52 protein-coding genes and 1 tRNA gene (1 of these 53 cut by a window edge) are annotated in these 56,779 nt (G+C 67.9%); 27 read left to right on the top strand and 26 right to left on the bottom strand.

The window, feature by feature from the left end; genetic code table 11:
* The 3 genes from bioH to bioB form a co-directional block, all read right to left on the bottom strand.
* On the bottom strand, positions 1–452 hold the 5' portion of the coding sequence (gene bioH, locus N792_RS00260; RefSeq protein WP_036191356.1) for a pimeloyl-ACP methyl ester esterase BioH. 328 nt of this gene lie to the left of the window's left edge; only the first 452 of its 780 coding nucleotides appear in the window; it begins with the start codon at positions 450–452; its stop codon lies off the left edge, out of view.
* 69 nt (positions 453–521) lie between these two features.
* A complete protein-coding gene (gene bioF / locus N792_RS00255) occupies positions 522–1,742 on the bottom strand; it encodes an 8-amino-7-oxononanoate synthase (protein ID WP_036191353.1) in 1,221 nt (406 codons plus the stop codon).
* 3 nt (positions 1,743–1,745) lie between these two features.
* Positions 1,746–2,918, bottom strand: coding sequence for a biotin synthase BioB (bioB, locus tag N792_RS00250; RefSeq protein WP_084105215.1), 1,173 nt, complete (start codon positions 2,916–2,918; stop codon positions 1,746–1,748).
* Between the two features lie 49 nt (positions 2,919–2,967).
* Between bioB and N792_RS00245 the strand changes: the two genes are divergently transcribed.
* A complete protein-coding gene (locus N792_RS00245; protein WP_156969241.1) occupies positions 2,968–3,732 on the top strand; it encodes a ComF family protein in 765 nt (254 codons plus the stop codon).
* 33 nt (positions 3,733–3,765) lie between these two features.
* On the opposite strand, the gene ubiA is transcribed toward N792_RS00245, so the two are convergent.
* On the bottom strand, positions 3,766–4,665 hold the full coding sequence (gene ubiA / locus N792_RS00240; RefSeq protein ID WP_036191350.1) for a 4-hydroxybenzoate octaprenyltransferase: 900 nt from the start codon (positions 4,663–4,665) through the stop codon (positions 3,766–3,768).
* 231 nt (positions 4,666–4,896) lie between these two features.
* Between ubiA and N792_RS00235 the strand changes: the two genes are divergently transcribed.
* From N792_RS00235 to N792_RS00205, 7 genes are all read left to right on the top strand, one after another.
* Positions 4,897–4,973 (top strand) — tRNA-Arg (locus tag N792_RS00235).
* A 323-nt stretch (positions 4,974–5,296) separates the two neighbouring features.
* Positions 5,297–6,103, top strand: a complete 807-nt coding sequence (locus N792_RS00230; RefSeq protein WP_036191348.1) for an ABC transporter ATP-binding protein — start codon at positions 5,297–5,299, stop codon at positions 6,101–6,103.
* Positions 6,103–6,852, top strand: coding sequence for an MlaE family lipid ABC transporter permease subunit (locus N792_RS00225; RefSeq protein WP_036191345.1), 750 nt, complete (start codon positions 6,103–6,105; stop codon positions 6,850–6,852). Before N792_RS00230 ends, N792_RS00225 begins: the two co-directional genes overlap by 1 nt.
* A gap of 84 nt (positions 6,853–6,936) precedes the next feature.
* A complete protein-coding gene (gene mlaD, locus N792_RS00220) occupies positions 6,937–7,500 on the top strand; it encodes an outer membrane lipid asymmetry maintenance protein MlaD (protein WP_036191342.1) in 564 nt (187 codons plus the stop codon).
* A 5-nt stretch (positions 7,501–7,505) separates the two neighbouring features.
* Positions 7,506–8,165 carry an MlaC/ttg2D family ABC transporter substrate-binding protein gene (locus N792_RS00215; RefSeq protein ID WP_036191340.1) on the top strand — a complete coding sequence of 220 codons (660 nt, stop codon included), beginning with the start codon at positions 7,506–7,508 and terminating at the stop codon, positions 8,163–8,165.
* A gap of 2 nt (positions 8,166–8,167) precedes the next feature.
* Positions 8,168–8,473 (top strand): STAS domain-containing protein, encoded by a 306-nt coding sequence (locus N792_RS00210; RefSeq protein WP_052103204.1) that lies wholly within the window; start codon positions 8,168–8,170, stop codon positions 8,471–8,473.
* Positions 8,474–8,554: 81 nt separating this feature from the next.
* A complete protein-coding gene (locus N792_RS00205; RefSeq protein WP_052103203.1) occupies positions 8,555–9,730 on the top strand; it encodes an MlaA family lipoprotein in 1,176 nt (391 codons plus the stop codon).
* On the opposite strand, the gene N792_RS00200 is transcribed toward N792_RS00205, so the two are convergent.
* Both N792_RS00200 and N792_RS00195 read right to left on the bottom strand, forming a co-directional pair.
* Complete coding sequence (locus N792_RS00200) at positions 9,731–11,344, bottom strand: DNA recombination protein RmuC (RefSeq protein ID WP_052103202.1); 1,614 nt, start codon at positions 11,342–11,344, stop codon at positions 9,731–9,733.
* A gap of 273 nt (positions 11,345–11,617) precedes the next feature.
* The gene (locus tag N792_RS00195; RefSeq protein WP_036191337.1) at positions 11,618–12,787 is read right to left on the bottom strand and encodes a class I SAM-dependent rRNA methyltransferase; all 1,170 of its coding nucleotides are present in this window, start codon (positions 12,785–12,787) and stop codon (positions 11,618–11,620) included.
* A 156-nt stretch (positions 12,788–12,943) separates the two neighbouring features.
* On the opposite strand from N792_RS00195, the gene N792_RS00190 reads away from it, so the two are divergent.
* Entirely contained in the window at positions 12,944–13,732 is a 789-nt protein-coding gene (locus tag N792_RS00190) for a rhomboid family intramembrane serine protease (protein ID WP_036191334.1), read from the top strand.
* Between the two features lie 30 nt (positions 13,733–13,762).
* On the opposite strand, the gene N792_RS00185 is transcribed toward N792_RS00190, so the two are convergent.
* On the bottom strand, positions 13,763–15,013 hold the full coding sequence (locus tag N792_RS00185) for a carboxylate--amine ligase (RefSeq protein ID WP_191150485.1): 1,251 nt from the start codon (positions 15,011–15,013) through the stop codon (positions 13,763–13,765).
* 231 nt (positions 15,014–15,244) lie between these two features.
* On the opposite strand from N792_RS00185, the gene N792_RS00180 reads away from it, so the two are divergent.
* Entirely contained in the window at positions 15,245–16,309 is a 1,065-nt protein-coding gene (locus N792_RS00180) for a patatin-like phospholipase family protein (protein WP_036191332.1), read from the top strand.
* A gap of 221 nt (positions 16,310–16,530) precedes the next feature.
* Here N792_RS00180 and N792_RS00175 read toward each other — a convergent pair whose 3' ends face one another.
* Positions 16,531–17,007 carry an Lrp/AsnC family transcriptional regulator gene (locus tag N792_RS00175; protein WP_036191331.1) on the bottom strand — a complete coding sequence of 159 codons (477 nt, stop codon included), beginning with the start codon at positions 17,005–17,007 and terminating at the stop codon, positions 16,531–16,533.
* Between the two features lie 180 nt (positions 17,008–17,187).
* Between N792_RS00175 and phhA the strand changes: the two genes are divergently transcribed.
* The 6 genes from phhA (at position 17,188) to N792_RS00150 (ending at position 23,685) form a co-directional block, all read left to right on the top strand.
* Positions 17,188–18,090, top strand: coding sequence for a phenylalanine 4-monooxygenase (phhA, locus tag N792_RS00170; RefSeq protein WP_036191329.1), 903 nt, complete (start codon positions 17,188–17,190; stop codon positions 18,088–18,090).
* Positions 18,091–18,202: 112 nt separating this feature from the next.
* A complete protein-coding gene (locus N792_RS14070; protein WP_191150484.1) occupies positions 18,203–18,442 on the top strand; it encodes a hypothetical protein in 240 nt (79 codons plus the stop codon).
* Complete coding sequence (locus N792_RS00165; protein WP_224743891.1) at positions 18,378–19,706, top strand: tetratricopeptide repeat-containing sulfotransferase family protein; 1,329 nt, start codon at positions 18,378–18,380, stop codon at positions 19,704–19,706. Before N792_RS14070 ends, N792_RS00165 begins: the two co-directional genes overlap by 65 nt.
* A 70-nt stretch (positions 19,707–19,776) precedes the next feature.
* Positions 19,777–20,826 (top strand): class 1 fructose-bisphosphatase, encoded by a 1,050-nt coding sequence (locus N792_RS00160; protein ID WP_036191327.1) that lies wholly within the window; start codon positions 19,777–19,779, stop codon positions 20,824–20,826.
* Positions 20,827–21,268: 442 nt separating this feature from the next.
* Positions 21,269–22,603: a sigma-54 dependent transcriptional regulator gene (locus tag N792_RS00155; RefSeq protein WP_036191324.1), complete on the top strand. Its 1,335-nt coding sequence runs from the start codon at positions 21,269–21,271 to the stop codon at positions 22,601–22,603.
* 368 nt (positions 22,604–22,971) lie between these two features.
* On the top strand, positions 22,972–23,685 hold the full coding sequence (locus N792_RS00150; protein ID WP_036191322.1) for a 2OG-Fe(II) oxygenase: 714 nt from the start codon (positions 22,972–22,974) through the stop codon (positions 23,683–23,685).
* Between the two features lie 26 nt (positions 23,686–23,711).
* Here N792_RS00150 and N792_RS00145 read toward each other — a convergent pair whose 3' ends face one another.
* Both N792_RS00145 and N792_RS13300 read right to left on the bottom strand, forming a co-directional pair.
* Positions 23,712–24,146 (bottom strand): response regulator, encoded by a 435-nt coding sequence (locus N792_RS00145; protein WP_036191320.1) that lies wholly within the window; start codon positions 24,144–24,146, stop codon positions 23,712–23,714.
* Between the two features lie 9 nt (positions 24,147–24,155).
* Complete coding sequence (locus tag N792_RS13300; protein ID WP_156969239.1) at positions 24,156–25,283, bottom strand: ATP-binding protein; 1,128 nt, start codon at positions 25,281–25,283, stop codon at positions 24,156–24,158.
* A 131-nt stretch (positions 25,284–25,414) separates the two neighbouring features.
* On the opposite strand from N792_RS13300, the gene N792_RS00135 reads away from it, so the two are divergent.
* Complete coding sequence (locus tag N792_RS00135; protein WP_224743890.1) at positions 25,415–27,238, top strand: SLC13 family permease; 1,824 nt, start codon at positions 25,415–25,417, stop codon at positions 27,236–27,238.
* A 25-nt stretch (positions 27,239–27,263) separates the two neighbouring features.
* Here the strand turns inward: N792_RS00135 and N792_RS00130 are convergent, their stop codons facing one another.
* On the bottom strand, positions 27,264–28,352 hold the full coding sequence (locus N792_RS00130) for a PA0069 family radical SAM protein (RefSeq protein WP_036191314.1): 1,089 nt from the start codon (positions 28,350–28,352) through the stop codon (positions 27,264–27,266).
* A 69-nt stretch (positions 28,353–28,421) separates the two neighbouring features.
* Here N792_RS00130 and cls point away from each other — a divergent pair, with 69 nt between their 5' ends.
* From cls to N792_RS00115, 3 genes are all read left to right on the top strand, one after another.
* Positions 28,422–29,858, top strand: a complete 1,437-nt coding sequence (gene cls / locus N792_RS00125) for a cardiolipin synthase (RefSeq protein WP_036191312.1) — start codon at positions 28,422–28,424, stop codon at positions 29,856–29,858.
* A 147-nt stretch (positions 29,859–30,005) separates the two neighbouring features.
* Complete coding sequence (locus N792_RS00120; protein WP_036191309.1) at positions 30,006–30,263, top strand: hypothetical protein; 258 nt, start codon at positions 30,006–30,008, stop codon at positions 30,261–30,263.
* 40 nt (positions 30,264–30,303) lie between these two features.
* Positions 30,304–31,083, top strand: coding sequence for a pyridoxine 5'-phosphate synthase (locus tag N792_RS00115; protein WP_036191307.1), 780 nt, complete (start codon positions 30,304–30,306; stop codon positions 31,081–31,083).
* A 277-nt stretch (positions 31,084–31,360) separates the two neighbouring features.
* Here the strand turns inward: N792_RS00115 and N792_RS00110 are convergent, their stop codons facing one another.
* From N792_RS00110 to dnaA, 10 genes are all read right to left on the bottom strand, one after another.
* Positions 31,361–31,771, bottom strand: coding sequence for an ExbD/TolR family protein (locus N792_RS00110; RefSeq protein ID WP_036191305.1), 411 nt, complete (start codon positions 31,769–31,771; stop codon positions 31,361–31,363).
* 17 nt (positions 31,772–31,788) lie between these two features.
* A complete protein-coding gene (locus N792_RS00105) occupies positions 31,789–32,211 on the bottom strand; it encodes an ExbD/TolR family protein (RefSeq protein ID WP_036191303.1) in 423 nt (140 codons plus the stop codon).
* Between the two features lie 33 nt (positions 32,212–32,244).
* Entirely contained in the window at positions 32,245–32,994 is a 750-nt protein-coding gene (locus N792_RS00100) for a MotA/TolQ/ExbB proton channel family protein (RefSeq protein WP_036191301.1), read from the bottom strand.
* A gap of 120 nt (positions 32,995–33,114) precedes the next feature.
* Positions 33,115–33,786 carry an energy transducer TonB gene (locus N792_RS00095; RefSeq protein ID WP_036191300.1) on the bottom strand — a complete coding sequence of 224 codons (672 nt, stop codon included), beginning with the start codon at positions 33,784–33,786 and terminating at the stop codon, positions 33,115–33,117.
* Positions 33,787–33,934: 148 nt separating this feature from the next.
* The gene (locus N792_RS00090; RefSeq protein ID WP_036192149.1) at positions 33,935–35,134 is read right to left on the bottom strand and encodes a tetratricopeptide repeat protein; all 1,200 of its coding nucleotides are present in this window, start codon (positions 35,132–35,134) and stop codon (positions 33,935–33,937) included.
* Between the two features lie 162 nt (positions 35,135–35,296).
* The gene (locus N792_RS00085; protein ID WP_036191298.1) at positions 35,297–36,100 is read right to left on the bottom strand and encodes a M48 family metallopeptidase; all 804 of its coding nucleotides are present in this window, start codon (positions 36,098–36,100) and stop codon (positions 35,297–35,299) included.
* A gap of 292 nt (positions 36,101–36,392) precedes the next feature.
* Positions 36,393–38,873 (bottom strand): DNA topoisomerase (ATP-hydrolyzing) subunit B, encoded by a 2,481-nt coding sequence (gene gyrB / locus N792_RS00080; protein WP_084105209.1) that lies wholly within the window; start codon positions 38,871–38,873, stop codon positions 36,393–36,395.
* A 183-nt stretch (positions 38,874–39,056) separates the two neighbouring features.
* The gene (gene recF / locus N792_RS00075) at positions 39,057–40,190 is read right to left on the bottom strand and encodes a DNA replication/repair protein RecF (RefSeq protein ID WP_036191296.1); all 1,134 of its coding nucleotides are present in this window, start codon (positions 40,188–40,190) and stop codon (positions 39,057–39,059) included.
* A 113-nt stretch (positions 40,191–40,303) separates the two neighbouring features.
* Positions 40,304–41,404, bottom strand: a complete 1,101-nt coding sequence (gene dnaN, locus N792_RS00070) for a DNA polymerase III subunit beta (RefSeq protein WP_036191294.1) — start codon at positions 41,402–41,404, stop codon at positions 40,304–40,306.
* 674 nt (positions 41,405–42,078) lie between these two features.
* Positions 42,079–43,416: a chromosomal replication initiator protein DnaA gene (dnaA, locus tag N792_RS00065; protein ID WP_036191292.1), complete on the bottom strand. Its 1,338-nt coding sequence runs from the start codon at positions 43,414–43,416 to the stop codon at positions 42,079–42,081.
* Positions 43,417–43,677: 261 nt separating this feature from the next.
* On the opposite strand from dnaA, the gene rpmH reads away from it, so the two are divergent.
* The 5 genes from rpmH to N792_RS00040 all read left to right on the top strand — a co-directional run bounded on the left by rpmH (position 43,678) and on the right by N792_RS00040 (position 48,929).
* A complete protein-coding gene (gene rpmH, locus N792_RS00060; RefSeq protein WP_036191289.1) occupies positions 43,678–43,818 on the top strand; it encodes a 50S ribosomal protein L34 in 141 nt (46 codons plus the stop codon).
* A gap of 49 nt (positions 43,819–43,867) precedes the next feature.
* Positions 43,868–44,473, top strand: coding sequence for a ribonuclease P protein component (gene rnpA, locus N792_RS00055; protein WP_036191286.1), 606 nt, complete (start codon positions 43,868–43,870; stop codon positions 44,471–44,473).
* A 15-nt stretch (positions 44,474–44,488) separates the two neighbouring features.
* Positions 44,489–46,228, top strand: a complete 1,740-nt coding sequence (gene yidC / locus N792_RS00050) for a membrane protein insertase YidC (protein ID WP_036191284.1) — start codon at positions 44,489–44,491, stop codon at positions 46,226–46,228.
* A 144-nt stretch (positions 46,229–46,372) separates the two neighbouring features.
* Positions 46,373–47,737: a tRNA uridine-5-carboxymethylaminomethyl(34) synthesis GTPase MnmE gene (gene mnmE, locus N792_RS00045; protein WP_036191282.1), complete on the top strand. Its 1,365-nt coding sequence runs from the start codon at positions 46,373–46,375 to the stop codon at positions 47,735–47,737.
* A gap of 163 nt (positions 47,738–47,900) precedes the next feature.
* Positions 47,901–48,929 (top strand): energy transducer TonB, encoded by a 1,029-nt coding sequence (locus tag N792_RS00040; protein WP_084105207.1) that lies wholly within the window; start codon positions 47,901–47,903, stop codon positions 48,927–48,929.
* Positions 48,930–49,089: 160 nt separating this feature from the next.
* Here the strand turns inward: N792_RS00040 and N792_RS00035 are convergent, their stop codons facing one another.
* From N792_RS00035 to N792_RS00020, 4 genes are all read right to left on the bottom strand, one after another.
* Positions 49,090–50,322, bottom strand: coding sequence for an ABC transporter permease (locus N792_RS00035; protein ID WP_052103200.1), 1,233 nt, complete (start codon positions 50,320–50,322; stop codon positions 49,090–49,092).
* Positions 50,319–51,065 (bottom strand): ABC transporter ATP-binding protein, encoded by a 747-nt coding sequence (locus N792_RS00030; protein WP_036191276.1) that lies wholly within the window; start codon positions 51,063–51,065, stop codon positions 50,319–50,321. Before N792_RS00030 ends, N792_RS00035 begins: the two co-directional genes overlap by 4 nt.
* 67 nt (positions 51,066–51,132) lie before the next feature.
* Entirely contained in the window at positions 51,133–52,677 is a 1,545-nt protein-coding gene (locus N792_RS00025; protein WP_036191274.1) for an alpha/beta hydrolase, read from the bottom strand.
* 291 nt (positions 52,678–52,968) lie between these two features.
* Complete coding sequence (locus tag N792_RS00020; protein WP_224743888.1) at positions 52,969–53,736, bottom strand: ferredoxin--NADP reductase; 768 nt, start codon at positions 53,734–53,736, stop codon at positions 52,969–52,971.
* A 165-nt stretch (positions 53,737–53,901) separates the two neighbouring features.
* Here N792_RS00020 and N792_RS00015 point away from each other — a divergent pair, with 165 nt between their 5' ends.
* Both N792_RS00015 and N792_RS00010 read left to right on the top strand, forming a co-directional pair.
* Positions 53,902–54,870, top strand: a complete 969-nt coding sequence (locus tag N792_RS00015) for an ABC transporter ATP-binding protein (RefSeq protein WP_052103278.1) — start codon at positions 53,902–53,904, stop codon at positions 54,868–54,870.
* Positions 54,867–55,637, top strand: coding sequence for an ABC transporter permease (locus N792_RS00010; RefSeq protein WP_036191269.1), 771 nt, complete (start codon positions 54,867–54,869; stop codon positions 55,635–55,637). Before N792_RS00015 ends, N792_RS00010 begins: the two co-directional genes overlap by 4 nt.
* 215 nt (positions 55,638–55,852) lie before the next feature.
* Here the strand turns inward: N792_RS00010 and N792_RS00005 are convergent, their stop codons facing one another.
* Positions 55,853–56,698, bottom strand: a complete 846-nt coding sequence (locus tag N792_RS00005) for a TatD family hydrolase (protein ID WP_036191267.1) — start codon at positions 56,696–56,698, stop codon at positions 55,853–55,855.
* Positions 56,699–56,779 lie beyond the last annotated feature (81 nt).

Genomic DNA, 56,779 nt, shown 5'->3' with positions numbered 1-56,779 from the left:
GCACTGCTCGAACCCAGCGCCTCCAGCGCGAGGAAGCCGTCGAGGGTGCCGCGGAAATCGCGTTGCAGGGCGTCGCCGAAATCGCTGAACAGCGCGCTGCCGACGCCGTGCGGCCAGTCGTCGCTGCGCACGAAACGCGGCGAGGCGGCGAGCATCACCAGTCCACGTACCCGGTCCGGGTGATCCAGTGCGGCGCGCAGCGCGACCTGCCCGCCCAGCGACCAGCCCAGCCAGACCGCATCGGGCACCCGCGCGACCAGTGCGCGGGCCAGCGCCACCGGCTCCAGGGCGCGGTCGTCGTCACGGGCGTGGCCGTGGCCGGGCAGGTCGACCAGGTGCAGCGTGTAGTGCTCGGCGAGGCGGTCGACCAGTGGCGTGAACAGGCCACCGTGCATCGCCCAGCCGTGGATCAGGCCGAGCGCCGGGCCGTGCCCGCGGGTTTCGATATGCATGGACGTTCTATGTGGGGGTGTGTGCGGGAAATGGGGAAAGCGAAGTATCGCCGCCCGCTGGCGCTTGGGTCACACCGGCGAGTCGGCGTGGATCGCGGCGATCCGTGCCTCCGCCTCGGCACGGTCGCGCGCACGCAGCAGGGCCTCGACCAGACCGTCGACATCGGCGGTGGCGTGCAGGGCGGACAGGGTCACCCGCAGGCGCGCGCGTCCTTCGGGCACGGTCGGCGGCCGGATCGCGGCGACCCAGTAGCCGAAGCGTTCCAGTGCGGCGGCCATCGACAGCGCGCGCGCATCGTCGCCGACCATCACCGGCTGGATCGGTGTGTCCGACGGCAGCAGGGCCAGTCCGGCGCTGCGGGCCCGCTCGCGGAACCGCGCGGCCAGTTCGACCAGCTTCTCGCGCCGCCAGTGCTCGCTGCGCGCGAGCTTGACCGCGGCCAGACTCGCCGCGGCCTGGGCCGGCGGCAATGCGGTGGTGTAGAGGTACGGCCGCGCGGTCTCGGCCAGGTGCTCGATCAGCGCGTGGTCGCCCAGCACCGCCGCGCCGTAGCCGCCGAGCGCCTTGCCGAGCGTCGCCAGTTGCAGCGGCACCTGCTCCACCGACAGCCGCGCCTCGGCCACGCTGCCCTGACCGTCCGGGCCGACCACGCCGACACCGTGGGCATCGTCGACATACAGCAGCGCGTTCTGGACGCGGGCGACGAGGGCCAGTTCGCGCAGCGGTGCAATGTCGCCATCCATGCTGAACACGCCGTCGGTGGCCAGCATCGCGACCCCGTCGGGCATGCCGCGCAGCTGGCGGATCGCGCCTTCCGGGTCGTTGTGCGGATAGCGGCGCAGGCGGCACCCGGCCAGCCGCGCGGCGTCGATCAGGCTGGCGTGGTTGAGCCGGTCCTGCACGCAGACGTCCTCGTCGCCGAGCACCGCCTGCACCACCGCCAGGTTGGCCAGATAGCCGCTGCCAAACAGCAGCGCGCGCGGCGTGCCGAGCCAGTCGGCCAGTTCCTTCTCCAGCTGGTCGTGCAGGGTGTGGTGGCCACAGACCAGATGCGAACCCAGCCCGCCGGCGCCCTCCCGTGATGCCGCGTCCTGCAGCGCGCCAACCACCGCGTAGTGCTGGGACAGGCCGAGGTAATCGTTGCTGCAGAAGTTCAGCAGCTCGCGGCCATCGACGACGCAGCGCGCGCCGTCACGGTGGGTCACCGTGCGCCGGATCCGGCTGCGCGCAGTGGCGACCCGCGCCAGGCGCGCGGTCTCGATGCGTTCACGCCATGACGCGCGGGCCATGGCTCATACCACGCTGGCGGTGCGGTCGGCATCCGTGCCGGTGGCGTGGTCCAGCGTTTCAGGTTCGATGATGTCGGCGTGCACGGTTCCCCCCGGTTTTACCAAGTGCTCGACAGTATGGTGCCCGACTGCGTGTCCGGCGGCCTGTTCGTCGGCTTGCCCGACGATCGGCATCGGACGCAGGCCCAGCCGCTGGAACAATGCCAGATCGCGGTCGGTTTCGGGGTTGTCGGTGGTCAGCAGCTTCTCGCCGTGGAAGATCGAGTTGGCGCCGGCCAGGAAACACAGCGCCTGCAGCTCGTCGGACATCTGCTGGCGGCCGGCCGACAGCCGCACCATCGAGCGCGGCATCAGCAGGCGGGCAACGGCGATCGTGCGGGCGAACTCGAATGGATCCAGCTCGGCCAGCTCCTCGTCGTCGGCCAGCGGCGTGCCCTCGACCTTCACCAGCCGGTTGATCGGCACCGAGTCCGGATGTGCCGGCAGGTTCGCCAGCGTCTGCAGCAGGCCCGCGCGCTGGTCGCGCGACTCGCCCATGCCGACGATGCCGCCGCAGCAGGTCTTCAGGCCGACGTCGCGCACATGGCCGAGGGTGTCCAGCCGGTCCTGGTATTCGCGGGTGTGGATGATCCGGTTGTAGAACTCCGGCGCGGTGTCCAGGTTGTGGTTGTAGTAGTCCAGCCCGGCGTCCTTCAGCGACTGCGCCTGGCCACCGCTGAGCATGCCCAGCGTCGCGCAGGTCTCCAGCCCGAGCGCCTTCACTTCGCGGATCATCGCGGCGACCTTCGGGATGTCGCGGTCGGCCGGCGAGCGCCACGCCGCGCCCATGCAGAACCGCGAGGCACCGGCCGCCTTCGCCGCGCGCGCCTTCTCCAGCACGGCGTCGGTCGACATCAGCTTCTGCGCCTCCACGCCGGTGTGGTAACGCTGCGCCTGCGGGCAGTAGGAGCAATCCTCCGGGCAGCCACCGGTCTTCACCGACAGCAACGTGCTGACCTGGACCTCGGCGGGGTCGAAGTTCTCCCGGTGCACGCTCGCCGCGCGGAACAGCAGCTCCGGGAACGGCAGGTCGAACAGCGCGCGGACCTCGCTGCGCGACCAGTCGTGGCGGGTCGCGGCGCCGACTTCGGCGGGATGGCTGGCGGGCCGGACGGTGGTTCCACTGACAGCAGGCATGGCGGCTTTCCGACAGATACGAGAAGACAAGCCCGGCAGTCTGGAAAGCATGACTGCCCCTGTCAACCAAACCACGCCCCAGAAAGTTGACAGCCGCTGCGGCCGGTTCGTCACCTGGCTGCGCCATGACGCGATCCGGCTGCTGTGGCCGGGCCGTTGCCTGGCCTGCGCCGCGCCGGGCGAGAACGGGCGCGACCTGTGCGCCGCCTGCCGCGCCGCACTGCCCTGGCACGGCCCCGCTTGCGAACGCTGCGCCCTGCCGCTGCCGGCACCGAATCCGGCGGAAACCGCTCTCTGCGGCACCTGCCTGCAACGGCCACCGCCACTGGCGCAGACCCACGCCGCCTGCACCTACCGCGCGCCGCTGGACCGGCTGCTGCCGCGGTTCAAGTTCCATCACGACCTCGCCGCCGGCCGCCTGCTGAGCCAGATGATGGTCGAGGCGTTCTCACCCCTGTCACGGCCGGACGCGCTGATCCCGATCCCGCTGCACCGGGCCCGCCTGCGCCGACGCGGCTACGACCAGGCGCTGGAGCTGGCCCGGCCGCTGGCCGACGCGCTCGCCATCCCGTTGCTCGATGACGCCCTGCTGCGGCCGCGCGCCACCGCACCGCAATCCCGGCTGGATGCGGCGGGTCGCCAGCGCAATCTGCGCGGCGCGTTCACCGTGCGCCCCGGCGCGGACCTGCCGGCGCACGTGGTGCTGGTCGACGACGTGATGACCACCGGCGCCACCTTGCACGCCGCCGCGATCGTCCTGCGCCGGGCCGGCGCGGCACGGGTCGATGCCTGGGTGGCGGCACGGGTGCCGTAGGCCCTCCAGCTGCATCGCCCCGCGGGCGTGCGCTCAACCCCGCAGGGCGAAGTCCAGCGCGATGCCGGCGAACACCGCCAGTCCCACCCAGTGGTTGTGCAGGAACGCGCGGAACAGCGGGCCGCGCTCGCGCTTGCGGCTGATCCGGAACTGCCACGCCACCAGCACCGCGGCGACCGCCAGCCCGGCCCAGTACCAGTTGCCCATCGCGGCGCGCTGGCCCACCAGCATCAGGGCGATGAAGAACAGCGCGTACAGGATTCCCTGGATCACCAGATCGAGATCGCCGAACAGCACCGCGGTCGATTTCGCCCCCACCTTGATGTCGTCGTCCCGGTCGACCATCGCGTACCAGGTGTCGTAGGCGGTCGACCACAGGATGTTGGCGACATACAGCAGCCACGCCAGCGCCGGCACCTCGCCGGTCACCGCGGCAAAGCCCATCGGGATGCCCCAGCCGAACGCCATGCCCAGATAGACCTGCGGCAGGTAGGTGTAGCGCTTCAGGTAGGGATAGGTCGCCGCCAGCAGCAGGCCGATCAGGCTCATCCAGACCGTGAGCCGGTTCATCGTCAGCACCAGCGCGAACGCGGCCAGCATCAGCACCGCGAACAGTACCAGCGCCTCGCGACCGCGCACCGCACCGGTCGCGAGCGGCCGATCGCGGGTGCGCTCCACGTGCGGATCGAGCCAGCGGTCGGCGTAGTCGTTGACCACGCAGCCGGCCGAGCGGGTCAGCCAGACACCGGCGGTGAACACGAACAGCGTCCATACCGGCGGCATGCCCTCGGCGGCCAGCCACAGCCCCCACCAGGTCGGCCACAACAGCAGCAGCCAACCGATCGGGCGGTCGTTGCGGGTCAGCTGCCAGTACAGCCGCAGGCGGGTCTTCCAGACCGGCACGGGAACGGGTTCGAAACGCTCGTAGCTCATCGGCCGATTATGGCGGATGCCACCATGCGTCCGGCACGCCGACGCCGTGGCGCCGGCCGGCCCCAGTGGGTGGCCCATGCCATCACCCTGCTCGACCTGATTGATTTGCTGCGCCCGATTGCTCAACCGGGCGCACGGCGCGATTTGCCGCTAGAATGCCTTCCCCGCACGACCGGGACCGAGCGAGCCGAACCGGCTCCCTGCACCCCGGCCGATCCTGCGGCCTGTCATGCGCCTGTAGCTCAGCCGGATAGAGTAGTGGCTTCCGAAGCCATTGGTCGGGGGTTCGAATCCCTCCAGGCGCGCCATTTCCCCCTTCAAGTTCAATGACTTGCGCTCGACCAGCAGTGCAGGGCGCGGCATGCGCGTGTTGCCGCGGCCCAACCGGTCGCGGCGGGTAGCGGGGGTGCACCAGAATCCTGCCCGCCGCGGGTTTGGGCGGGCCAGCACGTCCCAACACGTCGGAGCAGTCTCAACCGGCGGGCGCCGGGAGCGCAGCGGTCACACCGGCGAGACCCGGCCAACCGCTGCAGCGCCGACGCCGGCCTGCGACAATGTGACACCCCTTGTTCAGGTGCTGCCCACCAAGCTGCGCGATGTTTGCGTCCGCGTGGCGTGCCACTTCTTTCCGATGACCGATTCCAGTCCCATCGTCCACCTGACCAATCTGCGCCTCGACCGCGGCGGACGCACGGTGCTGCGCGACATCAACCTGAGCGTGCCGCGCGGGCAGGTGGTCGCGGTGCTCGGCCCCTCGGGCAGCGGCAAGTCGACCCTGCTGGCGGCGCTGACCGGCGAGCTGGAACCGGCCGCCGGCACGGTGGAGATCTTCGGCCAGCCGATGCCGCAGTCCTCGCGCGCGCTGCTGGAACTGCGCAAGAAAATCGGCGTGATGCTGCAGGGCAACGGCCTGTTGACCGACCTGACCGCGGCCGAGAACGTCGCCCTGCCGCTGCGCACGCACACCCGGCTGCCGAAGCCGGTAATCGAGCGGCTGGTGCGGATGAAGCTGCACGCGGTCGGCCTGCGCGCGGCGGCCGACGCGTTCCCGCGCGAGCTGTCCGGCGGCATGGCGCGCCGGGTCGCACTGGCGCGGGCGCTGGCGATGGATCCGCCGCTGATGATCTACGACGAGCCGCTGACCGGGCTGGACCCGATCGCCAGCGGCGTGGTGATGGAACTGGTGCGCCGGCTCAACGACAGCCTCGGCCTGACCAGCATCGTGGTCACCCACCACGTCCACGAAACGCTGCCGGTGGCCGACCACGCGATCGTGATCGCCAACGGTTCGATCGTGTTTTCCGGCACGCCGGCCCAGTTGCAGGCCAGCACCGACCCGCTGGTGCGGCAGTTCCTGGACGGCAACCCGGACGGGCCGATCCCGTTCGATGCGATGCCGCGCGATACCGACACCCGACCCTCCAAGGAAGCCGCCTGATGGCGCTGGTTGCCGCTACCCGTTCCGTCGGCCGCGCCGGCCTGTTCACCCTGTCGGTGCTGCGGGCGTCGGTGCCGAGCACCGACCTGTTCCGAGAATTTGTGCGCGAGATCTACAAGATCGGCGCACGTTCGCTTCCGATCATCGCCGTTGGCGGCGCGTTCGTCGGTCTTTCGCTGACATTGCTGGCCTACCGCGCGCTCGACACCTACGGCGCCAGCAACCAGGTCAGCATGATCCTGGGGCTGGGCATCTACCGCGAACTCGGCCCGGTGCTGACCGCGCTGCTGTTCATCGGCCGCGCCGGCTCGTCGATCGCCGCCGAACTGGGCCTGATGCGCGCCACCGACCAGATCACCGCGCTCGGCCTGATGGGCATCGACCCGGTCGGCAAGGCGGTCGCGCCGCGCTTCTGGGCGGCGGTGCTGTGCGTGCCACTGCTGACCGGGTTCTTCTGCAGCCTCGCCATCAGCGCCAGCTATCTGGAAGCCGTTCACGTCATCGGCATCGACGCCGGCATTTTCTGGCAGGTGCTGCGTGACAGCGTCGACCTGGTCGACGACTTCGGCATGGCGATGGTCAAGTCGGCGGTGTTCGGCGCGGTCGCCGCGCTGGTCGCCGCGTACGTCGGCTTCCACGCCGAACCGACCATCGAAGGCACCTCGGTGGCGACCACCAAGGCGGTGGTCAACGCCTCGCTGCTGGTGCTGATGCTGAACTTCGTGATGTCAGCGCTGCTGTTCCAATAGCGCGACCGCCCATGCCTGCTGTACCGACTCCGACTCCAAATCTCCTGCATCCGCCGATGCATCGAAACACCAAGGTAGACATCCATGAGCAACCGTAGCCCCCGTATCGAATTCGCCGTCGGCGCGTTCCTGCTGCTCGCGCTGGCCTCGTTGCTGGTGCTGGCGATCAGCTCCACCAACGGCAAGCTGGGCTGGTTCGGCGGCAACGATTACGAGATCACCGCGCGCTTCAGCAACCTCGGTCCGCTGCGTGCGAACGCCCCGGTCAAGATCGGCGGCGTGGCGATCGGCCGCGTCTCCCACATCACCCTGGACCCGGTGAAGCTGGACTCGGTGGTCACCCTGGCCATCGATGCGCGCTATGACGACCTGCCAGCCGACACCAGCGCCGCGATCCTGACCTCCGGCCTGCTCGGCGAAAGCTACGTCGGCCTGCAGCCCGGTGGCGATCCGGAGCCGCTCAAGGCCGGCGACCAGATCTTCCTCACCCAGTCCTCGGTCGACCTGATCCAGATGGTCGGCAAGTACATGTTCAGCGGCGGTGCGGACAATGGCGGCGCATCCGCCGAGGATGCCGACCCGGCCGGGCAGGCCGACGACGTGCCGGCCTATCTGCAGGAAAGCGGCACCACGCCCCCCAAGGAATGAATCCGATGAAAACCTCTGCCTCGTCCATCCTCCTCTCCGCCGCGCTGCTTGCCGGCATGCCGACGCTGGCGCTCGCCGCCGGTGCGCCCGCGCCGGCCGCCGCGACCACCACTGCGCCGAGCAAGCTGGTGCTCGACAACGCGACCCGCATCCTGACCACGCTGGAAGCGCGCCGCGCCGAGTTCACCGGCGACCGCGCCGCGCTGCGCACCTACATCGCCGGCGAGTTCGACCAGATGTTCGACAGCCAGTACGCCGCGCGACTGGTGCTGGGTCGCCACGGCCGCGGCGCATCGGACGCCGACATCACACGGTTTTCCAAGGCCCTGACCAACAACCTGATGCAGCGTTACGGCTCCTCGCTGCTGGACTTCAACACCCGGTTGAAGGTGCGGGTGAAATCGGAAACCCCGCTGCGCGGCGGCGCGATGGTCAAGGTCTCCAGCGAGTTCCTGCGCCAGGGCGGCGACCCGATCCCGGTCGATTACCTGATGCACAAGGTCGGCAACGACTGGAAGGTGTTCGACGTGATGGTCGAGGGCGTCAGCTTCGTGCAGACCTTCCGCAACCAGTTCGACGAGCCGCTGTCGCGCAAGTCGATCAACGCGGTCGCCGCCGACCTGGAAGCCGGCAAGCTGCAAGCCACCACCACCACTGCCAACTGAGCATGGCGAGGCCGACCGCTGCCGCAGCCGTGCCCGCCACCGTGATCCGCGATGGCGATGCGCTGGTGTTCACCGGCACCCTCGACCGTGCCGCGGTGCCCGGGCTGTGGAAAGCGGCGCTGCCGCTGCTGGCCGGCATCGCGCGTCTCGAGCTGGGCAAGGTGGAGGCCGTCGACAGCGCCGGCGTGGCGCTGCTGGCCGAGTTGGCCGATCGCGCGGAAGGCGCCGTCCTGAATGGCAACCCGACCGGCCTGGCGGAGCTGCGCAGCGCGTACCGGCTCGGTTCGGCGCTGGACTTCGCCTCCTAGGGCGTTCCGGGGTTTTCCCGGGATTCACCGTCCCGCCCGTGCGTGATCGCACCTTAACGACTGCGCCCTAGACTGCCACCCATGCCTCCAGCCCCCTTTCGCACCGCACGCGTCCCCGTCCGTGCCACCCTGTGCATCCTGCCGCTTGCGTTGGCGATCAGCGCGGCAGGATGCGCCACGACGCCCGTGAGCGCCAAATCCAGCGGCGCGACAACCGGCACGACGACCAGCGCGGCGGACGCGATGACGCCAGCGCCCGACGGGAGCTCGCAGGGCGGGGCAGCGGCCGACAGCGAGCCCGCCGGGACGGCCGACGACACGTCTGTCGACTCCACCGCGGCGGACCAGCTCGCCGCGGACACGACACCCGCCGCCGGCGACGGCGATCCTGCACAAGCCGGACCTGCACCGGACGGACCAGCGCCGACCGAGTTGGAGCGCACCGGATCGCCGGCCGAGCCCACCCAGGCGGAAGCCGATTTCAACGCGCTCTACGGCGGCCAGACCTACAACCCGGTCGCGGACCCGACCCTGCCGGCACCGGCGCAGGTGCCCGGGGCCTACGACCCGTGGGAGCGCTACAACCGCAAGATGCACACCTTCAACAACGCCGTCGACCGCAGCATCGCGCGGCCGCTGGCGCGGTTCTACGTGGCCGTAACGCCGCGCCCGGTCCGGCTGGGCGTCAGCAACTTCTTCAACAACCTCGGCCAGCCGGTGTCGGCGGTCAACGCGCTGCTGCAGGGCAAACCCGCCCAGGCCGGCCACTCGCTGGGACGCTTCCTGCTCAACAGCACGCTCGGGATCGGCGGCATCTTCGACCCCGCCAGCGATGCCAAACTGGATCGGCGCAGCGAGGACTTCGGCCAGACCCTGGGCACCTGGGGCTGGGCGCGCTCGCGCTACGTCGAGTTGCCGCTGTTCGGTCCGCGCACCGTGCGCGACGTGTTCGGCATGATCGGCGACGCACCGCTGAGCCCGTTGCGGCAGGTCGACGAGGACGCCACCCGGATCCCGCTGCAGGGCCTGCAGCTGGTCGATGTACGCACCCAGCTGCTGGCCACCGACAGCCTGCGCGAGGGTGCCGCCGACGACTACGCGCTGGTGCGCGACGCGTGGACCCAGCGCCGCGATTACCAGATCTTCGGCGACCGCATGCGTGACGACGGCGACCAGTCGCTGCCCGACTACCTGCGCGACGACAGCAACCCGCAGGTCCCGGCCGGCGCGATGCCGGTGATGCCGACGGACAACTGATCAATCCGCCGGCGGACCGGCAGGCGCCACGATCGCCGGGATGTCGACGAAGTCCGTTTCCGGCTTCAACTCGTCGGGCAGCAGACGCCGCCCCTGCGCGCCCAGTTCGGCCAGGCGCCGCGCCCGCGGGATCACCGCGCGACTGGATTCGCTGAGGCGATGGCGGGCGCTCTTGAACGCCTTGTCGGCTTCGTCCAGACGCTTGCCGACCAGGTCGAAATCGGCCAGGAACCCGATCAGCGCGTCCAGCACGAGGCCGCCGGTATCGCTGATCGCGATGGCTTCGCGCTGGATCTTGTCGCGCGTCCACAGACGCTCGATCACGCGCAGCAGCGCCATCAGGGTATTGGGCGAGGCAAACACGATCCGGCGCTCGAACGCGTCCATCTGCAGGGCCGGGTCCGTGCCCAGCGCGGCCGACAGGGCGCCCTCGATCGGGATGAAGGCGATGGTCACCTCCAGCGCGGTATCGCCCAGCACCTTGGGGTAATTCTTCTCGCTGAGCTCGCGCATGTGCTGGCGCAGGCCGACCGCGTGCCGGCGCATCGCGTCGTTCTGCTCTTCCGGCGTATCGGCGTTCATCGCCTGCTCCCACGCCACCAGGTTGACCTTGCTGTCCACCACCACGCAACGGTCGTCGGGCAGCCGCACCACGATGTCGGGATGCAGCCGCGCGCCTTCGTCATCGACAGTGCCTTTCTGCCGGTCGTAGTGGACGCCGTCCTCCAGCCCGGAGCCGCGCAGGACGTTCTCCAGCATCAGCTCGCCCCAGTCGCCGCGGACCTTGGAGCTGCCCTTCAAGGCCCGGGTCAGTGCCTGTGCCTGGCTCGCCATGTCCTGGTTGAGGGTCTTCAGTTCGGTCACCGCGCCCAGCAGCGAGGCGCGCTCCTTGGCCTCCTCGCCGTACAGGGTGTCGACGCGGTGGCGGAACTCGCCGATGCGCTCGGCAAACGGTTTCAACAGGGCATCGATATCGGCCTTGGACTGCAGCGACGCGCGCTGGATGTTCTTTTCGAACAACTGGCCTTTCTCCTCGAACGCCTTGCCGGCCAACTCGGAAAACGCGGCCGAGAGCCGGGTCTGCGCCTCGCCGAGGAAGGTCTGCATGTCCGCGTGGGCCTGCTTGGCGTGGGCCAGGTTCGCCTCGACGCCGGCGTATTTGGCCTGCAGCTCGCGGTACCGGTCGCGCAACGTGGCCAGCTCGCCGGCCAATCCGGCTTCGCGCTCGCGCGCGGCGGCCAGGGCCTGCTCGCGGTCCTGCAGGGATTGGGCTGCGGATCGTGCGGCGAGGCGCTCGGCGGCCAGATCGGCCTGCAACGTGGTCCGCTCGGCCTCGACCCGTTGCAGCAGCGCATCGCGCTCGGCCAACGTGGTTTCCAGTGCGGATTCCAGCGCGCCCAGACGGCCTTGCAGGCGGCCGGTTTCCGAGGCCTGCTCGCGCGCCGCCTCGCGCTGGGTGGCCAGTTCCGTCGCCAGCCGATCCCGTTCCTCGCGCAGCGCGACCAGCCCGCTGGCTTCGGCGGCGGGACGCTGGCGTCGCAACACCACCACCAACAACACCGCGGCCAGCACCACGGCCGCGATCAATGCAATGAGAAGTACCCGGGTATCCATCCCGCAAGTGTAGCGGCGCCGGTCTCAGGCCCTGCGATTGCCCACCCGGCTATAACCGGTCATTGCGCCAAACCGCGCACGAAACCGCTCTCGGCCCAACCCGCCAGATCAACCGTTGGCGTCGGCCGGGGGTTCCGATCACCAAGCGAATATCGTGGAGCGACTGATCGGGACCCCCGGCCGACGCCCTCGTGAAACCAGACGACCGGCACAGCCGGGAAAATCCCAACCCACAACCTCATGAAGGCCCAACCTGCGCCCCGATGAGGCTCCTCAGTCCAGCACCCGGCAGAACACCGCTTTCAGATAGCGCGATTCCGGCACCTGCGCGAGCCACGGGTGGTCGGCGCCGGCGCCGGCGACCTTGAGGATCTGCACGGTGCGGTTGGAGTAGAACGCGGCGCGGCGGAGCATGTCGAGGAACTGGTCCTCGCTGACCAGCCCGGTGCAGGAGAACGTCGCCAGCAGGCCGCCGGGCTTCACCACGCCCATCGCCAGCCGGTTCATGTCGAGGTACTTCTTCAGCGCCGGGATCACCTGCTCGCGGTCGCGGGTCATCTTGGCAGGGTCGAGGATCACCACGTCGTATTGGTCGCCCGCGTTGCCCGCATCGCGCAGCCACGGAAAGATGTCGGCCTGGATGAACTTGACCGGCGCGCTGTTGAGCTTGGCATTGCCCTTGGCGATCGACAGCACGTCGGCATCGATGTCGACCCCGACCACCTCGGCCGCGCCACGCGCCGCGGCGTAGATGCCGAAGCCGCCGGTGTTGCAGCACAGGTCGAGCACGCGCTTGCCTTCGACGTGCCGGCTCAGCCATTGCCGGTTCTCGCGCTGGTCGGCGAAGAAGCCGGTCTTGTGCGCGCCGCACGGATCGGCCCGGAACCTGATGCCGTTCTCGGTGATGACGCTGGCCTGCACCGGCTCGGTGCCGCGGAAATCGAAGCTCTCCTGCTTCTGCACGTGCTCGTCGGCGAACATGTAGAAGCGGCAACCCGGGAACTGCTCGCGCAGCGCGGCCTGGATCCACTCGCGGTGGCGGAACGCGCCGGCACTGAAGAACTCCAGCACCAGCAGATCGGCGTAGCGGTCGACCACCAGCCCGGAAATGCCGTCGCCCTCGCTGTGGAACACGCGCCAGGCGTCGCTGACCTCGTCGAGCTTCAGCACGTCGCGGCGCAGTGATACCGCGGCGGCGATCTTGCGCGCGAACCAGTCGGCATCGATCACCGCGTGGGGATCGCTGTCGAGCATGCGCAGGGCGATGCGCGAGTGGCCGTTGTAGAAACCGCGGCCGATCAGGTCGCCGTCCACGCCGATCACGTCGACGATCGCACCGGGGCGCGGGCGCTGTTCGGGCTTGGCCACCAGGCGCTGGAAGATCCACGGGTGTGAGGATTTCCAGGCGTTCTTGAGATGGACGGTGGGGATGTCGTTGGTCATCGCGCCATTCTACTGGGCGCTGCGGCGCTTCTCCTGTCCGATGTGCTGGCCGGGCGAAACGCTTCAGCGCAGTCCCGCAGCGACACCGTTCAGGTCACGCCGAGCGCGATGCCGCCAGCGGCTTGTATTTGCGGCCGCCACCGCCACAGTTGGGTGATGCCCGAGAACACTTCCCGCGCCAGCCCGCCCCTCGACCCGGCGCCACTCGATCCCAGGGCGCAGCGCGCGGTCGACCGCAAGCGCTGGATGGGCGCATTCAACCTCAGCCTGGCCGGCGTGCTGCTGTTGCTGGTGGTGTATTCGCTGCAGGACAGCATCGACCTGCGCAACTGGATGGTGCAGCCGTGGTCGGCGATCGGCCTGCTGGGGCTGATCGGCGCGCCGCTGTTGCACGGCTCGTTCGACCATCTGGTTGCCAACGCGATCTCGCTGCTGATGCTGGGCACGCTCGCCGGCGGCATGTACCCGCGCGCCGCCGCACGGGCGCTGCCGCTGATATGGCTCGGCTCCGGCCTCGGCGCGTGGCTGCTGGGCGAGCCGGGCTCGCACCATCTGGGCGCGAGCGGCATCACCCACGGGTTGATGTTCCTGGTGTTCTTGCTGGGATTGCTGCGCCGCGACCGGCCCGCGATCGCCGCGGCGATGATCGCGTTCTTCCTCTATGGCGGCATGCTGCTGACGGTGTTCCCGCGCGAGCTCGGGGTGTCGTGGCAGGCGCACCTGGGCGGTGCGGTCGGCGGCGTACTGGCGGCGTTGTTGTGGCGACGGCTGGATCCGCAACCGCCGCGCAGGAAGTACAGCTGGGAATTGGAAGAAGAGCAGGCCGCCGCCGAGGCGTTGGCCGACAGCCTGGAGCCGCCTTCGCCGTCGGAGGTGCCGGTGCTGTGGCATCGCCCGGACGAGCAGGAGCGCGGCGTGGTGTTGCCGTTCCGGCGCCGGCCGTGATGCTGCGACCGGGCTCATCGAACGTCGGGATCACGACGCACGCTTACCGCGCGACAGTGCAGCGACCTCCCCTGTCACCGCCGGTTTGAATGCCTGCGTCATGCGCCGGCGCAGGCCGGCCCACAGCAATGCCGCGGCCGGACGCGGGTCATCCCAACGGAACACGTGATGGTGCGCACGCGCCCACTGCCATGCGGCGCGCCACCACGACCGGCTCGCGCCGAGGCTGCGCACCGCCTTGAAGTCGTCGTCCAGCCGGACGCACCCGGCGCCACTGACCGGCGCGTGTTGCGACCGCGTGACCGGCAGGCCCTGGGCGTCCTGGTAAGCCATCGCGCAGACGTTGACGCCGCACCGCGCGGCGAACTCGACATACCACCAGGCACGCGTGTTGACCTCGAGAATGCACAGCCGGCCATCGCGGGCATCGCGCTTGAACTCCGCGCTGAAGATGCCGCGGTACTGGAGGTCGGCCAACAAGGTCTCCAGATGCCCGACCGCCGCGCCCAGTTGCTGCAACGGCACGCTTTCGCAGTACGAGCTGTTGCCGAAATCCGCCGGATGGATCCGCCAGCGGCGCCGCGCGAACAGCCCGGTGAGCGTACCGTTGGCATCGCGAAAGCCGTCGATGAAGTAGTGGTCGGCCGAGGTGCCGGGAACGTATTCCTGGGCGATGAGCTTGAAGCCCCGCTGGTCGAGCCGGTGCCAGATCGCCTCGAACCCGGCGCGGCTGTCGGCCCATATCCCCTTGGCACCGAAGGCCGCGTTGAACGCCTGCGAGTCGGCGGGTTTGACGAACACCCGGTCGAGCGAGTCGAACGGCACTGCCGCGACGTCCGCGGCGCTGGAGATCGTGAAAGTACGCGGATGCGGGATCGCGGTGGATCCCAGGTAACGGCCGAACAGCGACTTGTCCTGCAGGATCTCCAGGCTCGCGCGCGGACTGGAACTGACCCGGAAGCGGCTGCCGAGGTCGCCATGCGGCAGGTCGGCCAGCCACAGCGCCGCATCGTCGCATCCCGGTACCAGCACGGCGCCCTCCAGCGGCATTGCGCGCAGCAGCCCGGCCGTAGCGGCGTTGATCGACCCGTCCCAGCCGGCGCCGGGTACCGGCCGGTACCAGCGCGACCGGGTGACCAGGTCGTCCTTCGGGCAGGCCACGTAAGCGGGAATGCCGGCGAGCACCAGCGCACGCAGCGCCCCCAGTCCGGTTTCACCGCGGCCAACCACGATGGCCGGCAAGCGGCCATCCGGTTTTGCATTTGCGCCCGATGTAGTCATGCGATCCCCCATTGCCGCCAGTCCTGCGATGCCGGCCGGTGTCCCGCTGGATGTCGCGACGCCATGCATCGCTCCCACTGGAAGACAACGCCGGTTCCCCCGACGATCGGACAGACCTTCCTTGCTCCGGATCAGCCGCCCCCGCCACCACCGGGCACGGGGATGGATGGCGTTCAAGCCGCGACCCGTATCCTTACCCGCTCCCTCCATCCTGAACGTCCCGACTTCACCATGCCGACCACCGACTCTCTCCAGCGCCGCCGTTCGTGGTGGCCGCTGTGCCTGGCCGCGCTGCTGGGTGCCTGCACCGGCAATACGAAGCCGACGCCCGCACCGGCGGTCATCGCGCCGGAACCGGTGGCCGACCTCCGCATCGGCATCGCGCTGGGCGGCGGCGCGGCCAAGGGGTTCGCCCACATCGGCGTGATCAAGATGCTGGAAGCCAACGGTCTGGAACCGGTGGTCGTTTCCGGCACCAGCGCCGGCAGCGTGGTCGGCGCGCTGTACGCCAGCGGCATGGACCCGTTCCAGATGCAGCAGCAGGCGTTCGCGCTGGACGAGTCGAAAATCCGCGACGTCAGCCTGTTTTCCGGCGGCATCATCAAGGGCCAGAAGCTGCAGGACTACGTCAACGAGCTGGTCGACAAGCGCCCGCTGGAGCGCATGAAGAAGCCGTTCGCGGTGGTGTCCACCCAGCTGGAGACCGGCGAGCGCACGGTGTTCGTGCGCGGCAACACCGGCCAGGCGGTGCGTGCGTCCAGCAGCATTCCCGGCGTGTTCGAACCGGTCACCATCGGCCAGAAGCATTATGTCGATGGCGGCATTGTCAGCCCGGTGCCGGTGGATGCGGCGCGCGAGCTGGGCGCGGATTTCGTGATCGCGGTGGACATCTCCACCGTCGCCAGCGGCAAGCCGCCCGGCAGCCTGCTGGGCAACCTCAACCAGTCCATCGCGATCATGGGCCGCAAGCTCGGCGCGCAGGAACTGGCGCGCGCCGACGTGGTGATCCGGCCGAAGGTCGACGACATCGGGCCGGCCAGCTTCGAGCAGCGCAACAACGCGATCCTGGAAGGCGAGAAAGCCGCGATGGCGGCAATGCCGCAGATCCGCGCGCGGCTGGCAGCGATGCAGCAGGCCCGCATCGATGCCGCCACGGCAAAAGCACGCGCCATCGCCGCGGCAAAAGACAAGGCCGCCGCCGAAGCCGCGGAGCGCTGCGCGCGCGAGCAATCGCGGCTGGGAAGCCTGCTGGGGCGCGAGCCGGTGTGTGCGGCCAATGCCGGCGCAAGTCAGTAGATTTCCGGTTCGCCCCGGCAGCGGCCCATGAACCTTGCCCTGCTCGATTTCGACGGCACCATCACCGCGCGGGGGTCCGGCAGCGTTACGACCTGTCGAGTTACGACCGGATCTTTGCGTACGGCGATACCCCGGAGGACCGCGATCTGCTCGCCCTGGCGGATAGAAGAACCTACCGCTGGCAGGAACTGGCCGATTGACTGGTCGAATGAAAGGCCGCCTCACCGCCCCGGCAACGGCATCCCGCGGAACGCCTTTACCGTGCGCAGCACGAAGCTGGAATTGACGTCGTCGACGCCGGCCTGGTTGAGCAAGTGGTCGAGCAGAAAGCGGGAAAAATGCTCGAGGTCGCGCACCACGACCTGCAGCAGGTAGTCCATGTCGCCGGTCAGCGCGTGGCAGGCGACCACCTCGTCCCACTGGTTGACGAACTCGCCGAACACCTCGATCGCGCTGGGGTCGTGGCGGCTCAGCTGGACCCGGACGAACGCTTGCAGGCCCAATCCGAGCCGTTCGGGATCCACCACCGCGCGGTAGCCGGCGATCACGCCGTCGCGTTCCAGCCGCTGGACCCGGCGCAGGCAGGCCGACGGCGACAGGTTGACCCGCTCGGCCAGCTCGGCATTGGTCTGGCGGCCGGCGCGCTGCAGTTCGGCCAGCAACAGCAGGTCCGTCCGGTCGAGGGTGGGGTTTGGCATGTCGTTGCACCAATTCTTGAGATCAAGCAATAGTCGTGCGCAATCACCTGCATATCAAGCAACAACGCAATACGGTTGCGCGGACATCCCGTTAGAGTGAATGGTCTCGTGCGGATCCCGTGATCCAACGTGGCCACGGCCATGCCTCTGCACGCCATCCCCCTACCGGAGACCCGCGCCATGGAATCGCCTGTCCGCGTCGAATCGCAGCTGACCGACAAGGGCTACGTGCCGGTCTACACCACCGCCGTCGTCGAGCAGCCCTGGGATAGCTATACCGACACCGACCATGCGGTCTGGGCGCAGTTGTTCGAGCGCCAGAAGCGGATCCTGCCGGGCCTGGCCTGCGACGAGTTCATCGCTGCGCTGGACGCGATGGAGATGACGCCGGACCGCATCCCGAAGTTCGCCGACCTCAATCCGATCCTGCACGCGGCCACCGGCTGGGAGCTGATCGGCGTGGAAGGCCTGCTGCCGGAGCTGACCTTCTTCGAGCACCTCGCCCAACGCCGCTTTCCGGTCACCTGGTGGATCCGCAAGCCCGAGCAGATGGACTACCTGGCCGAGCCGGACCTGTTCCACGACCTGTTCGGCCACGTGCCGCTGCTGATGAATCCGGTGTTCGCCGACTACATGGCTGCCTACGGCCGCGGCGGCGTGAAGGCGCACGGCATCGGCACGGACGCGCTGGTCAACCTGACCCGGCTGTACTGGTACACGGTCGAGTTCGGCCTGATCCGACAGGGCAAGAGCGGCCAGAAGGACGACCTGCGCATCTACGGCAGCGGCATCGTGTCGTCCAAGGGCGAATCGATCCACTGCCTGCACAGCGACGCGCCGAACCGGATCGGTTTCGACCTGGAGCGGATCATGCGCACGCGCTACCGCATCGACACCTACCAGAAGACCTATTTCGTGATCGACAGCTTCGAGCAGTTGATGGACGCCACCGGCCCGGACTTCGCGCCGATCTATGGGCGGCTCGCCACGCAGGAATCGATCCCCGCCGGCGACGTGCTGGAAACCGATGCCGTCTACCACCGCGGCACCGGCGAAGGCTGGCTGGCCGACGGCGACGTGTGATCCGCGCCTCGGTCAGGCCGACAGACGCGGTGACTCGTACGATCGCAACCTCCGGCTTTCACTGCCCTCCAACTCCCGGCCACTTTTTCCCTGCGACCGGCCGGCAGAACCCATGACCGACACCCCGGATGCGGCTGAGGCCGCGCCATCGGCGCAAGACTTGTTCATCGCCGGCGCCGCCGCGCTGGATCGATACCAGGCCCACGACGCCGCCGATCTGCTTCGGCAGGCCGCGCTGCTCGACCCGGATAACCCCGAGGTCGCGCTGTATCTCGCGCGCGCTGGCGATGCTGCAGCGCACGGGCGAGGCCGTGGCGGAAATCGAACGGGCGCTCTCGTTGGCCCCGGATGATGCGCTGGCGCTGGACCGGGCCGGCGATCTCTACACGCTGTGCAACCTGCACGATCGCGCCGCAACCGTGCTCAGGCGCGCCGTGCAGCATGCGCCTGGGCATGCGGGATACCGCTACAACCTGGCGACGTCGCTGATGTTCCACGGCCAGCTGGCCGACGCCGAACGCGAATACGAAGCCTGCATCGCGCTCGCCCCGCGCCACTGGCAGGCGCATCTTTCGTTGTCGCAACTGCGGCGGCAAACCCCGGATTCCAATCACATACCGCGTCTGCGTGCATTGTTGGCCGACCCGGCAAACAGCACCACTGCCACGGTCTATCTCAACATGGCGCTGGCCAAGGAACTGGAAGACCTCGACGAGCACGCGCAGGCCTTCGAGCATCTGGTGCGGGGCAAGTCGGCGCCGCGGGCCTTGCTGCGCTATTCGATCCGTCGCGACGAGGCGATGTTCGATGCGCTCGCCCGGGCGGTGCCGCCGCCGTCCCCCCAAGTCACCGGAAACGGCACCAGCGAACCAATCTTCATCGTCGGCATGCCGCGCTCTGGGACCACCCTGGTCGATCGCATCCTGTCCAGCCATCCCCAAGTGCAGTCGGCCGGCGAACTGCATGCTTTCGGCGTGGCCTGGAAGGAAGCCATGGGCGGGCCGTCGTTCCGCATGTTCGACCCCGACGACATCGCCCGTGCGCGCCGGATCGACTGGCACCGGCTGGGTTCGGACTACCTGCGGGGCACGCGGCCACTCACCGGCCATGCGCCGCACTTCACCGACAAGTTGCCGCACAACTTCCTCTATCTGGGCTACATCGCGCAGGCGCTGCCCAACGCAAAGATCGTCTGTGTGCGCCGCAACCCGATGGACACGTGTCTGGGCAACTTCCGCCTGCTGTTCGCCCCCGAATCGCCGTACTTCGGCTACTCCTACGACCTGCTCGATACCGGCCGCTATTACGTGTTGTTCGACCGCTTGATGGCGCACTGGAAAGCCCTGTTCCCGGGCCGGATCTTCGAGCTGGATTACGAGTCCGTGGTCACCGAACAGGAACACAGCACGCGCCGGCTGCTGGCATTCTGCGACCTGCCCTGGGATGAGGCCTGCCTTCATTTCGAACACAACGCCGCAGCGGTCGCCACCGCCAGCGCCACCCAGGTCCGCGCGCCGATCTACCGCTCCGCATTGCAACGTTGGAAGCGCTACGAGAAACCCCTACGTCCCCTGCGTGCTCTGCTGGAACAGGCCGGTATCGTCGTCACCGACTGAAGGGCGCGGAGGCCCGCAGACTCCGGGCGGCTTACAATGCGGCCCTCGCCACTGCCCCGGAAACGCCACGATGTCGTCCATCACTCCGACCAGCCGCCACTCCTTGACCCGCTTCCTGATCGAGGAGGAACGCGCCGGCCACATCGGCCCGGACCTGCGCCTGCTGATCGAGGTGGTCGCCCGGGCCTGCAAGCGCATCTCGATCGAGGTCGGCAAGGGCGCGCTGGGCGGGGTGCTCGGCGATGCGGGCACGCCGGGCGCGGCCAGCATGAACATCCAGGGCGAGGCGCAGAAAAAGCTCGACGTGATCGCCAACGACGTGCTGATGGAAGCCAATGCCTGGGGCGGTCACCTCGCCGGCCTGGCGTCGGAGGAGATGGACCACAGCGTGCCGATCGACGACATGTACCCGCGCGGCAACTACCTGCTGCTGTTCGATCCGCTCGACGGCAGCTCCAACATCGACGTCAACATTTCCGTCGGCACGATCTTCTCGGTGCTGCGTTGCCCCGAAGGCGTCACCGTGCCGGCCGACGAACACTACCTGCAGCCGGGCACCAGCCAGCTGGCGGCGGGCTATTGCACCTACGGGCCGAACACCACCCTCGTGCTGACCGTCGGCCACGGCACCCACGCGTTCACCCTGGACCGCGAGATCGGCAGCTTCATGCTGACCACGCGCGGCATGCAGATCCCGGCGGAGACGCAGGAGTTCGCGGTCAACATGTCCAACCAGCGCCACTGGCAGCCGCCGATGCAGGCCTACGTGGCCGACCTGCTGGCCGGCAAGACCGGCCCGCGCGGCAAGGATTTCAACATGCGCTGGGTCGCCAGCATGGTCGCCGACGTGCACCGCCTGCTGACCCGCGGCGGCATCTTCAGCTACCCGCTGGATGCCAAATGCGAGGCCAAGGGTGGCAAGTTGCGGCTGATGTACGAGGCCAACCCGATGGCGATGCTGGTCGAGCAGGCCGGCGGCGCGGCCAGCACCGGCCGCCAGCGCATGCTGGAGGTGCAGCCGACCGGCCTGCACCAGCGCGTGCCGGTGTTCCTGGGCTCGCGCAACGAGGTCGAGGCGGCGGTGACGTATCACCGGCAACACGACGCCGCGACCGCCTGAGCCGGCTTCGGCAGCTCCAAAAGCGGCAGCTCCAAAAGCGGGTGTTCCGATGGCGGGCGGATCGACCGTCGCCCGCGCGTCACGACCGACGATCGATTGAATGGACGCCCCAGGAGGTGGCCGCTGATCCCGGCTGCCTGCGTTCCTACCCAATGTCCGCAAAGCCACGACAACACGGTTTCGTGGGGCAGACAAAGCCGGAGGGAAGCGGCCGGGCTCGTTGATCGCCCACCGCGGTTGACCCGCTGTCACATCCGGGATCGGCGCCATCCAGGCGGACAGGGTTTGGCCGCCCGGTGCAGCCGTCCCATCGCGAACGCCGGTCCTGCACCCGCCAGAACCGCGGCGCATCCCGTCGGAACGGATCCGGCGGTCGGTCTTGCCAAGGGGGGTGGTGCGTTCGGCCGCATGTCTGTCCGACTCCGTTTTCTGGGGTAGGTTCATGGGCGCAGTCCCGGCGTTGTCCAGACAATGCGTGATCTGGTTCGGAAGGCCACTCAATCATGAGCGCGACGCGCTCGCCGCCGCCGGCTGGCGTGTCCGTATCGCCGATACCACCGAGGGTATCGGCATGCGCAGCGGGGACACCGTGGTGGGCCTGGTGGATCTGCGCAGCGGCCATGCCGATTGTCTGGACGCGTTGGAGCAGCTGACCTCGGACCACGACTACCTGTCGCTGATCGCCATCCTGCCCACGGCCGACGCCGACCATCCATCGCCGATCCGGCGCTTGCTGGAGCGTTGCGTGGAAGCCTTCTCCACCCCGGTCGACCTGCCTCGGATGATCCTGTCGCTGGGGCGGCTTGCCGATGGCCCGCAGGACACCGCGCGCTCCGGGCTGGATGCGTTGATCGGCAAGAGTCCGGCAATGCGCGCCACCCATGCCAGCATCCGCAGGTACGCACCGGTGGAACTGCCGGTGTTGATCACCGGCAAGACCGGTACCGGCAAGGAAGTCGCCGCACGCGCCCTGCACGACCTCTCCTCCCGCCGCGCCAGACCCTTCAGCGCGATCAACTGCGGTGCACTGCCGCCCCACCTGGTGCAGTCGGAACTGTTCGGCTACGAACGCGGTGCGTTCACGGGGGCCACGGCACGACGTGCGGGCCTGTTCGAATCCGCCAACGGCGGCACGGTGTTCCTCGACGAGATCGGCGACCTGCCGCTGGATGCGCAGACCAACCTGTTGCGGGTCTTGCAGGAAGACAGCCTGGAGCGCGTCGGTGGTCACCAGCCGGTCGCCATCGACGTGCGCATCCTGGCGGCCACCAACATCGACCTGGAACAGGCGGTCGCCGACGGGCGCTTCCGCAGCGACCTGTTCTACCGCCTGAACGTGCTGCGGCTGCACATGCCGGCACTGCCGGACCGCAGCACCGACATCCCGCTGCTGGCGCAGTACTTCCTCGACGAATTCCGCCTCAAACACTCCACCCGCGCACGCGCTTTCAGCCGCGAGGCCACACGCGCGATGCGCGCCTTCGACTGGCCCGGGCACGTGCGCGAGCTGCTCAACCGGGTCCAGCGCGCGGCGGTCACGGCCGAGGCCGAACTGATCACCGCCGCCGAACTGGGACTCGACGACATCGCGCCCGCAGCCGGCGGCAGCGGGGCGCTCGATCTGGCCCGCGAGTCCGCCGAGCGCGAAACGATCCTGGGCTGCCTGCGCGACAGCGGGTTCAACATCAGCCAGACCGCGCGCCGGCTGAAGGTGTCGCGGATGACGGTGTACCGCCTGTGCCGCAAGCACGGGCTGGATCTGGACGCGCTGCGCTGAAGGATGTCGACTTGCGGGACAACTGCGTCGAACCGGTCCAGACGACGTCGCCCCCGGCCTTCCGGCCGCCGCAGGGGTGATGACCGCGCAAGCCGCGATCGCCGCATGTATGACTCCTTTGACGATGGCCGAAGTCCGGTGCGTCCCGCGTCCGGCCGATGCCTGGCTGGCTCTGGCTGGCTGGCCAATGTGGCGTACCGGATCGGGACAAGGCCACGCCCGGATACACCGCTGTTGCCCCCGGATGCGGCGCGGGTAACAACTCTGGCGTGCGGTCGACCTGGATTCCCGGCTTCGGTTTGTCGCCCGCAAGTGCGACGATCGCCACCCGACTACCGACCGTTGCCGCCATTGCCCACGGAGCCTGCATGTCCGCCTCGCCCGACCCGAACGACTTCATCCACGTGCACGACGGGGCGCTGGACCGCGCATGGTGCGAGGCACTGGTGGAGCGGTTCAGCCGCAGCGGCGACACCGCGCCGGGCCGGGTCGGCGGCGGCGTGCATGTCGATCTCAAGGACAGCCTCGACCTGACCATCAGCGGGCGGCCCGAGTGGCGCGATACGGAAGCCTCGCTCAATGCCGCGATGTTCACCACGCTGCTGGCCTATGTGCGCCGCTACCCGCACACCCTGATCGCGCCGTTGATGCTGGAGGTGCCCGATGCCGACGGCCGCCATCACCGGCTGACCCCGGAGCGCCTGCGCGCGATGGACGACGCCAGCCTCGCGCCGGTCGTGCGGACCGTGCTGCGGCCGGGCGCGATCAACCTGCAGCGTTACCACGGCGGCCGCGGCGGATACCCCTACTGGCATTGCGAGGTATACCCGCGCGAGCCGCACGCGGAAACCCTGCACCGGCACCTGTTGTGGACGGCGTACCTCAACGACGGCTTCGAGCAGGGCGAGACCGAGTTCCTTTACCAGCAGCGCAAGATCGCGCCGCGCACCGGCTCGCTGCTGATCGCGCCGGCCGGCTTCACCCACACCCACCGCGGCAACCGGCCGCAGGGTGGCGACAAGGTCATCGCCACCAGCTGGATCCTGTTCCAGCGGGCGGAGGTCCTGTACGCCCAGGCGTGAGGTGTGGGGCTGAGGTGCGTGATGCGCTACGCGCTGCGCGGGTGGTTCAGCACCAGCCAGTACAGGCCGACCTGCTTGACCGCCCACACGAACTGCTCGAAATCCACCGGCTTCTGGATGTAGCTGTTGACCCCGAGCGCATAGCTGGCCTCGACGTCGAACGGCTCGGTGCTGGTGGTCAGCACCACCACCGGCAGGGTCCGGGTCGTCTCGTTCGCACGCACCGCCTGCAATACCTCGCGGCCGTCGACCCGGGGCAGGTTGAGGTCGAGCATGACGATGGACGGCAGGTCGGTCGGATCGCGATGGGCGTACTTTCCGTGCGCGAACAGGTAGTCCAGCGCCTCCGCGCCGTCGCCGACCACCACCAGCTGGTTGGCGATCTTGGCTTCGTCGAATGCCAGCCGGGTCAGCTCGACATCGTCGGGATTGTCTTCAACCAGCAAAATGACCTTGTTCATCGCCCCCCCTCAATCCCGCGCGCCGGGCAGTTCCAGATGGAACGTGCTGCCGGTGCCCGGTTCGGATTCCGCGCGCAGGCGGCCGTGATGACGCTCGGCGATGCACTGCGCAATGGCCAGGCCAAGACCGTGGCCGGCACCTTCATCTGCCCCATGCAGTCGCTGGAACGGCTGGAACAGCTTGTGAAGATAACGCATGTCGAACCCGCGGCCGTGGTCGCGCACGGACAGGAGCAGTCTGCCATCGGCCCGGCGGCCATCGATCTCGATGCGTACCGGCTCGTCCTCGGGCGTAAATCGCCACGCGTTGTCCAGCAGCTGGGTCAGCAGCAGTTTCAGCAGGTGCTCGTCACCGCGGGCGGTCAGTCCCGGCTGCACCCGGACCTGGAACACACGGCCGGGGTGCGCATCCTGCAATTCCGCGGCGACCCAGTCGGCCAGCAGACTGATGTCCACCGGGCCCGGCTTGAGGTCGGCCACCATCGCTTGCGACAGCTCGCCCAGTGCGGCCAGCAGGCTGCCCATCCGGCTCGCCGCCTGGCGGATCCGTGCCAGATGGTCGCGGCCGGTCGGATCGAGCGCATCGCCCGCCCGGTTGGCCAACAACGACGAAAAACTCTCGATCGATCGCAGTGGTGCGCGCAGATCGTGCGCCACGGCATCGGCAAACAGCTGCAACTGCCGGCGCGATATCTCGAGCATGGCCTCGGGTCCTTCCGCACCGGCTTCTTCCGGTGTGCGATCGCGCAGCTGCACGACCACGGAACCGGCCGCGCCATCGGCATCGCGTGTCAGCGCCGCGTGGATGTGGGCCGGAAAGCCGTCGGCCCCGGACGCACGGTCGTCATGGCGCAGGCAACGCAGGCGTCGGTCGATCACCGCGATCGTGCCGCTCACCAGTTCGTCGAAATTTCCGCGTAGCGCGGCGACGTCGTCCGGATGGACCGCATCGAACAGCGAGCGGCCGATCAACGTGCCGGCAGTGCCATCGGCGGTCGCGCCGAGCATCGTCCCGATCATCGGACCCACCTCGCGCCAACGACCGTCCAGCCCGATGATCGCCGTGCCGATGCCGGACGTCGCCATCGCAGGGCGGGCGCGGTCATCGACGGAGGGTGGGAGTGGGGATCGGGTCATCGTGTCGTTCGTCAACTCGGTGGGCAGTGTAACGATCGGCCGTGATGGCCCGGTGGTGGCCGGCAGGCGGGCGGTCGCGCAGAACCGGCTTCGTTTCGTGTGCCGCCCTGTTGTAACGCACAATGCGCGCCATGGAATGGCTTCCGATCACACTGCAGCAGGTGACGTTCCTGCTGATTCTTGCCGGTGGCCTGTACCTGTTCATCAGCGAACGGGTGCGGGTCGACGTGGCCGCGATGCTCATCCTGCTGGCGCTGGTGGTGACGGGTCTGCTGGACGAGCAGCAGGCGCTGTCGGGCTTCGCCAGTGAGCCGGCGATCATTGTCGCGGCGGTGTTCGTGATCTCCGGCGGGCTGGGCGCGACCGGCATCACCGAGCACATCGGCCAGTGGATCGGGCGCGCGTCGGGCAAGAGCGAGGCACGCGCGATCGCGGTGACGATGCCGGCGGTGGCGGTGATGGCCTCGTTCACCCACCACGTGATGGTGACCGCGATGATGCTGCCGATCCTGAGCCGATTCGCCAAAACCCACGGGCTGGCGCCCTCGCGGCTGCTGATGCCGATGTCGCTGGCCGCCTCCCTGGGCACCTGCCTGACCCTGGTCAGCGCGCCGGCCTTCCTGCTGGCCAACAACCTGCTCAAGCGCACCGGTGCCGAAGGCCTGGGGGTGTTCTCGATCACCCCGATCGGCATCGCGCTGGTGCTGATCGGCATGGCCTACATGCTGCTGACGCGCTGGATCCTGCCCAAGCGCGGCGCCGACGCCGGCGATGAGGACTACCTGCGGCTGGACCGTTACCGCACCGAACTGCTGATCGTGGAAGGGTCGCGCTGGAGCACCCGGCCGCTGGCCGAACTGCAGAAGGCACTGGGCGACAAGTTCCACATGATCGGCTGGCTGCGCAACGACAAGCTGCGTCGCGACCTGGGTGATGCCAGTCCTCTGATCAGCGGCGACGTGCTGCTGGTGGAGGCGTCCGCGGATGCGCTGGCCTCGTTGCACGACGATGCCGGCATCGACCTGCATGCGATCTCGCGTTTCGGCCAACGCGCCACCGGCGATGACGAGGGCAAGGCGCAGCTGGTGCAGGCGGTGGTCGCGCCGGGTTCGGAGTTCATCGGCCGCAGCATCCGCGAGCTGGATTTCTCGCGCCAGTTCCGGGCGGTGATCGTCGGCCTGTGGCGACGCGAGGGCCACGTCGCCCCGCGGCTGGCCGATGCGCGCCTGCGCGAGGGCGACCTGCTGGTGCTGTGGGGCCGGCCCGCGCGTTTTGCCGAACTGGCGACCCACCACGGCTTCCTGATGCTGGTGCCGTTTGCCGGCGAGGCCAAGCGTCGCGTGCGCGCGCCGCTGGCGCTGGTGATCCTGGGCCTGACGGTGCTGGCGGCGGTGTTCGAGTGGCTGCCGGTGCCGCTGGCCTTCCTGCTCGGCGCGGTCGCCATCGTCGCCACCCGCTGCGTGGACATCGGCCAGGCCTACCGCGAGATCGACGTGCGCGTGTTCGTGATGATCGCCGGCGTCATTCCACTGGGCATCGCGATGGAGCAGACCGGCACCGCGAATCTGCTGGCATCGGGCCTGCGCCTGGTGGTCTCGGACTGGCCGGTGCTGGCGATCCTGCTGGTGCTGTTCTCGATGGCCGGGCTGCTGACCCAGGTCCTGTCGGACTCGGCCACGACCGTGCTGCTGGGCCCGATCGCGATCGAGCTGGCGCAGTCGCTGGGGCTGGACCCCACCCCGTTCGTGGTGTGCACGGCGCTCGGCGCGGTGGTCGCGTTCCTGACCCCGATCGGCCACCATGGCAACCTGCTGATCCTTGGCCCGGGCCAGTACCGCTTCGGCGATTTCGTGCGGGTCGGGGTGCCGCTGACGATGCTGGTGGCGTTCGTCTGCGCCTGGATGACCCGTTGGCTGTGGCTGGATGGACCGTTGTGGCCCGGCTTCGGCGGCTGAACGACGCGGCGCCTTCAACCGATCGCTAAAACAACGCACCCTGCGGCGACGGCTTATGCGGCGGAACGAACCTTGAGCAGTCCAGCGGCGGTAGCCGGCCGTAACCCAATCGCTTGCGGGCCTTGCCGAAGCGCTGCGCGATGAGGTCCGCGAACGGCCCCTGCCCTTTCATGCGGGTCCCGAATGCGCTGTCGTAGTCCCTGCCGCCGCGCATCTGCCGGATCAGGCTCATCACGTGTTCGGCGCGCTCGGGATAGTGCAGCTGCAGCCACTCGCGCCAGACCTGCTTGAGTTCGTGCGGCAGCCGTAGCAGCACGTAGCCTGCCGCGCGCGCACCGTGCCCGTGGGCGGCCTCCAGGATGTGCTCCAGTTCCGCGTCGGTGATCATCGGCACCACCGGCGCCACCATCACCCCGACCGGCACCCCGGCATCGCTCAACGCACGCATCGCCCGCAGCCGGGCGTGCGGCGCGCTGGCCCGCGGCTCCATCCGCGCGGCCAGCCGGTTGTCCAGGGTGGTCACGGAAAAATACACGGTGACCAGACGATCACGCGCCATCGCCGCCAGCAGGTCGAGGTCGCGCTCGATCGACGCGCTCTTGGTGATGAAGCTGACCGGATGCCGGCATTCGGCCAGCACCTCCAGCACCTCGCGGGTGATCCGGTAGCGTCGCTCGATCGGCTGGTAGGCGTCGGTGTTGATGCCCAGCGCGATCGGCGCGGGCCGGTAGCCCCGCTTGCCCAGCTCCGCTCGCAGGCGCTCGGCCGCGTTGGTCTTGGCATACAGGCGGGTCTCAAAATCGAGGCCTGGCGAGAGGTCGAGATAGGCGTGCGAAGGGCGTGCGAAGCAGTACACGCAGCCGTGCTCGCAACCGCGGTAGGGATTCACCGACTGGCTGAAACCCACGTCCGGCGACCGGTTGCGGCTGATGACGCTGCGCGCACGCTCCTCGGTCACCGTGGTCCGCGGTCGCGGCGTGTCGGCCAGGACCTCATAGACCGACCCCCAGCCGTCGTCCGCGCCCTGCACCGCCGTCGTCGCGAACCGACCGGTCACGTTGGAGGCGGCGCCACGACCCTTGATCGGCACCTGTGCTTTGCGGGCGTCATCCATAAGCGCTTAGCCTAGGACGGCCCCGTCTCGGCGCAAGAGACGCCTCTTAACCATTCAGGCTCCCAGCCCATGCCCAACGCCGTGCTCGACCTGTGGCACAACATGGCGACGATCGAGCATCTCAAGGCGTACCTGGTCGCGGGCTGGGTGCTCTATGTGCTCGGTCTGGGGATATGGATCGTGCTGCAGAAGCGCGAGCCGGTGGCGACGATCAGCTGGCTGATCAGTCTGGCCGCGCTGCCCTATCTGGGCTTCGTGATCTATTTCTTCTTCGGTCCGCAGCGCATCCACCGGCAGCGCCTGCGCCGGACCCGCGTCCGCGCCGCATTGCCTGCGCCGCCGCCGGGACAGGCGCCCAATCCGGCGGCGATCGAGCTGGCGCGGCTCGCCCAGTCCACCACCGGCCTGCCACCGACCACCGCCACGCGCGCCGAACTGCTGATCGACGGCGCCGCCAAGTACCGCCAACTGCTGGCCGATGTCGCCAGTGCGCGCGAGCACATCCATCTGGAGTACTACATCTACCAGCCCGACCGCACCGGCACCGCGCTGCGCGACGCGCTGATCGAACGCGCCCGCGCCGGGGTCCGCGTGCGCCTGCTGCTGGATGCGGTCGGTTCCGGCAAGGCTTCGCGCCGCTTCCTGCAACCCCTGCTGGACGCCGGTGGCGAGGTGGCCTGGTTCCATCCGATGCGCGTGCGCTGGCCCTGGAAGCGGCCGTGGCTGAACCTGCGCACCCACCGCAAGATCGTCGTGATCGACGGCCGCATCGGCTTCACCGGCGGCATCAACGTGACCGACGAGGAAGACGAGGGTCTGCTGGCGACCGCCTACCGCGACCTGCACCTGCGCCTGGAAGGCGACATCGTCCGCTCGCTGCAGCTGGTGTTCGTGGAGGACTGGGCCTACGCCACCGGTGCGTCGCCATTGCAGCTGCAGCATCCGCCACCGCAGCCCGGCGCGGTCCCGGCGCAGGTGCTGGTGTCCGGGCCGGACTCGCCGTGGGAGGCGATCCATCGGCTGCACGTCGGCGCGATCCAGTCCGCGCGCAAGCGGGTCTGGTTGATGACGCCGTATTTCGTGCCCGGCGAGGCGGCGATGATGGCGCTGACCTCCGCCGCCCTCGGCGGCCTCGACGTGCGCCTGCTGGTGCCCCGGATCAGCGACAGCCGGCTGGTCACCTACGCCGCACGCTCCTATTTCGACGACCTGCTCGACGCCGGGGTGAAGATCCTCGAATACGGCCCGCGCATGCTGCACAGCAAGGCACTGCTGTGCGACGACGACGTTGCGATCATCGGCAGCGCCAATTTCGACCACCGCAGCTTCCGGCTCAACTTCGAGATCTCGGTGATGTTCCACGATCGTGGACTGGTCGCCGAATTGTCGCGTCTGGTCGAACACGACTGTCTCGACTGCGTCGAAGTCCGCGATGACCGCAACCGTTCGCTGTGGCTCAGCCGACTGCCCGAGGCGCTCGCCCGGCTGGTTTCGCCGTTGCTGTAACCGCTCCGATGGCAGCGGCCAACCTCCTGCCGGCCCGGACGCCGGACCGCACCGCCCGACCGGCGGCCCGGCCCGTGTCACGACCGGTTTCCGTCCCGGGCCTGCCACGCCGTAGACTCCATCGGTCCGCCCTGTGGAGCACTCGCCATGCCCTGGTTGTTGTTCGCACTTGCCCTGACGGCGTTGGCCGTCGCCTTCAAGACCCCGTCGGTTGCGCTGCTGGTGACGTGCCTGCTCCTGGCACTGGGAGCGGGATTGACCGGGGTCATGCAGCTGCTCGCACGCCGGGTGGAAAGCCGCAGCCGCGACGAAGGCCTGATGCTGCATCCGGATGAACTGCGGCGGCTACGTGAGCAGGCCGAAGCGCGCAAGCGCGCCGCCGCAAATACCGATACGGCCCACTGAGGGCCGGCCTCGCCCGCAGTGCCTGCGTTAAGCTGGCGGCATGACTTTCCTCAGCGTCAACGTCAACAAGATCGCCGTGCTGCGCAATTCGCGGGGCGGCGCCGAGCCCGACGTGGTGCGCGCCGCGCGCGCCTGCCTGGAGGCCGGCGCCCATGGCATCACCGTGCACCCGCGACCCGATGCACGCCACATCCGTGCCGAGGACGTGTATGCGCTGGCCGAGCTCACCGCCGCGCGCGGCGTCGAGTTCAACCTCGAAGGCAACCCGTTTGCACCGCCGCGGCCCGGTTACCCCGGCTTCCTCGCCCTGTGCGACGCCGTGCGCCCGGCACAGGCGACCCTGGTGCCCGATGGCGACGGCCAGCTCACTTCCGACCACGGCTTCGATTTCCGCCGCGATGGCGAACGCCTGCGGCCGCTGGTTGCACAACTGCGGCAGATGGGCTGCCGGGTCAGCCTGTTCGCCGACGCCGATGACGAAACCCGTTCCGAAGGTATCGAACACGCGGCGGCGATCGGCGCCGACCGGGTCGAGCTGTACACCGGGCCCTACGCCGAAGCCGCCGCGGCCGGAACCGCCGCGCCGATGCTGGCCCGCTTCGCCCGCATCGCCCGACGCGCCCAGGCCGCCGGTCTTGGCGTCAACGCCGGCCACGACCTCAGCCAGGCGAATCTTGGCGGGTTCCTGCACGCGGTCCCGGGGGTCCTCGAAGTCTCGATCGGCCATGCCCTGATCGGCGAGGCGCTGTACACGGGCCTTCCGGCCACGGTCAGTGCCTATCTGGCGATCCTTCACCCGTCTCTGCATACCGAGGACTGACCGGCCGGCCGGGAAGCGGGCGGGGACCTGCCGGACCCGTCTCATGGGCTCCTGCTGAAACCGTTGCACGCCGGGTCGAGCTTGCTGCCACGCCAACCTGGCACGGTGCGCCGGCATCCGCGACGGTGGAGCACGCCGCGCCGTCCGTTCCGCTCCCACGGCCGGCAGTTGCACCGTAGGCGTCGAACCCGCCTCCCCCGGCAATCCGTGAAGAATCAAAAAAAACGCCACCCGAAGGCGGCGTTTTCAATCCACGACTGGCTTTGCTTTTCAGTGCTTATTTCTGCACAAAGCCGATTTTCTTCATGTCCGCGTTCTTGGCATGCGCCAGGACCTTGGCCAGGATGCCGTAATCGGCATCATCGTTGGTATCGATCTCAAGCTGCGGCTGGTTGGTCGGATCGCGCTCGACTTCGATCCGCATCATGTTCGCGATGGTCTGCAACGGATACGGCGAGTCGTTCCAGAACACCTGGCCCGAAGCATCGATCCGCAGACGCACCGGCGGTGGCGGCTCGGTCAGCGGTGGCGGCTGGGTGGATCGCTGCGGCAGGTTGACTTCAATCGGATACGAGGCGATCGGTGCCGTGACCATGAAGATGATCAACAGCACCAGCAGCACGTCAACCAGAGGGGTGACGTTGATATCGGCCATTGCGCCGCCGCCGGAGTTGGAGCTGAAAGACATACTGTGTTCTCCGGGGATTAGTTGGAGCGATCCTTGATGGCGATGAAACCGACCTTGCGCATGCCCTGGGACTGCGCAATCTGCACCACGTCCTTGACGGTGCGGTACTTGGTGGTCTTGTCGCCACGGATGTTGATCTGCGGTTGCGGCGTCTTCTGCGCCTCAACCGACAGACGGCTCTCCATCAGCGCCTCGGTGACCGGTTCGTCGTTCCAGAACACCGAACCGTCGGCCTCGATCGCGATCGTGATCGGTGGCACTTCCGGTGCCATGTCTTCCTTCCTGTCGAGGTTGGCTTCGGGCAACGCGACCTGGATCTTGTGCGACATCAACGGCGCCGTGATCATGAAGATGATCAACAGCACCAGCATCACGTCGACCAGCGGCGTGACGTTGATTTCGGCCATCGGGCCGCTGTTACTGCCTGTACTGAAGGCCATATCCGAACTCCAACTTACCTAGGGACGGCCCGATCAGCGCTTGGACTGCAACTCGCCAACCCGCGAACCGGTCGCGAAGAAGTCGTGCAGGTCGTGGGCGAAGGTGTCGAAGCGCGCATTCGTCACCCGATTGGTGCGGGTAAAGAAGTTGAACGCCACCACCGCCGGGATCGCGACGAACAGACCGAACGCGGTCATGATCAGCGCCTCACCCACCGGACCGGCCACCGCGTCGATGGACGCGTTGCCGCTCTGGCCGATGCGGATCAGGGCGTGGTAGATGCCCCAGACGGTACCCAGCAGACCGATGAACGGCGAGGTCGAACCCACGGTCGCCAGCAGCGTCAAGCCGCTTTCGAGCTTCATCGATTCGCGCGTCACGGCCTGGCGCAGGGCCCGGTCGACGAACTCGGAACGATTCAGCGACTCGACCAGGCGTGAGCCTTCATTGCGCTGGTGATGGGCCGCGGCCTGGGCCGCATCGAGGGCGATCTTGGAGAACGGCTCCGAGCTGCCCTGCTCTTCCATGTAACGGATCGCATCCTGCGCATTGCTGGTTTCCCAGAACGTGCTGATCACACGGTCGGCCTTGGTACGCAGACGCGCGCCCTTGATCAGGTTGACGACGATCCAGTAGATCGACAGCACCGAGAACAGGACCAGGGTCAGGAACACGATCCATGCAACCAGATCGAAGTTCTGAACCATGTGGGAGAAGCTCATCTGCTGGAACGCTTCGGCGTTGTTGCCTCCAGCAGCAGCGGTAGTGGTTTCCTGAAGCATGACGCTTACCTTTGGATGTCGTGGAAGAAGGGGACGGCTAGGTGGTGCAAGGGGTGATGCAAAAAGGGTGACGCAAAAACGGGACTGCTTGAATCTGTTGCTGGGACAGGTGTCGCGGTGTCAGCTCAGGTTGAAGTCGACCGGTACCCGGACCCGGCTGGGTACCGCAACCCCGTTCTCGATCTGCGGGCTGAAGCGCCACTTCCTGGCCGCGGTGATCGCTGCGCGGTCGAGATCGCGGTTGCGGCTGGACTTCTCGACCTCGACGTCCAGGACGTTGCCCTTGGCATCGATGCTGATGACCAGCACGACCGTGCCCTCGATACCGCTGCGAACTGCGCTGGGCGGGTACTGCGGCGGGTTCATCGCCTTCGACGAAGGATCCACCGAACCCAGCTGGGTGGTCTGCTGCGGCGGCGCCGGTGGGGCTGGCGGCAGCGGCGGCAGATCGACCGGGCTCGGATCGTCCACCACGATCGGCGGCGTATCCGGCGGCGGCGGCAAGGTGGTGGTCTGCTTCGGCGGCGACAACTCCTTGGGCGGCGTGATCGGCTTCGGCGGCTCTTCCGGCGGCGGCGGCGGCGGCGGCGGCGGCGGTGGCGGCTTGATGAGATTCACCAAGGTCACTTCCTGCTCCGCCTTTTCCGCCGGTGGTGCAGCCATCGGGGCAAGCATCATCAGCAATGCAGCAGCGTGGACGGCGATAGCCATGGTGATACCGGCGATACGCGCCCAGTTCAGCCCTTCGCTGTCGTCAATCTTCTTTACGGGAATTTCCAGGTCTTGCGTCATGCGCCGTCAGCTCGGGAGGGAATGCCGGGCGCTGGAGCACCTCGGACCGTCAAATGATCCCCATCGCCTTTACGGTGACGGGAACCTCCTAGGATATACCAAACTCCACCTGGGATTCCAAGCGGAAATTCGCAGTTTTGTGATGCAATCAGTTGCCTGGCAGCGCAATGATCACGTTGGCATCCTTCGCCTTCTTGATGCCCTTGGCCAAGGCCTGCCGGGCAGCGGCCTTCGCCTCCGGGATCCGGTTCTCCTGCTGGAGCACCCGGGCCAGATTCAGATAGGCCTCCCCGTCCTTCGCCAGTGGCGCGGCTTTCTGGTAGGCGGTGATCGCCTGCGCGGGCTGGTCGGAAAAGTAGTAGGCCTGGGCCAGCGCGACGTAGGTGTTGTAGTCGGGCTCCAGAACGCCCTTCTGCAAGCCTTCGTTGATGACCGCGATGACATCCTTCTCGCGGCCTTCGATACCGGAATAGGTGGTGTACAGCACCTTGTATTCATTGGCGGTGTCGAGCTGGTTGCCGGCTCGCAGCTTCTCCATCACGGCCAGGGCTTTCTCGGGCATGTCGGCCTGCGAGTAGACCGCGGCCAGGTTGAGCTGTGCCCGCTTGTCGTCGGGCTTGCGCGCCGCCACCTGCTCGGCCATGCGCACCGCCTCGGCCGTATTGCCGGCTTCGGCATACGTCTGCATCAGCAGTGCCATCCAGTCCGGCTTGGGATCGTCGCTCGCCTCGATCGCCTGCTTCATGACCGCAGCGGCCTCGTCGTAACGCTGCATCAGGTACAGGCCCTGGCCCTTCATCATCAGCGCGGTCGGATCCTTGCTTTTGGTCTCGCTGAAGAATCGGTCGAAGGTCGCCTGCGATTCGGCGTACTGCTCTTCCTGCTGCTGCAACTGGGCCAGGTTGAGCATGATGTTGTAGTGGGCGTTGTTGTCGAGGCCGTCGAACTCGATCACTTTCTTGAAGTAGTCCATCGCCGCGGTGGTGTCATCGGCCTCGTAGGCGATCTGGGCGGCGAGCTGCGCCGAGTAGGCTTTCTCGTAACCGTTCGCTTTCGGGTCGGCGATGATCTCGTCGGCCATCGCACGGGCTTCGGCGCCGTTCTCTTCCTCGTACAGGTCCATCATCTTCGACAGCTTGCGCGAGATGCGCTCGGAGGCCTTGAGCTTGGGCTCCTTGCGGGTCGCGTCTGGATACGCCTGGATCGCGGCCGAGGCGTCGGCCTTCTTGTTCGAACGCGATGCACGCTCCGGGCTCTTGGAACCGCTGCGCGCCTGGGGGGAGCCGGCGGGTTCACCGATGGGCGCCGCGGAGGCGGCTCCGATCATCGCGACGAAGGCGGCACCCATGGTGGCGACGAGGATCCGCTTGGAGAGCATTGGGTTTTTCATCGGGTCACCTGTACACGCCCCGCATGATGGCGGGGCGCTGCGTATGTGCGTTTGGGGAAGCCAACCTAGCAGAAAGCGTTTGCGGGAAGAAGCCGTCTTGCGCGTTCCCGCATTTCGTGTTTAGCCGCACTTCGGCGTGCGGCCGGCCGCACGGGCTTGCTCGTAGGTGGCCATCAGGCTGCCGGCGCGAGCACGCAGCTCGGCGATCCGGGCCTGGGGATCGGGGTGGGTGGACAGCCATTCGGGCGCGCGGCTCGAACTGGCGGAAATCATGTTTTCCCACAGGTTCACGGCCTGGCCCGGATTGAATCCGGCTTGCGCCATCAACCGCTGGCCGACCACATCGGCTTCCGACTCCTGGACCCGGTTGTTGGGCAGCAGGAAGATCCCCTGCACGGCGGCCCCGCCCAGTTGCTGGGTGGCCTGTTGTGCGCCGGTCCCGTACTGGGAGCCGATCAGGGCGCCCAGCAGGCCGAGCCCGGTCTGCGCGCCGAGCTGGCGGGTAACCCGCTCGTCATGGTGATGGGCGATGACGTGACCGATCTCGTGGGCGATCACCGCCGCGAGCTGGTCCTGATTCCTGGCCACCTTGAAGATGCCGGTGTAGACGCCGATCTTGCCGCCCGGCAGGGCGAACGCATTGGGCGAATCATTGCTGAACAGCGCCACTTCCCACCCGGTCTGCGAGCCCGCGGGCAACTCGCGGGTGACCGCGTTGACCACGCAACTGACATAGGCGTTCTGGGTCGCATTGGTGCTGCGCGGCAACTTCGCCTTGTACTCGGCGAACGCTTCGGCACCCATCTGGTCCAGCTGCTGTTGCGAGATCGCGCCCACCGCCTGGGTGCGGCCGGTCGGTGAGGTCGTGGTGGCGCATGCAGCGGTGAGGCTGGCGACGGCGAGACTCAGAATCAGGCGTTTCATGCGTGGGGTTTCCTGTTCGCAAATTTCGGTTGTAGCCGCAGGAGGATGAATGCGCTGTCAATCAGCCTCGACTTCACAAGGGTCGACGGTCACCGTCGAGAGCCTGCAAACCAGCCGGATCGGCACACCAAGACGGCCGATTTTTCCATCTGACCCGGTCGCAGATTGCGGAAACGGCTGGAGAAGAGGGGAAATACGCGTCGTGTGCGCGTGCGCGTGCGTCGGAAATTGCCGAATCGGCTCCGCTTGCACGGGCAAGCGGAGCTTTTAGGCAAGTCGCAATGCAACCGGCTCAGATATCCAGGTTGCCGGCCTTCAGCGCGTTGTCCTCGATGAACGCGCGACGCGGTTCGACCACGTCGCCCATCAGGGTGCTGAACACCTGGTCCGCCGCGACCGCATCCTCGATCTTCACCTGCAGCAGGCGTCGGGTGTCCGGATTGACCGTGGTTTCCCACAACTGTTCCGGATTCATCTCACCCAGGCCCTTGAATCGCTGGATCTGACGTCCCTTCTTGGCCTCGTCCATCAGCCAGGCGTGGGCATCGGCGAAGCTGTCGATGGCCTGCTCGCGGTTGCCACGAACGATCTTCGCGCCTTCACGCACCAGGCCGTGCAATTGGGCCGCGGCTTCGCGCAGGGGACGCAGTTCACCGCCGGCAAACGCCGCCAGCGGCAGCACCTGCAGCAACTCCTCGCCCATGTGGCTGCGCTTGGCCACCAGTGCCGCGGGATGGCTGTCCGTGGCGGGTTGCAGACTCAACGCATAGCGCGGCTTGCCCAGTCCCTTGCGGTTGATGCGCTTTTCCAGCGCGTCCAGTTCCTCGCGCTGGTCGATGTTCTGGGCCAGGTGTTCCGTATCCAGCGGCGTGAAGTCGATCAGCACTTCCAGCACGTTGGGATCGTAGCGATGGGCGTTGCGCGAGATCGTCTCGCGCGCCCCGATATAGGCCAGCAGCAACCGCTCCAACGCCGCGCCGGTGATCGGCGGCTCGCCTTCGGCCGGAATCAGGGCCGCGCCCTCGATCGCGTTGCCCGCCAGGTAGGCGTTCAGGGCCGCGTCGTCCTTGAGGTACAGCTCGGTCTTGCCCTGCTTGATCTTGTACAGCGGCGGCAGGCCGATATAGATATGGCCGCGCTCGATCAACTCCGGCATCTGCCGGTAGAAGAAGGTCAGCAGCAAGGTGCGGATATGGCTGCCGTCGACGTCGGCGTCGGTCATCAGGATGATGCGGTGGTAGCGCAGCTTGTCGGGGTTGTAGTCGTCCTTGCCGATGCCGGTGCCCAGGGCGGTGATCAGCGTGCCGACCTCGGCGCTGGAAAGCATGCGGTCGAAACGGGCGCGCTCGACGTTGAGGATCTTGCCCTTGAGCGGCAGGATCGCCTGGGTCTTGCGGTTGCGGCCCTGCTTGGCCGAGCCACCGGCGGAGTCACCCTCGACGATGAACAGTTCGGACAGCGCGGGATCCTTCTCCTGGCAATCGGCCAGCTTGCCCGGCAGGCCGGCGATATCCAGCGCGCCCTTGCGGCGGGTCAGGTCGCGGGCCTTGCGGGCGGCTTCGCGGGCACGCGCGGCGTCGAGGATCTTGCCGGCAATCGCACGCGCCTCGGTCGGATGCTCCTGCAGGAACTCCTCCAGACGCGCACCAAACGTGTGTTCGACGACCGGTCTCACGTCGGATGAGACGAGTTTTTCCTTGGTCTGCGACGAGAAGCTCGGATCGGGCACCTTGACCGACAGCACCGCGATCATGCCTTCGCGCATGTCGTCACCGGACAGGCTGACCTTGGCCTGCTTGGCCAGGCCGCTCTGCTCGATGTAGTTGGTCAGCGTGCGGGTCAGCGCCGCGCGGAAACCGATCAGGTGGGTGCCGCCGTCCTTCTGCGGGATGTTGTTGGTGTAGCAGAACATCGTTTCCTGGTAGGCGTCGGTCCACTGGATCGCGACGTCCACGGTGATGCCGTTTTCCTCGCCGGTTACCGAGATCACGTTCGGGTGCAGGGGCGTTTTCAGCTGGGCCAGGTGCTCGACGAAGGAACGGATGCCGCCCTCGTACTCGAACACATCGGTGCGGCCCTCGCCGCGCTCGTCCTTCAGGACGATCTTCACCCCGGAGTTCAGGAACGACAGCTCGCGCAGGCGTTTGGCGAGGATCTCGTAGTGGAACTCGACGTCGCTGAAAATCGTGGTCGCCGGCTTGAAGCGCAACACCGTGCCGCGCTTGCTGGTCGCATCCAGCTGCTTGAGCGGATACAGCGGCTCGCCCAGCTGATACTCCTGCTGGTAGTGGAAACCGTCGCGCCAGATGTCGAGCCACAGGTGCTCCGACAGGGCGTTGACCACCGACACGCCGACGCCGTGAAGGCCGCCCGACACCTTGTAGCTGTTGTCGTCGAACTTGCCGCCGGCGTGCAGCACGGTCAGGATCACTTCCGCCGCGGACACGTGCTCTTCCTTGTGGATGTCCACCGGGATGCCGCGGCCGTTGTCGGAGACTTCCACCGACCCGTCTTCGTGCAGGGTCACCACGATCTCGTTGGCATGGCCGGCGAGCGCTTCGTCCACCGCGTTGTCGACCACCTCGAACACCATGTGGTGCAGCCCGGTGCCGTCGTGCACGTCGCCGATGTACATGCCGGGGCGTTTGCGCACGGCATCCAGCCCACGCAAGACGGTGATCTTGCTGGAGTCGTAGGTTTGCGTCGAGGGGCTGGCGGGAGACGGCACAGTGCCGTCCTGGAGGGACGAAGGATCGTGTTCGATCTGGGTCATGCGGCAACAGGCTCCGACAACGACGCGGCCGCCAAGTGCGCGGCGGCGTCGAAACACGTGGGGTATCTAGTACGCGAGTATAACAGGCGCCCCCTGCCGACGTCGGCGGACCGATCCGCCGCAATCACGCTGGGTGGGTGGCTGGAAGACACGGCCGGCAGCCATGAGGCGCGGGGCTGGCGTTCAGACGCCGGCCGGCCCGGAAACCAATCCGTGTTCCACGTGGAACCTTGTGAACCCGACCGCCATATCCGCAAGCGCAGGCGGCGACTCCGTCCCGGTAATAAACACCTGTGCGCCGCTGTCCAGCAAGCGCTGGATGACCCGTTGCTGATGATTCCGGTCGAGTTCGGAGGCCAGGTCATCCAGCGCGATCACCGGCCATTCGCCGTGCGCGCGGGCGTAGTGCCCGGCTTGCGCGAACAACGCGGCGAGCGCGGTCAACTTGGCCTGTCCGCGCGACAGGGCCTCGCGACCCGGCACACCGCCAAAATGAATCCGCCAATCGGCGCGGTGCGGACCAACCGACGTGAATCCGGACTGCAGGTCGCGGTCGCGCGCCAGCAACAAGGCGTCAAGCAGGGACCATTCGTCGCGCCGCCAGCCTGGCTGATAGTCCAACCGGGTTTCCCCCAACGCCGGCGCCATATCGGCGGCAAGCGCCTGGAAACCGGGCTGCAGCGCATCCAGATAGGCCTGCCGGTGCTGACCCAGGGGCTCTCCCGCCGATGCGAGCTCGTGATCCCAGGTGTCCAGCTGCGAGTGTCCGACCCGGGCCTTCAACAGCGCATTGCGCTGCTTGAGTGCTCGCGAGTAACGCCGCCACAAAGACAGGAAGTCTTGTTCCACGTGGAACAATCCCCAATCCAGGTAGCGGCGCCGTATCTCTGCCGCGCCGGTAACCAGCGCATGGCTGCCCGGCTCGAATGTCACCACCGCCAGCGCGGCACAAAGCTCTCCCAGATACTCCACGTTGGCGCCGTCCAGTCGCCCGCTCCAGCTCTGGCCGCTATGCCGCAGCCCGGCCTTCCGGGTGCGATATCCGGACGACGAGGTGCTCGAACCGTCGGATGGCAGCGATGGGGCTTGTTCCCGCCACTCGACAAACACTTCCAGCGCCGCCTGGTCCGCACGCACCAGGCCGTCGCGTACCCGTCCCCGGAAACTGCGCCCGTAGGCCATCAGGTGCAGCGCCTCCAGCACACTGGTCTTGCCGGCACCGTTGTCGCCGGTGATTAGGTTCAATGACGGGCCGGGTCGCAGCTGGACGTGATCGAAACGGCGCAACTGGCGGATATCGAGCCGCATTACCTGCACGGCTCGTACTCCACAGGAAATTCCACCCGATGAGAACGAACACGCCCGGACATGCCGGGCGTGCGGTAAATCTCTATTTGTTCCACGTGGAACACGTCAGCCGACGACCTCGATCACAACCGCAGTGGCATCACCACGTGGCGGCAACGCTCGTTGTCGGCCTCGCGGACCAGGGCCGAGGAGTTCGCATCGCGCAATGCCAGCACGACCTGTTCGCTCTTCAACGCGGTCAACGCATCCAGCAGATAATTGACGTTGAACCCGACCGCGAGATCATCAACCTTGGTATCGGCCTCGACTTCTTCCTGCGCTTCTTCCTGCTCCGGATTGTGCGCACTGATCTTGAGCTGGCCAGGCGAGACTTCGATACGCACGCCACGGTACTTCTCGTTCGACAGGATTGCGGCGCGTTGCAGCGAGGCGCGCAGGACTTCCCGGTCGATCCGGACCTCCTTGTCGGCACCGATCGGAATCACGGCCTCGTAGTCCGGGAAACGGCCGTCGATCAGCTTGCTGGTGAAGGTCACGTCGTCGCGCTTGACCCGGATGTGGCCACGGCCCATTTCCAGCTCCAGCTCGCGATCGCCACCTTCCAGCAGGCGCTGCAGTTCCGTCACGCCCTTGCGGGGCACGATGATCTGCCGCTTGGTCTGCGCACTGCCTTCGTACGGGGCCTCACACAGTGCCAGCCGGTGGCCGTCGGTGGCCACGCAACGCAGGCTCTCTTCACGCAGGTCGAACAGCAGGCCGTTGAGGTAGTACCGGACATCCTGCTGCGCCATTGCGAATGCGGTGCGCTCGATCAGTTCCTTCAGCGTCGCCTCCGGCACCCGCACCCGTTCGGTGGCTTCGACCTCGTCGATCGACGGGAAATCGTTGGCGGACAGGCTTGCCAGGGTGAAGCGTGAGCGCCCCGCCTGTACGGTGAGCTTGTCGCCCGTCTGGGTGACCGTGATCCTGCTGCCATCGGGCAGGGCGCGAACGATGTCGAACAACTTGCGCGCCGGGATGGTCGTCTCACCGTCCTGGGCATCGTCGACCATCGCCCGCGAGACCATCTCGACCTCCAGGTCGGTGCCGGTGAGCGACAACTGGCCGTCCTTCACTTGTGCCAGCAGATTGGCCAGCACCGGAAGGGTCTGGCGACGCTCGACCACGTTGACGACCTGCGCCAACGGCTTGAGAAACACTTCTCGTTGCAGGCTGAAACGCATACCGTCCTACCCCTATAACCAATACAAAGGAATGTATAAATCAAAAGCCTGGTGGTGGTGGAGTCCCGGGATATCAGGGAAAAGTCACCCAACTTGTTGATTAATCTAAAGATACTTGTCCATCAAACCCCGGTACAACCTGCATGGTGCTGCAGGTACAAGCTGTGGGCAACTTGACGATGATACCGGCTGGGCCGACTTGCCCACAGCTTGTACCCCGTTTGAACACCTCCGCTATCCACATTTTCGTTTTTCCGGCCCCCTATTGCCTGACGTCCGCCTCGGAGCGCGATCGAAACGGGCATTGGACGGGGCCATCACGGAAGACGCCCCACGCCGCTTTTTGCAGGTCGGTGCTTGGCGGATTGCCTTGCCGAGGGAAGGATTCCGACGCAGCTTCCGGCATATCAAGCAGGTCGGATCAGGCGGTGGAAAGCCTGGTTTCAGGTCACGCCGGAACCAGTACAGAAGAATGTATAAATCAAAAGCCTGGTGGTGGTGGTGTCGGGAAATTTCCGGGAAAACCAACGCAACTTACTGAAAATAATCGATAAATCCAAAGTCTGAACTACGGTACAACCGCCCTGCCAGCTGGGTACAACCTGTGGATAGAATCTCAGGCCGTCGGCGCCGGCCGACTTGTCCACAGCTTGTACGCACCAGCTCCACAACGCTCACTCGCTGAGCTTGCGGATCAGTTTTTCCCAGTCCTCCCGCATCTTTCCGTCGGTTTCCATCAAGGTGCGGATCTGCCGGCAGGCGTGCAGCACCGTCGTATGGTCCCGCCCGGCGAACGCATCGCCGATCTCCGGCAGGCTGTGCTCGGTCAGTTCCTTGGTCAGCGCCATCGCCATCTGGCGGGGGCGCGCCAGCGAGCGCGTACGCCGCTTCGACAGCAGGTCCTTCATCTGCAGGCCGAAATAGTCGGCCACGGTCTTCTGGATGTTGGGGATGCCGATCGCGTGCTGCTGCGCCCGCAACAGGTCGCGCAGGGTTTCCTGGGCGAAATCGGTCGTGATCGCCCGGCCGGTGAAGTTGGCCCGGGCGGTCAGCGTGTTGAGCGCACCTTCCAGGTCGCGCACGTTGGAGCGCATCTTCTTGGCCAGCAGGAAGGCGACTTCCTCGGGGATCACCGCGCCGCGCTCCTTGGCCTTGGACAGCACGATCTGGGCGCGGGTCTCGAAGTCCGGCGGTTCGATCGCCACGCTCAGGCCCCAGGCCAGACGCGACTTCAGGCGCGGCTCCAGGCCCTCGACCTCGCGCGGGTAGCGGTCGCAGGTCAGGATGATCTGCTGCTTGCCGTCGAACAGCGCGTTGAAGGTGTGGAAGAACTCTTCCTGGGTGCGGTCCTTGCCGGCGAAGAACTGGATGTCGTCGATCAGCAACGCATCCACCTGCTGGAAATGGCGCTTGAAGCCGTCCATCGCCTTTTCCTGCAGTGCCTTCATCATCGCGCTGAAGAACTGCTCGCTGCGCAGGTACATCACCCGGGTGCCGGGGTTGTTGCTGCGCATCAGGTTGCCGGCGGCGAACATCAGATGGGTCTTGCCCAGCCCGGTGCCGCCGTACAGCAGCAGCGGGTTGTGTCCGCGCTCGCCGGGGTTGAGCGCGGCCTGCATGGCGGCGGCCCGGCCCAGCTGGTTGCTGCGGCCCTCGACGAAATTGTCGAACGTGTAGTGGTTGTCGAGATTGCCGTTGAACGGTTCGATCGCCGCCACCGGGGCGGCGCTGCGCGCCGTCGAGGACGTCGTGCCCGCGGCGAGCGGCGAGGGGACTCGCGGCAAGGAACCGACTTCCAGGCTGACCGCGTCGCTGCCGGCGAAGTGCGCCAGCAGTTCGCGGATCCGGTCCAGGTAGCGCTCGCGCACGTGGTCGACCACGAACGCGTTGGGCGCGAACAATACCGTTGCGCCGTCCCGGGGACTGGACTGCAGCGGTTTCAACCAGGTGTGGACGTCCTCGGCCGGCAATTCGGCCTCGAGGCGTTCCAGACAGCGGGACCAAGCATCCATAGGGGGTTTCTTGATGGCATGACTCACCTCGCGCGACGGCCGGCATTGGGCGCCACGCGAAGCAGATGAGGGTCGGCCAGACTACCACGCGCGGGTAGCGCCGGCGGACCGTCGGGGGACGGGAATCCCGGCTCCCTCATCGGCCCGCGGACCGGCGCCGGCAAGGCCCGCAAACAGCCGGTGCGGCCTGGTATTTGACTCGTTCGCCGGCCCGCAGGTAGACTTGCCGGTCTTTTCCGCCGTAACCGCAGAGCCGCACGCATGGCCACCAAGCGCACCTACCAACCCAGCAACCTCAAGCGCAAGCGCGACCACGGTTTCCGTGCCCGCATGGCGACGGCCGATGGCCGCAAGATCCTGTCGCGTCGTCGCGCCAAGGGCCGCAAGCGTCTCTGCGCCTGAGCGCAGCTAGATGCCGCAACGGCCGCCCTTTGCCGCCGTTGATCCCCTGATGCCGAAGACCCGCTTCCCGCGCACCGCGCGGGTTCGCGCGCGCTCCGACTTCGACCGCATATTCAAGCACGGCCGGCGCGTGGCGCTGCCCGTGCTTGCATTGCATTGGCAGACCGCCGATGCCGCGCGCGCCAGCTGCGAACAGGCCAACCTGGCCCGTCCCAACGCACGGGTGCGGTTTGAGCGGCCCGATTCCGGCCCGCGCCTGGGCCTGGCGGTCTCGCGCAAGGTCGATCCACACGCCGTGGGCCGCAACCGGATCAAGCGCGTCATGCGCGAGACCTTCCGCGCCCACCGCGCCGTCCTGGCCGATGGCGACTACGTCGTCGTTGCCCGGGTCGGCGCGGCACGTTGCGATCACCAGCAGTTGCGGATGGCCTTGCTGAGTCTGCTGCAGCGTGCCGGCGCGCTGAAACCCGAACAAATCGTGCCGATCGGCGCGGATGCCGCCATGCCTGCTTCCGCGTCCGCGTCGTTCGCGCCTGTGTCTTCCGCGCCTGTGTCGTCGTTGCCCGGACCTGCCGCGGCCGGCACAATGCCGACGCCACGTCGATGCGACGTCATTTCCTCCACCGACCCCACGCCGCCTTCGCGCGGCGGCTGAGCCTGCCCGTTGCCCATGAACCAGACCCGCTTATTCCTGATCTTCGCCTGGCTGATGGTGGCGACCCTGCTGTGGATGGAGTGGAACAAGGAACAGGCCGCTCCGCCGCCGACCACCGGGGTGTCGACGACCGCGCCTGCGGTACCGGGCGGCGACACTCCCGATGCCGCCGAGCAGGCCCGCGCCGGCGTTCCCGGCGCGCCGACCATGGCCGCCGCGCCGGTTGCCGCACCCGAGCTTGCGGCTGTCGCCAGCGAGTCCGCCCCCGGGAACGATGCGGTGACCGTCACGACCGACGTGCTGCAGGTGCTGCTCGACGGCGGCGAAGTGCTGCAGGCGGATCTGCTGCGGTATCCGAGCACGGCCGAGGAAGGCAGCGCGCCGGTGCGCCTGTTCAGCCGCGACCCGGCCGACTTCTTCGTCGCCCAGAGCGGCTGGATCAGCAACACCAACGCCACCCCCACGCACCTGTCCGGCTTCGTGCTGGATCGCAGTGCGGCGCCGGCCGGTGCCGACTTCAAGCTCGCGCCGGGCCAGGACGAGGTGGTGGTGCCGTTTGTCTGGACCGGTCCGGACGGGGTTAGCATCCACCGCACCTACACGTTCCGACGCGGCATCTACGTCGTCGACGTGCGCGACCAGGTGGTCAACCAGGGCACGACGCCGTGGCAGGGCTTCCTGTACCGCCAGCTTTCGCGCGTGCCGCGGGCGCTCGAAAGCAGCGCGCCGATGAGCCCGGAGAAGTACAGCTTCCAGGGCGCGGCGTGGTTCAGCGCGGCGGACAAGTACGAGAAGCGCAAATACGCCGACTTCATCGACGACGGCCCGCTGGACAAGCAGGTCACCGGCGGCTGGATCGCCTTCCTGCAGCACCACTTCTTCGGCGCCTGGATTCCGGCCGCGGGTGACACCGGCACGTTCTCGCTCAGCACCACCAGCGAGTCCGGCGTACCGCGCTACCTGATCCGCGAGGTCGATACCGGCGTCAACGTCGCTCCCGGTGCCAGCGTGCAGAACGAAGCGCGCCTGTGGGTCGGTCCGAAACTGGTCAGCCAGATCCAGGCGCAGGACGTGCCGGGCCTGGAGCGCGCGGTCGACTTCAGCCGTTTCGCGCCGATGGCGGCGCTGGCCGGCTGGCTGTTCTGGGTGCTGCAGTGGCTGCACGGCCTGCTCGGCAACTGGGGCTGGGCGATCGTCGGCCTGGTCGTGCTGCTGAAGGCGGTGATGTTTCCGCTGTCGGCGGCGCAGTACAAGTCGATGGCGAAGATGCGCAAGTTCCAGCCGCGCATGGCCCAGCTCAAGGAGCGCTACGGCGACGACAAGCAGAAGCTGCAGCAGGCCATGATGGAGCTGTACAAGAAGGAGAAGATCAACCCGGTCGGCGGCTGCCTGCCGCTGGTGCTGCAGATGCCGGTGTTCCTGGCGTTGTACTGGATGCTGTCGGAATCGGTCGAGCTGCGGCATGCGCCGTGGATCCTGTGGATCCAGGACCTGACCGCGCGCGATCCGTACTTCGTGTTGCCGGTGATCAACATCGCGCTGATGTGGGCGACCCAGAAGCTCAACCCGATGACCGGCGTCGATCCGATGCAGCAGAAGATGATGCAGTTCATGCCGCTGGCGTTCGGCGTCATGTTCGCCTTCTTCCCGGCCGGACTGGTGCTGTACTGGGTGACCAACGCGGGCCTGGGCCTGATCCAGCAGTGGTGGATGGTCAAGAAGTACAGCGGCGAGCCGGTGGTGGCGAAGGGCTGATCCGGCCCTGACCGGCACGCAGGGGCCCGCCGATCCGGCGGGCTTCTGCTTTGTGTCCGTGCCACCGCGACAGTCCACGCCGGGCGCGGTGGCGGATTGCGGCAAACTGGCGGCGGCACGGCGGGCACGTTGGCAACCGCACGCATGAGGAACGACTCCGTGGCAGATCGAGACACCATCGCGGCCATCGCCACCGCCCCCGGCGCGGGCGGGGTCGGCATCGTGCGCCTGTCGGGGCCGCACGCGCGGGCGATCGGCGAGACGATCTGCGCCCGTCGCCTGACCGCGCGCCATGCGCACCATGTGCGTTTCGGCGATGCCGATGGCGAGGCCATCGATGATGGCATCGCGCTGTATTTCGCCGCCCCCGCCAGCTACACCGGTGAGGACGTGGTCGAGCTGCAGGGTCATGGCGGGCAGGCCGTGCTGCAGGCCGTGCTGGCACGCGCCTGCGCGTTGGGCGCGCGGCATGCGCGGCCCGGCGAGTTCAGCGAACGCGCGTTCCTGGAAGGCCGCCTCGACCTCGCCCAGGCCGAGGCCGTGGCCGACCTGATCGCCGCCGGCGACGTGCGTGCGGCGCGTGCGGCGCGGCGTGCACTGGACGGCGAGTTCTCGCGCCGGGTCGAGGCGATCGCCGCCGGGCTGCTCGCGATCCGCGTGCACGTCGAGGCCGCGATCGATTTTGCCGACGAGCCGCTGGACACGCTCGGCGGCGACGCGCTGCGTGCGGACTTCGACCGGGTGGCGACCGAGCTCGACCAGTTGCTGGCCGCCGCGCAACGCGGTCGCCGGCTGCGCGACGGCCTGCACGCGGTGATCGTCGGCCCGCCCAACGCCGGCAAGAGCTCGCTGCTCAACCTGCTGGCCGGCAGCGACCGCGCGATCGTCACCGACATCGCCGGCACCACCCGCGACCTGCTGCACGAAGTGGTGCGCGTCGATGGCGTCGAACTGACCCTGGTCGATACCGCCGGCCTGCGCGAGGGCGGCGACGTGATCGAACGCGAAGGCATGCGCCGGGCCAGCGAGGAGTTGCAGCGCGCCGACCTGGCGATCGTGGTGCTCGACGCGCGCGATCCGGAGGCCGGTACCGCTGCGGTCGCCGATGCGATCCGCGACGTGCCGCGCACGCTGTGGCTGCACAACAAGGCCGACCTGCTGGAAGACGGCCCGATGCCGGCAACCGACGCGCGCGAATCCCCGTTGCTGCTGTCTGCCCGCACCGGCGCGGGGATCGAGGCGTTCCACGCCCGCTTGCGCGAGCTGGCGATCGGCGAGGCGGCCGATGCCGGCGAAGGCGCGTTTACCGCCCGCGCACGGCATGTGGATGCGTTGCTGCGCGCCCGTTCGGAACTGGCCGATGCGCGCGGCCAGCTCGATCACGAGGCGCTTGAACTGGCCGCCGAGGCCTTGCGTGCCAGCCACGATGCGCTCGGCGAGATCACCGGCCGCGTCCGCGCCGACGATCTGCTGGGGCATATTTTTTCCAGTTTCTGCATCGGCAAATAAGCCGTGCGAAACGCGGCAACCATCGTGTTTCGGCCGTGTTTCAGCGCCGCCCGCCGCCGTCCTGGGCGGCAGCGGCGCCGACGAAACGCTTGACAAACAGGCCGCGCTGTCGCGTCCTTGTGCGCGTGCGCCCACGAGGGCGCACTTCAGGGGAGTTCCGCCAATGACCGTTGTGTATCCGCAAACCCGGCAATCGTGCCGGTTGTCCACCCTTTCCACATTGTCGCTGGTGCTGGCCCTCGGGCTGGGATTGAGTGCCTGCGGCAACGACCAGCCCGCACCCGATGCGGCCACGCCCGCCGCCGCTCCCGCGGTGGCCGAGCCGGCGCCGACCGCGGAGACCGCGGTCTCCGATGCCGTGCAGGCGATGGGCCAGGACGAACTGCGTGCCGCCGCGCGCAAGGCCTACGGCGACAATCGCCTGTATGCGCCGGCCGGCGACAACGCGGTCGAGTTCTATCTGGCGTTGCGCGACAAATCGCCCGGCGACGCCGGCGTGTCGAGCGCGCTGACCGACCTGTTGCCGATGACCGTGATCGCGACCGAGCAGAGCATCAACCGCGAGGACTTTGGCGAAGCCCAGCGCCTGGCGGCGTTGCTGGAACGGGCCGAGCCGCAGCATCCGGCGCTGGCGCGCCTGAAGGCCAGCATCGAGAGTCGCCAGCAGGCGGTGGTCGAGCGCGCGGCGCAGCAGCAGGTGACCGCCGAGCAGCAGGCGATCAAGCAGGCCGAGCTGGAACGCCAGCGCCTGGTCGACCAGAAACAGCAGCAGGAACAGGCCGCCAAGGCACTGGTCGAGAAGCAGGCCGCCGACAAGGCTGCCGCGGAAGCCGCCGCCGCGGCCGAGAAGCAGGCGGCCGAACGCCGCGCCGCAGAAGCGGCCAAGCCGGCCCCGGCTCCGGTGCGTGCCGCTCCCGCGCGACCGACGGCCGCCGATCTGCGGCCGCTGTCGACGCCCGCGCCGCAGTTCCCGCGCGATGCGCTGCGCGCCGGCCAGTCGGGCGAAGTGCAGGTCGAGTTCACCGTGGGCACGGACGGGTCGGTGACATCGGCGCGGGTGGTGAACGCCGAGCCGCGGCGCGTGTTCGACCGGGCGGCGCTGGATGCGGTGCAGCGCTGGCGCTTCCAGCCGTTGCCCGAACCGGTGACCACGCGCCGCACGATCGCCTTCAATCCCAGCGGCGGCGGTTGATTGTGCCGACACCTGCCGATGGGGAGATCGGCGGGTGTCGTTGTTGTCGGGCCGGCTCCGCGTGACGAGTGACAGCCACAGCCGCATGCCTTCAGGTATCGCCCTTCCAGGCAACAGAACAGGAAAGGCTGTCAACCCGTCTGCACCGGCCGCGCCTGGGTCAGCCCGATATCGCCAGCTTCTCCTGATGGTATCGACGCACCGCGGCAAACCACAGCAACGCCGACAGCCCCAGGCCGGCGACCAGGTACACCGTCCACACGTCGGCGCCGATGACCTCGGCGCGGATCACCTTCTGGATCAGCTGGTTCTGGGCCAGGAACGGTACCGCGTACTGCCACAGCTCCGACTTCAGCGGGTTCACCGCCAGCACCAGGATCGGCAGCATCGGCAGCAGCATCAGCCAGGTCATGTGGCTCTGCGCTTCCTTCATGCTCTTGGAAGCGGCCGACAGGAAGGTCAGCAGCGTGGTGCCGATGAACAGCATCGGCAGCAGGATCAGCAGCAGTTTGGCGATCGCGGCGAAGCTCACATCGAGCATGTCCGCCATGTTGCCGGCGAACTGCGCGCTGAGCTTGAAGGCCAGCAGGATCAGCAGCAGCGAGATGATGCCGATTGTGCACGCCGCCGCGATCTTGCCGCTGACGATCGCGCCGCGCGAGGCGGGTGTGGCCAGCAACGGCTCCAGCGACTGCCGCTCCCGTTCGCCGGCGGTCGCGTCCATGATCAGGTAGGCGCCACCCAGGAACGACATCAGGATCAGCAGGTACGGCAGCATCAGCGACATCAGCAGACCGCGTTTGGCCTCCTCTGTCGCCAGATCGCGACTGCCCAGTGCGATCGGCTGCATGATCGAGGCGTCGATACCCCGCGCATACAGACGCAGCGCACCAACCTGGCTGCCGTAGCCGGTCAACGCGGTCTGCAGACGCTGGACCGGGATCTCGGCGTTGCGCCGGGTGCTGTCGAGGATCATCTCGACCCGTGCCGGGCGGCCGGCCTTCCAGTCCGCATCGAAGTCCGCGTCGATCGCCAGTGCGACGTCGATGTCCTGCGAGCGGATCCCGGCGTCGATGCCACCGTCACTATCCGCCGGCGGATCGATCGCCTTGATGCCGCGGGTGGCGAGGAAGGCGACCAGGTTCGGCGCGCGTTCGGCGCCCAGCACCGGGACTTCCAGGACCTTGTCGAGCTGGGTGCGGGCGCGGTTCTCGGCCAGCGATCCCATGCCGAGCATCAGCACCGGGTACAGCAGCGGGCCCATCAGCAGGGTCAGGGCGAGGGTGCGGCGGTCGCGGGAGAAATCGCGCAGTTCCTTGCGCATCACCGACCACAGGGCGGCGAAGGTGCCCGCGCGAGGATGCGCGTCGGGCGTGGTTGCGGTCGTGCTCATGCGTGCAGGCCCTCGTCGCTGCCGATCGCCTTGACGAAGGCGTCTTCCAGGTTGGATTCACCGAACGTCTCGCGCAGCTCATCGGCGCTGCCGGCGGCCACCACTTGTCCCTTGGCGATGATGACGATGCGGTCACACAGTGCGGCGACCTCCTGCATGATGTGGCTGGAGAAGATCACGCAGCGGCCCTCGTCGCGCAGGTGTTTGAGGAAGCCGCGCATCGCGCGCGTGGTCATCACGTCCAGGCCGTTGGTCGGCTCGTCGAGGATCACGTTGCGCGGGTCGTGCACCAGCGCGCGGGCGATCGCGGTCTTGGTGCGCTGGCCCTGGCTGAAGCCGTCGGTCTGGCGGTCGAGGATGCCGTCCATGTCCAGTGCCGCCGACAAGGCCTGCGTGCGTTCGGCGATCGTCGCTTTGGACAGGCCGTGCAGCTCCCCGAAGTAGGCGATGTTCTCGCGCGCGGTCAGCCGCTTGTACACCCCGCGCGCATCCGGCAGCACGCCCAGGGCTTGGCGCACCGCGGCCGGATCGGTCGCGGTGTCGATGCCGTCCACCAGCACCTTGCCGGTGTCGGGCTTCATCAGCGTGTAGAGCATCCGCAGGGTGGTGGTCTTGCCGGCGCCGTTGGGGCCGAGCAGGCCGGTGATCTGGCCGTCGCGGGCGGTGAAGTCGACCCCATCGACGGCCTTGATCGTGCCGGTCTTGGTCTTGAAGGACTTGTGCAGGTTTTCTGCGCTGATCATGGCTGGCTCCGTACGGGGACGCGGCGTGCGCGGATCGGATCGAATGAGGCGGACCGGACGTAGGCGCTCATGGCGACCAGCCATTGAAGTGCATGAACGGCGGCACGTAGCTCAGGCTGTCCAGGCAGCTGGCGTCCAGCCCCCTGGCGTCCGCGCTCTCGATGAACTGGCCCAGCAGCTTGGGCATGCAGCCGGTCGCGGAGACGTTGTGTCCCTGTCCGCGCAGCACCAGGTGGCGGCCGTTGGGCAGGTGCTGCACGACCTGCTCGCCGTAGCGCGGCGGGGTCACCGGATCGAGTTCGCCCGACAGCAGCAGCACCGGCAGGTCCGAGGTGAACGGCCGGTGGAAACCTTCCGGCGCCTGGCCGTGCGGCCAGACCGAGCAGGGCGCGAAGAACAGTTTCGCCACGTCGGGGCCGATGATCGTGGCGGCCGCCGCCGGATCGGGCACGTAGCGGCCGGCATCCTCCGCGCACAGCACCGACCACTGCATGCCGCGGGTCATCTGGGCCTGCATGCTGTCGCCGCTCATCTGCACCAGCGACATCAACGGCGCGTAGCGGCCGCGCGCGGCCTCGTCGATCATCAACGGCAACAGCGAGGCGGTCTGCGGCAGGTACGAGAACATGAAGGCCAGGCCGCCGACCGCATCGGCGGTGACAGTGTCGCGGCGGGCCTCGTTGGTGCGCGAATCGCGGTACTCGACCTCGACCGGCGTGGCTTCGAGGTGGTCCATCACCGCGCGCAGCTGCTCGCGCATGTCGACCGGGTAGCGTGCGCGGCAGGCCGGCAGTTCCCGGCACTGGGCCGATTGCAGGCCGAGCGCGTCCTCCAGGGTCTGGGCGAACTCGCCGCCGACCACCAGCGAATTGGGCGCCACGCCGTCGAGCACGACGCTGCGGGTGTGCTGCGGCCAGGTCGCGGCGTAGTGCTGGGCGACGCGGGTGCCGTAGGACACCCCGACCAGGTTGATCTGCGCCACGCCCAGTGCGGCGCGCACGCTGTCCAGGTCGCGCACCGCGTCGGTGGTGGTGTAGAAGCGCGGGTCGGCGCGGCCCTGCAGGCCCTGCGCGCACCGGCTGGCGAACGCGACCAGCTGGGACTCGCTCGGGGCGGCGCTCTCGTCCATCTTCAGCGGATTGCCGTCGGCGTCGCGGCAGTCCAGCGGATGGGATTTCCCGGTGCCGCGCTGGTCGATGAGGATGATGTCGCGCTGCTTGCCGACCTCGTTGAGGGTCATCGCGACGGTGGCGGCGTGCTCGGTGGCGGCCTGGCCGGGACCGCCGGCAAGAAAGAACACCGGGTCGCCGGTACCGCTGCCACGGGATGCCGGCAGCCAGGCGATGTTCAAGTCGATCTGGCGACCGTCGGTGTCGGCCGGGTTTTCCGCGACCTGCAAGGTGCCGCACTGGGCTTCGGTGGTCAGGCCGCCGTCAACGCTGGCCAGCGAGCAGGGCTCGAACGCGATCGTGCCGAAATGGCGGGTGCTGTCGGTCGCGTCCGTGTCCTTCCGGCCCGCCTGTCCGTCGGCGGGTGGCTGGCAACCTGCCAGCAGCAGTGTCGCCGCGAATGTCGTTGCAACCGCGACGGTCAATATTCCGGTGTTGCGCATGATCTCTCCCTGGTGGCGGAACCTGTGCGATGGAGCGGTGCGGCGGAAACAGAAAAGTGAGGTGGAATCGGCATGCCGACGTCCGCCGGGCGAAGCCGGAACCGGTGGCATGCCGGGTGCACGTGTCGAGCCCCGCACGTGACCCACGCCGCGGCGCGCCGGTCAGGATGACAGACGCGGCGGGGACGGAAAACGTGACAAATGTCCCGGTCGGGAGTCGCGGCTTGAGCAGCCGGAGTGCTGGCGATCATGGCTGGCGTCCTGCCGGCGGTGCGATGACAACGCGGGCGTCTACTTCGAGGAGACGTACTTTTCGCGCCGGATCTGGCGCACTTCCAGGCCGGCGTCCTTGAGGGCCTCGAAACAGGTGTCGACCATGTTCGGGTTGCCGCACAGGTAGGCGATGTCGGTGCGGGTGTCCGGCGCGAATTCGGCCAGGAACTGCTGCACGTAGCCGTGGCGCATGTCGGCGTGCGCGTGCGGCGATCCCGGCGCGGGCAGCTCGCGCGAGAAGCACGGCAGGAAGCGGAAGTTGGCCGGGTGGCGATCGGCGAAGGCGCGGAACTCGTCGCCGTACAGCAGCTCGGCCGGATTGCGGGCGCCGAACAGCAGCACGATCTGCAGGTTGCGCTCGACGATCGCCTGCTCCAGCTGCGGCAGCATCGCCCGGTACGGCGTCACGCCGGTGCCGGTGCCGATCAGCAGGTAGCGCTGGTTGGTGTCGGTCGGCAGCAGGCAGAAGCGTCCGAACGGCCCGGTCGCATCGATCGCATCGCCCTCCTGCAAACCCTCGAACAGCGCCGTCGCCGCGCCGCCGGGCACGTAGCTGACGGCGATCTCGACCAGGTTGTCGGGGCCGGTCACCGGGTCGGGAATCGTCGCCAGCGAGTAGCTGCGCTTGGTCGCGGTGCCGTCGGCGTAGTGGAAGTGCACCTGGATGAACTGGCCGGGGATGAAGGGCAGCGGCTGCCCGTCGGCGCGGGCGAACACGTAATGGCCCACCTGCGGGGCGACCATGCGGCGGGAGACGAGGTTCAGGGAGAAATGCTGGACTGCCACGGGTGGGTAGGGCCTTCGTTGGTCGGTGGGCTGCCGTGCCGGCGCGGCCGGAACACAGCGTGGCCAGGGCGCGGCCACCAAGCCCCCTATACTACTGGGATCGCCGCGCGGCTTCCTGCGCGCAGGCCCCAGCAAAGGCTCCCTCCGATGACCCAGACCCAGGCGATGCCGCTCGCCACGCCGGACGTGTCGGTGCCGATGGCGACCGTGCCGGCCTTGCGGATCCAGCAACTGCGCAAGACCTACGGCAACCAGGTCGAGGCCCTCAAGGGCGTCTCGCTGGATGTGGCCGAAGGCGATTTCTTCGCCCTGCTCGGCCCCAACGGCGCCGGCAAGAGCACCCTGATCGGCATCGTCTCCTCGCTGGTCAACCTCAGCGCCGGGTCGGTGGAGATCTTCGGCACCGACCTGCGCCAGCAGCGCGACGCGGCGATGCGGATGATCGGGCTGGTGCCGCAGGAGATCAATTTCAATCTGTTCGAGAAACCGCTCGACATCCTGGTCAACTACGCCGGCTTCTATGGCGTGCCGCGCAAGGTCGCGCTGGAGCGGGCGGAGGTCGAACTCAGGCGCGCCCACCTGTGGGGCAAGGCGCAGATGACCAGCCGCACCCTGTCGGGCGGCATGAAGCGCCGGCTGATGATCGCCCGGGCGATGATGACCCGGCCGCGCCTGCTGATCCTCGACGAGCCGACCGCGGGGGTCGACATCGAGATCCGCCGCGGCATGTGGGACACCCTGCGCGAGATCAACGACGCCGGCACCACCATCATCCTGACCACCCATTACCTGGAAGAGGCCGAGCACCTGTGCCGCAACCTGGCGATCATCGACCACGGCAGCATCATTGCCCAAGGCCCGATGCGCACGTTGCTGTCGCGTCTGGACGTGCAGGGCTTCGTGCTCGACGTCGACGGCCCGCTGCCGGCCACGCTGCCGACGATCGACGGCACCACCCTGCTGGCCCGCGACGAGGACACGCTGGATATCGACATGCCCCGTGAAATGGATCTCAACCAGGTGTTCACGGTGCTCGATGCGGCCGGCATCCGGGTGCGCTCGATGCGCACCAAGAGCAACCGGCTGGAGGAGTTGTTCGTGCGCCTGGTGGCCCGGCCGGAGCAGTCCGCATGAGCCACCCCAACCTGGTTGCGCTGGGCACGATCGCCCGCCGCGAGATCCACCGCATCCTGCGCATCTGGGCCCAGACCCTGGTGCCGCCGGCGATCACCATGACCCTGTACTTCCTGATCTTCGGTGGCCTGATCGGCTCGCGGATCGGCACCATGGATGGCATCGGCTACATGGATTTCATCGTCCCCGGGCTGGTGATGATGAGCGTGATCCAGAACAGCTACGGCAACATCGCCTCCAGCTTCTTCGGCGCCAAGTTCAGCCGGTTCGTCGAGGAACTGCTGGTCAGCCCGATGCCGAACTGGGTGATCCTGGGCGGCTACGTGGCCGGCGCGGTGGTGCGCGGCGTCGCGGTCGGCGCGATCGTGCTGGTGATCGCCACGTTGTTCACCGACGTCCACATCCCGCACCCGCTGGTGACCTTCACCACGGTGCTGCTGGGGGCGACGATCTTCGCCCTGGCCGGCTTCGTCAACGCGGTGTTCGCGACCAAGTTCGACGACGTCGCGATCGTGCCGACCTTCATCCTGACCCCGCTGACCTATCTGGGCGGCGTGTTCTATTCGGTCAAGCTGCTGCCCGACTGGGCCCAGGCGGCGACCCACGCGAACCCGATCTTCTACATGGTCAACGCGTTCCGCTACGGCTTGCTGGGCGTGAGCGACGTGCCGCTGTGGATCGCCTACGCGCTGATGCTGGGCTTCGTGGTGGTGCTCACGACGCTGAGCCTGTGGCTGCTCAAGCGCGGGATCGGTCTGCGCAGCTGAGCGTCGATTCGTTACCTGTAATCGCCGGTCCGGCACCCGCAGGAGCGGCTTCAGCCGCGGCCTGTACATCATCACGGAGGTTCGGCGGGTCGCGACTCACGTCGCTCCTACGCAAGCCGGGGTCGCTCCGTCCATGTCGTTTGTAGGAGCGACGTGAGTCGCGAACGCGCCGCGGCATCGGCAACGGCGATCCCTGGTCCGGTCGATCTGCCGGGTCAGCCAGCAGTCGCCAATGTTGCCGGCGGCATTGGTGGCGTTGGCGGCAGGCGGAAAAACGCACGCGCGGTCGCGGTGCTGTTGGCGGCGGTCACGGTGACATCCTCGCCGCGGTCGCGGGCCAGTTCCTCGACGATGTGGGCCAGGTACATCGGCTCGTTGCGGCGGTGGCTGGGGGCGGGCTTCACCGTGCGCGGGAGCAGGTAGGGCGAGTCGGTCTCGATCATCAGCCGGTGGGCCGGGATGTTCTTCACCAGTTCGCGCAGGTGCAGGCCGCGGCGCTCGTCGCAGAGCCAGCCGGTGATGCCGATGTGCCAGTCCTGGTCGAGGTAATCGAACAGTTCCTCGCGGCTGCCGGTGAAGCAGTGCACCACCGCGGGGCCGAGCTGGCCGTCGAACTGGCGCATGACTGCCATGAAGTCGTCATGCGCATCACGCTGGTGCAGGAACAGGGGTTTGCCGATGCCATCGACGGCAAGGTCGACGGCGATCTGCAGTTGCATCTCGAACGCGCGCCGTTGCGCCGGCCGCGGGGAGAAGTCGCGGAAGTAGTCCAGCCCGCACTCGCCGACTGCCACCACTTCGGGGTGGGCGTGCAGGACGCGCATTTCCGCGTCGCATTCGGCGGTGTATTCGCTGGCGTGGTGGGGGTGCACGCCGGCGGTGGCGAACAGTTCGCCGGGGTATTCGCGGGCCAGTGCCAGCGCCTGCGGCGAGTGCTCGCGGCTGGCGCCGGTGACGATCATCTGCACCACGCCGGCATCGCGGGCGCGCTGCATCACGGCATGGCGGTCATGGTCGAAGGATTCGTGGGTGAGGTTGGCGCCGATATCGATCAGGTTCATTGCGACAGTTTAGGCGAGGGGGTGACGCCGCATCGCAGCAACAGCAACAACAACAGCGGGAGGGTTCGGCTTCGGGAAGGA

Source organism: Lysobacter concretionis Ko07 = DSM 16239 (assembly GCF_000768345.1).
Taxonomy (GTDB): Bacteria; Pseudomonadota; Gammaproteobacteria; order Xanthomonadales; family Xanthomonadaceae; genus Novilysobacter; species Novilysobacter concretionis.
This window is presented reverse-complemented; position numbering and strand designations above follow the sequence as displayed.

Coding starts and splice junctions, on each gene's coding strand:
- bioF (WP_036191353.1), bottom strand. CDS start 1,742: ATGGCCCGCGCGTCATGGCGTGAACGCATCGAGACCGCGCGCCTGGCG.
- bioB (WP_084105215.1), bottom strand. CDS start 2,918: ATGCCTGCTGTCAGTGGAACCACCGTCCGGCCCGCCAGCCATCCCGCC.
- N792_RS00245 (WP_156969241.1), top strand. CDS start 2,968: ATGACTGCCCCTGTCAACCAAACCACGCCCCAGAAAGTTGACAGCCGC.
- ubiA (WP_036191350.1), bottom strand. CDS start 4,665: ATGAGCTACGAGCGTTTCGAACCCGTTCCCGTGCCGGTCTGGAAGACC.
- N792_RS00230 (WP_036191348.1), top strand. CDS start 5,297: ATGACCGATTCCAGTCCCATCGTCCACCTGACCAATCTGCGCCTCGAC.
- N792_RS00225 (WP_036191345.1), top strand. CDS start 6,103: ATGGCGCTGGTTGCCGCTACCCGTTCCGTCGGCCGCGCCGGCCTGTTC.
- mlaD (WP_036191342.1), top strand. CDS start 6,937: ATGAGCAACCGTAGCCCCCGTATCGAATTCGCCGTCGGCGCGTTCCTG.
- N792_RS00215 (WP_036191340.1), top strand. CDS start 7,506: ATGAAAACCTCTGCCTCGTCCATCCTCCTCTCCGCCGCGCTGCTTGCC.
- N792_RS00210 (WP_052103204.1), top strand. CDS start 8,168: ATGGCGAGGCCGACCGCTGCCGCAGCCGTGCCCGCCACCGTGATCCGC.
- N792_RS00205 (WP_052103203.1), top strand. CDS start 8,555: ATGCCTCCAGCCCCCTTTCGCACCGCACGCGTCCCCGTCCGTGCCACC.
- N792_RS00200 (WP_052103202.1), bottom strand. CDS start 11,344: ATGGATACCCGGGTACTTCTCATTGCATTGATCGCGGCCGTGGTGCTG.
- N792_RS00195 (WP_036191337.1), bottom strand. CDS start 12,787: ATGACCAACGACATCCCCACCGTCCATCTCAAGAACGCCTGGAAATCC.
- N792_RS00190 (WP_036191334.1), top strand. CDS start 12,944: ATGCCCGAGAACACTTCCCGCGCCAGCCCGCCCCTCGACCCGGCGCCA.
- N792_RS00185 (WP_191150485.1), bottom strand. CDS start 15,013: ATGACTACATCGGGCGCAAATGCAAAACCGGATGGCCGCTTGCCGGCC.
- N792_RS00180 (WP_036191332.1), top strand. CDS start 15,245: ATGCCGACCACCGACTCTCTCCAGCGCCGCCGTTCGTGGTGGCCGCTG.
- N792_RS00175 (WP_036191331.1), bottom strand. CDS start 17,007: ATGCCAAACCCCACCCTCGACCGGACGGACCTGCTGTTGCTGGCCGAA.
- phhA (WP_036191329.1), top strand. CDS start 17,188: ATGGAATCGCCTGTCCGCGTCGAATCGCAGCTGACCGACAAGGGCTAC.
- N792_RS14070 (WP_191150484.1), top strand. CDS start 18,203: ATGACCGACACCCCGGATGCGGCTGAGGCCGCGCCATCGGCGCAAGAC.
- N792_RS00165 (WP_224743891.1), top strand. CDS start 18,378: ATGCTGCAGCGCACGGGCGAGGCCGTGGCGGAAATCGAACGGGCGCTC.
- N792_RS00160 (WP_036191327.1), top strand. CDS start 19,777: ATGTCGTCCATCACTCCGACCAGCCGCCACTCCTTGACCCGCTTCCTG.
- N792_RS00155 (WP_036191324.1), top strand. CDS start 21,269: ATGGGCGCAGTCCCGGCGTTGTCCAGACAATGCGTGATCTGGTTCGGA.
- N792_RS00150 (WP_036191322.1), top strand. CDS start 22,972: ATGTCCGCCTCGCCCGACCCGAACGACTTCATCCACGTGCACGACGGG.
- N792_RS00145 (WP_036191320.1), bottom strand. CDS start 24,146: ATGAACAAGGTCATTTTGCTGGTTGAAGACAATCCCGACGATGTCGAG.
- N792_RS13300 (WP_156969239.1), bottom strand. CDS start 25,283: ATGACCCGATCCCCACTCCCACCCTCCGTCGATGACCGCGCCCGCCCT.
- N792_RS00135 (WP_224743890.1), top strand. CDS start 25,415: ATGGAATGGCTTCCGATCACACTGCAGCAGGTGACGTTCCTGCTGATT.
- N792_RS00130 (WP_036191314.1), bottom strand. CDS start 28,352: ATGGATGACGCCCGCAAAGCACAGGTGCCGATCAAGGGTCGTGGCGCC.
- cls (WP_036191312.1), top strand. CDS start 28,422: ATGCCCAACGCCGTGCTCGACCTGTGGCACAACATGGCGACGATCGAG.
- N792_RS00120 (WP_036191309.1), top strand. CDS start 30,006: ATGCCCTGGTTGTTGTTCGCACTTGCCCTGACGGCGTTGGCCGTCGCC.
- N792_RS00115 (WP_036191307.1), top strand. CDS start 30,304: ATGACTTTCCTCAGCGTCAACGTCAACAAGATCGCCGTGCTGCGCAAT.
- N792_RS00110 (WP_036191305.1), bottom strand. CDS start 31,771: ATGTCTTTCAGCTCCAACTCCGGCGGCGGCGCAATGGCCGATATCAAC.
- N792_RS00105 (WP_036191303.1), bottom strand. CDS start 32,211: ATGGCCTTCAGTACAGGCAGTAACAGCGGCCCGATGGCCGAAATCAAC.
- N792_RS00100 (WP_036191301.1), bottom strand. CDS start 32,994: ATGCTTCAGGAAACCACTACCGCTGCTGCTGGAGGCAACAACGCCGAA.
- N792_RS00095 (WP_036191300.1), bottom strand. CDS start 33,786: ATGACGCAAGACCTGGAAATTCCCGTAAAGAAGATTGACGACAGCGAA.
- N792_RS00090 (WP_036192149.1), bottom strand. CDS start 35,134: ATGGGTGCCGCCTTCGTCGCGATGATCGGAGCCGCCTCCGCGGCGCCC.
- N792_RS00085 (WP_036191298.1), bottom strand. CDS start 36,100: ATGAAACGCCTGATTCTGAGTCTCGCCGTCGCCAGCCTCACCGCTGCA.
- gyrB (WP_084105209.1), bottom strand. CDS start 38,873: ATGACCCAGATCGAACACGATCCTTCGTCCCTCCAGGACGGCACTGTG.
- dnaN (WP_036191294.1), bottom strand. CDS start 41,404: ATGCGTTTCAGCCTGCAACGAGAAGTGTTTCTCAAGCCGTTGGCGCAG.
- dnaA (WP_036191292.1), bottom strand. CDS start 43,416: ATGGATGCTTGGTCCCGCTGTCTGGAACGCCTCGAGGCCGAATTGCCG.
- rpmH (WP_036191289.1), top strand. CDS start 43,678: ATGGCCACCAAGCGCACCTACCAACCCAGCAACCTCAAGCGCAAGCGC.
- rnpA (WP_036191286.1), top strand. CDS start 43,868: ATGCCGAAGACCCGCTTCCCGCGCACCGCGCGGGTTCGCGCGCGCTCC.
- yidC (WP_036191284.1), top strand. CDS start 44,489: ATGAACCAGACCCGCTTATTCCTGATCTTCGCCTGGCTGATGGTGGCG.
- mnmE (WP_036191282.1), top strand. CDS start 46,373: ATGAGGAACGACTCCGTGGCAGATCGAGACACCATCGCGGCCATCGCC.
- N792_RS00040 (WP_084105207.1), top strand. CDS start 47,901: ATGACCGTTGTGTATCCGCAAACCCGGCAATCGTGCCGGTTGTCCACC.
- N792_RS00035 (WP_052103200.1), bottom strand. CDS start 50,322: ATGAGCACGACCGCAACCACGCCCGACGCGCATCCTCGCGCGGGCACC.
- N792_RS00030 (WP_036191276.1), bottom strand. CDS start 51,065: ATGATCAGCGCAGAAAACCTGCACAAGTCCTTCAAGACCAAGACCGGC.
- N792_RS00025 (WP_036191274.1), bottom strand. CDS start 52,677: ATGCGCAACACCGGAATATTGACCGTCGCGGTTGCAACGACATTCGCG.
- N792_RS00015 (WP_052103278.1), top strand. CDS start 53,902: ATGCCGCTCGCCACGCCGGACGTGTCGGTGCCGATGGCGACCGTGCCG.
- N792_RS00010 (WP_036191269.1), top strand. CDS start 54,867: ATGAGCCACCCCAACCTGGTTGCGCTGGGCACGATCGCCCGCCGCGAG.
- N792_RS00005 (WP_036191267.1), bottom strand. CDS start 56,698: ATGAACCTGATCGATATCGGCGCCAACCTCACCCACGAATCCTTCGAC.